Genomic DNA, 57,671 nt, shown 5'->3' on the forward strand with positions numbered 1-57,671 from the left:
TGAATAGATTTAGTTATTTTCTTGGCGCAATCATCACCTTTAATATTCGGAACCTTCAATTTAATTGCCATTACTTACCTCGTTACGTCAACTGGAATTTCTCTTTAAAAAATATAATAACAGTTGAGATAGTGAGCTCACATCTTACTATAGTCAGGTAATTAGGCATCCTAAAGATAGTAATAAATAATAGTCATACTTAAATAGTTATTGATAAATTTTTTAGGCAGTGAAATAAAATAAAATGCCAAAATATATAAAGTAATTTCTGAAAATACACTTAGTATTACTAATTTCTAAAAACCCGCTTTTTTAGTTTGTTCTGAAGACTCTACTAGATATTGCAGATTCTTCTATAGGCGTTTCTATATAACACAGTTGTTCTCGCACCACTCCTTGAACATATAAACGTTTATACGTAAGTTAAAAAACATTTTTATCTCTAGTTTTTAACTATTTTATGCTCTAAGTACTTGTGCTAAATTTATAAAGCATATATATAGCTAAAAAGCAGCTATCTTGCGAGATATATTTTGCATTGCAGCAATTTGTTGAAATTTCTAAAGGCACAAACCCGACATCTAAGTTAAGACCATCGCATCGCACCATTGTTAATGGCATTGGGAGCAATGCGATTTTGTGGGATGAGGCAAGAGGCAGGATTAGCGCAACTAAGCCGTGTCCGTGAGCGTCGGCAGAAAGCAGGAGGCGTATAATTATCTAATTTCTCCCAACTTCCTACTTCAAACTTCACTCACCAAGAGACTTTCAACGCTGTTTTCGATTGCTTGGTATGGAATTTGCACTAATTATTTTCTGATATTAAGAATACAAAAAAATGGGACACTCCTAAAAGTGCCCCTGCTAAGCTTTGACACAAACACTGCTGCTTTAGACCTGAACTGCTAACTTTGCTTCCGTAGCTGTCAACCGCTCATAGGCAGCCCGCATTTTCAAACCTGTAAGCACTTGGAACAAACCAGTTCCGTTATTGGAACCTGGATATTCACGGTGCTGGAGTAACAAGTGAGTTAACTCACCTTGATATTTGGTGGATGTATTGCTGAGATGAGTTTCGATGTAAATTACTTCTTCTAGGTTGTCAAATTGACCATCTACCTCTAATACTGAGACGTAACGTCCGTAGTATACATCTGAACCATAGTATAACTGCATACCCGGATACGAACAGGTAAGCTTACGTCCACAGGGAGTCCAGTTAATTGTTGACCCTTGATCAAATAGGTAGGTTGGTTCAAAGCCTTCCTTACCTTCGCGCTGGAGCATACGTACACGTAAGACTCGACGCTCGGTGTCGTTTTTGATTAAGTTGGTAGGCAATACCTGAAGAACTACGTCTGCAAATTCTCTTTGTGGTTCGATAAACTTTTCAAAATCAGGTTTGCGGGAATTGATTTGCGCTAAGACATCATCGTAGCCATGACCACGCTCAGCCATATCTCGTTGGATTTTCCAAGCAATTTTGACTTCATCACTAATGTCAAAATAAACGCTGAAATCAATTAGCGATCGCACCCGCTCATCATATAAAGGATGCAGTCCTTCAACCACTATAATATGATTCGGCTTCACCCGCTCTGGCGGATCGATCAAACCGGTTTCGTGGTTATAAATCGGCTTATCAATCGCTTGACCATTTTTGAGCGCTTTAATTTGCTCATACATTAGGTCAAAATTGTTCGCCCTGGGGTCTAGTGCGGTTATCCCCGTTTCTTTACGTTGTTTGCGATCTAAGGAGTGATAGTCATCCAAGCAGATGACTGTCATTAAATCTTCACCAAACAGATCTATTAAACGACGCAAMAACGTAGATTTACCGCAACCAGAGTCTCCGGCTACTCCAATCAGTACCACGCGTTCCGGCTTACTTGTCATAAATCTCCTCTAAATACTAAAGTTGTGTCAATAATTTTTCACACAGCAGATTTTGAAGCCAGGAGTTTACCCCTTCGGTTTGTCCTGCGTTCTTGCTACCCAGCACAGCTATAAGACATCAACAGGTAGACAACATCAAAACTAGTAAGTTGCTAATCGTTGGACTAGCCTGAATCTTAGTGCCGGTAAGTATTTAATCCTAGTGGTATATTTGATTTTAACAGAATGGGGTATCCCATACAAGATTTGTCCTTTAGAAGAATTAGTGTGGTTTACCAATAAATTTGATGATTCAGTTATTAATTTTCAAACAAATTTTGGCAGCACCCGTAAGTGTTGTACTGCTATCAGTCTGTGACTTCTGACTCAATGTAATGATTTGTAATAGTATAATATATTTCATTGGCAAAATTTTTGACATTCTTCTATTGGAGACCAAAATCTATCTAACGAATGACTTGCTAACTTGCGTGAGCAGAATTATTGCATGTAAATTTATGGATATGGTCAAATAGGAGTGTAGGTGTTGTAAACATTCAACGATTCCATTCGCCAAAACAGTAAAATTTAATCAGATATCTCAAAGGCGATCGCCTTTTACCAATAGGTGAAAATCTTGCTAATACAAGCTTTTTGTATTAAATATCTGCAAGAGTCAAGCACAGTAAAAAGAGTAAGTAAATTTAGTAGTAATAGCGAGGAAATTACAAAGGATACAGTAAGGAAGTACTTTTGTTGAGAAAATAGTAGAATTAGGAGCAATTCCATTCAGGTTTACACTTAGAAGTAAAATTATAAACTGTAATCACAAGCCACTGATGGAGGTTGACAGATTTATCACATCAAGTGAAACTGATTATAGTTACTTAAATCGCAGTTCTCTGTATCGTTATATTTGTAGCTGAAATTGTACTACTCATGTAGCAAAATACGTTCGAGCGACAAAAAGCTTAAGAACATTTCGAGGCACTACTAGATTTCATTAAATAAAACCAAGTAGAATATGCTTTGAAGTGCATCAATTGATACGGCTTGTACTGTATTATGCGGCATGATGTATTTGTAGATAAAAGTTAGCAAATCAAAGTATCGGTGGTAGTTAACGAAGAAAAGATTAAATTGATTCATTATTAACATTCTCCAAAAGACTTATCCTTTACCTTAGAAGGTGAACAGGTGTGTTTTTTACTATGCCTGCATGTCTTCGGTGAGTGTACTTAGCAAGGCATCAATTGATGATGCTGTTTTTCCAAAAAGCCAGTTTTGTGAAACAAAAATCCGGTAAACTAAAGCTGGGAAGGTAGGGGAATAGTTTTTTTGAAAAACGGTTAAGTAAATATCGGAGTGGTAGAACGAATGTACAATCAAGGTGCTGTTGAGAGTGCTGCCAACACACAATTAGGTAGCCGCGTCTTCCTCTATGAAGTGGTAGGTCTGCGTCAGAGCGAAGAAACCGATCAAACGAACTACCCAATTCGTAAAAGTGGCAGTGTGTTCATCAGAGTGCCTTACAACCGCATGAATCAAGAAATGCGACGTATCACTCGTCTAGGCGGCACAATTGTTAGCATCCAGCCTATAACCGCACTACAGCAAGTTAATGGCAAAGCCTCACTTGGAAATGCTAACAGCGAAGAGAGTGAGTTAGCTAAATCTGGGGAAGCTGCTAACGGTGAAGGAAATGGTAAAGCCACACCTGTGAATACTAACAGTGAAGTTAAAGCTGAACAACAGCTCAAGAACAAGGACAAGAAAGGCAACACCATGACTCAAGCGAAAGCCAAAAAAGGTGACGTTCCTGTTAACACTTACCGTCCCAATGCTCCGTTTATTGGCAAGGTAATATCTAATGAGGCGTTAGTCAAAGAAGACGGAATTGGTATTGTTCAGCATATTAAGTTTGACCTGTCTGGTAGTGATTTGAAGTACATAGAAGGTCAAAGTATCGGCATTATTCCACCAGGAGTGGACAAGAACGGCAAGCCGGAAAAACTCAGACTGTATTCCATTGCCTCAACTCGTCATGGCGATGATGTAGATGATAAGACAGTATCACTGTGTGTTCGTCAGTTAGAGTACAAGCACCCAGAAACTGGCGAAACAGTGTACGGTGTTTGCTCTACTCACTTGTGTTTCCTCAAACCTGGGGAAGATGTGAAAATTACAGGCCCAGTGGGTAAGGAAATGTTGTTACCCGAAGACCCGGATGCCAATATAATCATGATGGCAACCGGAACAGGTATTGCGCCGATGCGGGCTTACCTGTGGCGTCAGTTTAAAGATGCTGAAAAAGCAGCTAACCCAGAATACGAATTTAAGGGATTTTCTTGGCTAATATTTGGTGTACCTACAACTCCAAACCTTTTATATAAGGAAGAACTGGAAGAAATTCAAGAAAAATATCCCAATAACTTCCGCCTGACTCCTGCTATCAGTCGCGAACAGAAAAATCCCCAAGGCGGTAGAATGTATATTCAAGACCGCGTAGCAGAACATGCTGATGAATTGTGGCAATTGATTAAAAATGAAAAAACCCACACCTACATCTGCGGTTTGCGAGGTATGGAAGAAGGTATTGATGCAGCTTTAACAGCAGCAGCAGCTAAAGAAGGCGTTACTTGGAGTGATTATCAGAAGGAACTCAAGAAAGCCCATCGCTGGCACGTAGAAACATACTAAGTAGTCATTAGTCATTGGTCATTAGTTTTAGACAGAGCGCAAAGTCGAGCCATCGCTACCTCAGCGCACTGCGTTGGAAAGCAAGTGGCGTTGAGCGCTAGCTTCCGGCGTAGAAGCCCGGAGGGCTGCTTGCCGGAGGCATCGGTTAGCACAGCGGTAGCGAGTCCGCGAGCGTCTCTGAACTTTTCAAGACAGGAGCGTCACTTTGTAATAGAGGACGAATGACTAAAAACAAATGACAAATGAAGAAGGATAATTAGTAGGTAGGGCATTAATATGCTCTACCTACAATTGTTGTTGGTGAAATTGGGTACAAAATTTGTGGGTGTGAAACTGGGAATACTGGGATTAGGAACCGTAGGAACGGGTACAGTGCAGTTGTTGCAAGATAAAACTGGGCGTCACCCGTTGTTGCAAGAAATAGAAATCTACCGAGTAGGAGTACGATCACTAGATAAACCCCGTGCAGTACAATTGCCCACGGATGTATTGACTACAGATTTGGAAGCTATTGTCAACGATCCGGCAGTAGATATAATAGTCGAAGTTATAGGTGGACTAGAACCAGCGCGATCGCTAATCCTCAAAGCTTTAAGTAATGGCAAGCACGTAGTCACTGCAAATAAAGCAGCAATTGCTCGCTTTGGGGCAGAAATTTTCACAACTGCCAATCAATCCGGCGTATACGTGATGTTAGAAGCTGCTGTGGGTGGTGGAATTCCGGTAATTCAACCGCTCAAGCAGTCCTTAAGTGTTAACCGCATTCACACTGTAACTGGCATTGTTAATGGTACAACTAACTACATCCTTACACGGATGCAAACAGAAGGCAGCAACTTCAGCGATGTCTTAGCTGATGCTCAGCGCTTGGGTTATGCTGAAGCTGACCCCACAGCCGATATTGATGGCTTAGACGCAGCCGATAAAATTGCCATCCTAGCGTCATTAGGCTTTGGTGGACGTATCAACCTCAAAGATGTGTATACCGAGGGAATTCGGCAAGTCAGCAAAACAGATATTGCCTACGCCGAAAAGTTGGGATTTGTGATTAAATTGTTAGCGATCGCCAAAAGAATCACTCCCTCATCTCCCTCATCTCCTTTGTCGTTGAGAGTTCATCCGACATTAGTACCCCAAGCGCATCCTTTGGCTAGCATCAATGGTGTTTACAATGCCATTCTTGTGGAAGGAGAACCCATTGGGCAGGTAATGTTTTTTGGCCCTGGTGCTGGTGCTGGTGCAACCGCCAGTGCTGTAACCTCAGATATCTTGAATTTAGCTGCTACTTTAAAAACGCAAAGAGTCACCACTGAGAAATTAGATCAATCCCAAATAGGTTCGCTGAATCCTTTATTAGCTTGCGGACATGATGAATATAGCCAAATTGCGCCAATGGCAGAATTGATCACTCGGTTTTACGCCCGTTTTCTCACGAATGATCAACCTGGAGTTATCGGTAAATTAGGTACTTGCTTTGGTAACTATGGCGTCAGCTTAGAGTCAATCGTCCAAACTGGCTTTCAGGGGGAACTAGCAGAGATTGTGGTTGTTACCCATGATGTGCCAGAAGGCAACTTTCGGCAAGCTTTGGCAGAAATTGAGAATTTAGAAGCGATAGAAAGCATTCCCAGCTTACTGCGCGTACTTTAAGATTAGATGAATAGGTAGACACGAAGTGGCTTGTCGTCAGACATCGCTCGGCGTTGAACCCAGAAGCCTAGCTGTTGAGAAAGCCTTAGGCTGATGTCAAGCTACACTGAAAAACAACCCTTATATCATGTCTGGTTGAATACTTATGATATCTGTGAGGGTTGGTAATGGGTAATGGAGAATAAAAATACAGTTTAACTGTTGCGCTCTTCTGTAATTACCAAGTAAAATTTAGCATTTTTCTTCATTCATACAACAAAGCCTATCAAACGCAGTCATTATCCAAAGTGTGATTACATAAAACACAGTTGTAGTTATACTGTAATATTAAAGGTGTTGTATTAAGTGAGCAAAAATAGCTTATCCGTGTAACTAGTCTTTTAAATTAAAAGATTAAAGCTCAGAGATATTTATCCGTGTATCCGCTGAACACCTATTTGCAGCTTTGAGGAAAGTCTGATGAAGTCCTACGAAAAAAGTGTTTCGGAACAGATAAAACAGCAGCGTAAGAGAGACAGCCAAAAGGAACTAAGAGTTGATAGACTGTGGGCAATGGTCTCTACTTTGGGGGGAATAGGACTATTAATTTATGCTTTGTTAAGCTATCAAACAGTGGCTAACTTAGAGAAGAGAGGTTTTTCAACCGCAGGTATCGTTACTGAGATTATAACCGAGAAATCAGGATATATCTCAGGGGGAGGTTTGGGGGCTTATGTAGAAACCGTACATTATGTGTCTATTATTGAGTTTAAAACTAAACAAGAAAAAATAGTTAAGTTTAAAGCTAATGATATTTGTTGCCGGGGAAGAAAGGTAGAGATATTATATAATCCTGATAATCCTCAGCAGGCAATAGTTAATGGAAAGCTTAGTATTCTTGATAGAGTTAAGCAGCCAATTGGATGGGGATTATTTCTTACGCTTTTTGGAATAGGGTTTTTTAAAGTAGCACAGATCAAGTATGAATTGCACGCAAGATAAGCCCAAAAGTTTATTCTGTTAGGTATTTACTGGCGCTTGACAGACGCTCTAGAAAAGGGTGCAGAAGCTCCATATTGGTTTTATGTAGGAAATGTACCACCTTTGCTCGATGGACAAACGCGCAGGTCTTATGTGTGAATTAATTGGTGGACAATATCAGTTATTAACAGCAAATGAGCGCGGACATTATCCGATTCAACGCTTGGGAGTTGAGTTAGGTATTTGGCAAGGAGTTTATCAAAATGTCGAATTGCCTTGGTTGCGGTGGTCGGATTTACAAGATAATTTGTTGTTGACTGGTGATGAAAGGGCACAACAGGAAAGCCAAAGAGCAGAATTAGAAAGTCAAAGGGCGGAATTAGAAAGCCAAAGAGCCGATCGCTTAACTGCCCAATTGCGTAGACACAAAGTGGCTTGTTGTTAGACATCGCTTGGCATTGAACCGGAAGTTTAAGTATTTGGCAATAGTCACTAAAAAAGTCCCCTAACAAGAGGACTCACAGAAGGGTTATTGAGGCTAGGGAAATAAATTAGTCCGCTAGCAAGTCCATAACTTGCTCTAGCAGCAGTTTAGCTTTGTACAGGTTAAGCAGTTTCTCCTGCTCCCAGCGACTAGGTGCGCTCAAATATTTGCCTTCTAGGCTTGCCTTGATTAATGCTGCTTGTTCGACTGTGGGAGAATTCATTTCATCTAGTGCCGCGCCGATAGATTGAAAGCTGCCAAAAGATAATCTTCGTAATCCTTTCCCTTGTTGTAGCTGGTTAAGTGCGATCGCCGCAAATGCAATCAACGATGTGATATAGCTTACCTTCTGTACTGATTTACCAGTGGGTCGTAATCCATAACGCTCACACAGCAAGCGTAGTTCAGCAATGGTTTTGATTTCAAGTTCCGATCGTGTAAACATAGAATTGTCTCATTTTGCTTGGGATATTGGTGGTTGCTGTACTCGCCAAAGTTAGATAACCACCAAATAAATATTAAACAGTTGCAAACGAGTGTTTCAGGCTTATATTTACATTTATACATAATGCCTAATCCAAAAGGTAACCCAGAAAGTTTGAGACCATTTGAATCACAAAGAGAAGAACCACTATCAACTACTATTAGTTTTCGCGCTACTGAAAAAATGAAGGATGAAGTGAAAGCACAAGACGATCCTGCACAATTTTGTAGAGAAGCAATCCAGGAAGCGCTAGACAAGAAAAAGAAAACTTGAATTAGCCGAAAAGTCGCTGATGGAATTAACAGAACACGTGTTAGTCAGCGTAGCTGCAAAGTATGGCAAGAATAGCGATGAGTACAAAATGGCAGGGGGCGTTCGTCGCAGCGAACGCAAGCGTCCAGTGCGGAAGCCTAAGCAAGAGGTTGTTGCTTGATAAAGACAATACATTTGGGTTTTTTGACACTCTCCCGAATTCAAATCGGGAGATTCTTGGTTAGGTGGTGAACCAATCAATAGAATATTATATTGGCTCTCTTTTGGGCCATCTGCTTAACTCACGCTGAATATGATAAGGATAAATGCAAAAATGACCCACGCGATACTACAAGCGAAGCATTCGCTGAGGTGATTGGTTTATTGGAAATTACCTTGCAAATTGTTAATGGCAATTCTTTCTGGAAGACGCTTCGCGAATCGCACTATTAGTAAAACTCAAGCAGAAGCGCTGGCGGACTATTTTAATGTAGATATCAGTTTATTTACTTAGCTTATCTTCTATAACAAAGCTTTTAAAACCAGCGTTTGGTATTGATCCGAAAATTTAATATTTTGGTATGAGGTTAAAGGTGCGTAGACGCGCAGCGGCTTGTTGTTAGACATCATTTTTCTACTCGATACAACAGCTACAAAATCTTTTGTCATTTAGCTTCTAGAGCTTGAGTAAGCTATGAACCTGTATTAAAAATCCTATATCCTAACCATCCCAAACCCAAGCCTAGACTAGAAGTGCTAGCTAAAATTAGAAAAGTATAAACCTTGCTAAAAGATTTTCGTAATTCATCTCCAGCCTCAGCCACAACCCAAACCACAACCCAAGCCACAACCCAAAGTACAACCTCAGTCACAGCCCCAGCCACAGCCCCAGCCACAGCCACAGCCCCAGCCACAGCACCAGCCACGCCTACAGCTATAGCCCAAGTACTAGCCACAGTTACAGCTACAGCCCAAGCACTAGCCACGGTTACAGCTACAGCCCAAACTATATACGAAGCCTTTAACGCGGCTAACAAGTAGCCTATTAATAAGTAGCTTAATAATACACCAACCAACCAGCCCCAGGGAATAATTCTAGGTGATTTAGTAGCTGGTTTACCTGGAATTGCTTCTGAGTTGAGCTTGGCTTTGGAACGGACAACTTCTTTTTTATGAACTAGATCAACAGATGGTGGAGGCGTTGCTTTTAGTGCTTCTAACATTGCTAACCATACCTGTATTGACTGAGGGCGGTCTTTTGCCTCCAGCGCCATACCCTTGAGAATTGCTTGATTTAATTGATCGCTGATCCTTGGATTAATTTGTTTAGGTGGAGTCAAAAGAGCATTATCGAGCTTGCGAGCCAGAGAAGCTGTAGGGCACTGACCTGTTATCGCATAATATAGTGTGGCAGCCAAACAATAAACATCCACTGTTGGCTCTCGACTGCCTCTGCTCATCTGTTCATAGGGCGCAAACCCTTCATTACCCGCGATACCCTTTGAACTCAAAGTTTTAGGTAAAAGTTCTTTGGCGATTCCAAAGTCAATTAAAACGGCTTTGCCATTTCTCCGCACCATGATGTTTCCAGGATGGGCATCTCTATGTACTAAACCTGCTTGATGCACTACGCTCAAAGCTTCCCCAATCTGGCGGATGCAGGGTAGAATCTCCGCTTCTGGTAAAGCCCCCCTACGCCTCACCGCTTCAAACAAATTTTCTCCCTCAACAAAGTCCATTACCAAACAGTGGGTAGTACCTTCCCAAAACAAATCAATCACTCCCACAATATGAGGATGGGAGTCTTTAGATAACCGTGCAAGTATCCGCCCTTCTTGGATAAATCGCTCTATATACTTGTCATATTCTGGATCATGACTGAGAAATTCATTGGGTGTCTTGATGACTACTGTCTGGTCTAGCTCAATATGCAATGCTTTATAAGTAATCCCAAATCCACCCTGTCCCAAGACTATATCAATTACATATTTGCCACCTTGTAATCGTTGTCCAATTGTCCAAGGCATGAAAACCTCTAAATAATTCGTAATTCGTAATTAAAACAGTTTAAAAAAGTTGGATATGGGTGTTTTCTATGACTTAAGTGTGTTTCATAAATAATACAGCTTTGCAGAATTTTGCACAACACACAATGAAAGTTGAGCTRAATCTACGGTGTTTTTGTAGATGATGGACTGGGAGACTGTGACGGTTTGTTAGATGGGTTGAAAATAGGAATCCAAGAAGGTATGGCTGCAAGTAAGCTTACAAAAACTGCGATCGCCGCTATCACCACTCCCCAAAACTGGATGTTTCGCTCCCAATTTGAGTTAGTTTTAGGGGGTTCAATTACTGAAGGCTGCAAGTTTTCTCCAGTCAAACCCAAAGAATCGAGCCATTCCCGCATTGATTGCGATCGCTGTTTCTGATCTAGCTTCATACCTATTAAAATTGCGCGGTTTGTGCGATCGCTAATCTGAGGATTATGTTTTTTCGGTTCCACTAAAGGAGCATTGTCCACCTTACGTTTGAGCGCACTGACTGGTGTTTTTCCAGTCAGAAGCACATAAAGAGTTGCAGCTAAAGAATAGATATCGCTATATGCTCCAGTTGGTTTAGTATGTTGAGCATAAAGCTCAGGCGGTGTAAATCCCTCAGAAGTTTCCTTAGTTCTACTTGTGGTTAAGATATGGTCGAAATCGAGAGCTAAACCGAAATCAATTAGCACCGCTTCCGGCTGTCCTTCTCGCACTCGCAAAAAGATATTTCCTGGATGTACATCTCGATGAATCAACCGATTTTCATGTACTTTAATCAGTGCTTCTCCAATTTGTTTAATGTAGCGTAAAGCCTCTGATTCAGAAAGTATTTGTTGGCGACGGTCAGCTAAACTGACACCATCGACATATTCCATTACTAAACACCAGTGTTCTCCTTCTTTGAACGGTTCTGCAACCTGCACAATATGTTTGTGTTTACATTGAGTAAGTTTTACCGCCTCTTGCCAAAACATTGTTTCCAGTCGTCCGCGTTCCAACTGGTTCAGGGAATTTAGTAAGTTGTCATTTAAGGTTTTAATGACTTGGCGATCGCCATTCTGATTTTTGACCAAATAGGTGATACCAAAGCGTCCTCTTCCCAACTCTCTTTCAATGGTGTATTTTCCACCTTGCAAGCGATCGCCAGCTACCCAAGCCATCTTTGCAACTCCCAAAATRCTTAGATTAATTCTCACACAAGAGAGCCTTAATAACTTGAGCCTAGCTTTGACAGAAAGACTGCGATCGCTTGCTAAACTAAATAAAAAACAATCCTTACTCCTGCAAAGGTAACCTTATGACCTCTGCAACCAATCCTGCAACCGACCTTACCCCATTCCCAGACCATACACAACTTCCTGAGTCTGACGGTACATTCGTGAAAAACTTTCAGGAACATCCTCAAAGTATTCTCCTTACCGACTCAATAAAACCGATATTGGAAAAGCGTCATCCTGATGGACAATACTGCATTGGTCAAGATAGCGGTATCTACTGGCGGATGACTGACCCCCCAGAAAAAGGCGCCGCAGCACCAGATTGGTTCTATGTAGGAAATGTACCACCTACTCTCGAGGGGCAAACGCGCAGGTCTTATGTATTATGGCGAGAGTTTATTGCCCCATTGATTGTATTAGAATTTGTTTCTGGAGACGGTAGAGAGGAGCGAGATAAAACTCCTTGGAAGGGTAAATTTTGGATTTATGAGCAAGTGATTCGGCCTCCCTTCTACGGCATTTATGAAGTGAATAAAGCCAGTGTAGAAGTTTATGAATTAATTGGTGGAGAATATCAGTTATTAACAGCAAATGAACGTGGACATTATCCTATACATTCTTTAGAGGTTGAGTTAGGTATATGGCAGGGACAATATCAGAATATGGAATTACCTTGGCTGCGCTGGTGGGATTTACAAGGTAATTTGTTGTTGACGGGCGAAGAAAGAGCCGAGCAAGAACATCAAAGAGCCGAGCAAGAACGCCGAAGAGCAGAACGCCTAGCTGCTCAATTGCGCTCTCTAGGCATTGAACCAGACGCATAAATTTTATCAAAAGTCAACTATTTATTCACATCCAACAACCGCGAAGTTTCTAAGCGACTCATCCACTTTCCGAAATAAACTCGATTAGCTTTTTCCTCAGATGGATCTTTGGTATCTATTGGATAAGGCGCTAGTCCCAAAATCGCTGCTGTGGTCACGCAAAACATCGATTTTTGGAAAGTCATGCAAATTTGCACTCGCAAATCATCTTCTCCCCGAAGACTGTGACGATAAATTTCATGCAAGTACTCTGGCAGATAATGACGCATATCTTGCATCAACAAGGTGGGAGGAATACCTGCGCCGCCGATGGGCAAAGGATCGGCGTATAATGCGCCATATTGGAATCGACTTTGATCTGGGGAGATTTGATAAGCTTGGGCGTTGTATGAAACTGTACCGTGGAAAGGTGTTCCTCTAAAGAAAACTGCTTCTACATAAGGTATTGCTGTGTCTGCTAAGAAAGTCAAACCAACGTCTTGGGGAATGATATCATAGAGTTTTTCTCGAACTTTGACTGTGTAGGTAATTGGCTTGGATGCATTTTCCACTAATCCTGCTTTAATATGGTCTACAATTTGGGGAATCGATTTGATTTCGCCTTTGTCGTAGCGGTCTGATAAGCTGAGGAAAATATCAGCCATGACTCGCCAAAATTGACCTAAACCAGTGTAATAAGCAGAAACGCGTAACTGTTCGGTTAAAAACTCCGGAAACAGTTGGTTAACGCCTAAAATTAAAGGATTATTTTTAAATTTAGCTGTGATGACAGCTTGCGCTCTTTCTTTAAATTCTTCTGTATCTAAATATGTGTCTAAACCGCCGCCACCATGCCACATCATGCCTTTCATGCAATACTCGGCATATTCAAAATTAATGCGATCGTGCMACCAGTGACGCAGTAATTTCTGAAAAGATACTTTTCCATTAAAGTATTTAAAAAATGGGAAAAATACTAAAAACTGATGCTCGGCAATGTAATTCAGATTTACTGAATAGGCATCTATAACTACGCCATAGCTTTTGAGAATACCAACTACTTCCACGACATTTTCTGGAGTATCGGTAAGTAATGCCTGTCCTGTTTGCAAGCGTTCAATAAACTCAGGTAAAGGTTCGTTAGTGAATTTATTTCTAATAGTTACCATTGCTAGTTCTCCATAATAGTATTGGGTATGGGGCAGCAGGCAAACAGGGAGTGTGGGAGGTGTGGGAGGATGGAGAAGAGGCGAAAGCCAGAAGTATAAATTTTTTCTCCCACACTCCCCACACTCCCCACACCTCCTCATCTCCCCACTCCCTACTCCCCACTCCCCATTTTCTTATCCAAGGACACTGTTGCTACAACATTTTGAGTATTCACCATCGCTGTAATTGTTGGTTCAGTCCAGCGTGATAACCAAGAGGGCTGGATGCCAAAAATTACAATTAGCAAGGCTAAGATTGCAGCGGGAATGCGATCGCTCCAATACACGCGTGGTAAGTTGACAACAGGTGAAGATAAACGTCCAAAAAAGGCGCGGTTCATAAGTAATAAAAAGTAAACCGCTGTTAAACCCGTACCAATCATGCACAACAGTGTTTGTACTGGAAAAACTGCAAAACTGCCCCGATAAACTACGAATTCGGAAATAAACCCTAACATCCCCGGTATACCAGCGCTGGCCATGACTCCAACAATCATCAAGCTACCGATTACTGGCATACCGCGTTCTGGGTTCAGCAGTCCTCTAATGATTTCTAAATCGCGGCTCCCAGCTTTTTTATACACAACTCCCACCAGCAAAAACAGCATTGCGGAAATCAAGCCGTGGCTAATCATTTGCATGACAGCACCTAACACACTTAAAGGTGTAGCTGCTGCCGCCGCTATCAGCACATAGCCCATGTGTCCAATAGAACTGTACGCTACCATTTTTTTCATATCTGTTTGGGCGATCGCACAGGATGAACCATACAATACACTTATTACTGCCCAAATTGCTAACCAAGGAGCCAGATAACTCCAAGCTTCTGGTAACAAGTTCATGCCAAATCGTAGTAAGCCGTAAGTTCCCAACTTCAACAGTACTCCAGCCAAAAGCACGGAAATCGGTGTGGAAGCTTCAACGTGAGCATCTGGCAACCAAGTATGGAAGGGAACTAAGGGAATTTTTATCCCAAAACCTACCAAAATTCCCACTAACAATAAAAGTTGTGTTGCTAAAGGTAAAGTTGTAGTGTTCAAGCTTGCTAATGCAAAGTTAGATGAACCACTCAGCCAAACCATGCCTAAGAAACTTGCTAAAATCAGGATTCCGGAAACGGCAGTATAAATGAGAAATTTTGTTGCAGCATAACCCCGTCTTGTACCACCCCAAATAGCTATCAACAGATATAGCGGAATTAACTCCAACTCGTAAAACAGGAAAAATAGCAGTAAATCCTGTGCTAAAAAAGCTCCAGTCACCCCAACACTTAACAGTAGTATTAAAGAGTAATACAATTTGGGACGCCCAAGGGATTCATCGCTACTGTAGATGGCAATGCAAGTTAACAGTCCATTTAAAACCAGCAATGGCAAAGATAAACCATCTACTCCTAAGTTATAGTTCAAGCCTAAAGCATCTATCCAAGGAACAGACTCGGCAAATTGTTGACTCACCTCTCCAGGACGGAACTGAATTGTTAATACAATTGTCAAAAACAAAACACTAATCGCAAAGCCCAAAGCTACCCCACGGGCAAGTTTCCCACTAATGCCAGAGGGCCAGAAACCAATTAAAGCTGCGCCAATCAACGGCACCAGAATTAAAGCACTAAGCATAAACTTTAGGTAAGGGGGATGAGGGGATGGGGAGGCAACCGGAGAAACTTGGAAAGACGCAGATTAATCGCGTCTCTACTTAAAAAGGCAATTTATTGAATAAACCTAATGACCAGCTGATGAAAAAGCCCAGGATGCTGACGACTGCTAGGATGGTCAACATATAACCTTGGGATTGTCCAGAAATGCTGTACTTTAAACTTTGTCCGCCAAAAATTGTAGCAAAGCCAACTAAGTTCACTATACCGTCAACCAAATAGCGATCGCTCCAAGCAGAAATCTTAGATAGCAGTGCAACTGCATTCACTATGGTGAGTCGATAAACTCGGTCTATATAAAAGTCATAACCCAACAAATCTTGGAAAAATCTCCATGCTAAAATTCTCGATCTTGACCAAGCTTTGTGCAGATAAACTGTAGAGCCGACAACTACTCCTATTACTGTAGAAGCAAACAACGCTAATGCTACATACCAATTGATACTTTCCCAATCAGGTAGCAAATACCATTGCTGTAGCATCAGGGGTAAAAGTAAAGTCAATACTATTAAAGTCACCATTGGCAAGGCCATTGACCAACCAACTTCTGGAGTACGGCGGGTCTTCTGTTGCGGTTTACCCCAAAAAACTAATCTAAATACTCTGGTCAAGTTCAATGCTGTCAAGCCATTGACTAATAATAAAACTCCAATCACCCAAGGGCTAATACTTACAAAACCGTCAGCCCATGCTAACATTGCCCAGAAGCTTCCTAGTGGTAGAAGTGTGACCATTCCTGCCGAACCGACAACGTAGGCAGTGGTGGTAGCTGGCATCCTTGACCACAGACCGCCCATTTCCGTTAAGTCTTGGCTTTGGGTAGTTAATATTACTGAACCAGAACTCATAAATAATAATGCTTTAGCGATCGCATGGGTTAACAGCAACATCAAGGCTACACCCCCTTGCTGCAAGCCCACTGCCAAAAACGCTAACCCCATGTATGCACTGGTAGAATGAGATAAGGCTCGTTTAATATCTATTTGAGCTATGGATACTAATGTTGCACCAATTGCCGTTACCGTGCCCATAACTACCAAAACATTCAAGGCAACTGGCGAGAGGGCTAACAATGGTTGCAGTTTAAATAGCAAATAAGCACCACCAGCTACTACCAAGGAATTTCGCATTACTGAGGCGGGGTTCGGCCCTTCCATTGCTTCATCTAACCACAGGTGCAGGGGAAACTGGGCACATTTCCCCGCAGGCCCAGCAATTAAAGCCAACCCCAATAATGTCGATGTGATTGGGCTTAAATTAGCTGTTTGCGCCCACTCATCTAAATCGGAAAAGTTCAAACTGCCAGCCAAGGTGGAAAGGGTAACTACAGCCATCAGCAGTAATAAGTCTCCCACCCGTTTGGTTAAGAATGCATCTCGCGCTGCTGTCACCACTAACGGTTGAGCATACCAGAACCCCACCAGCAAGTAAGTTGAAAGTGTTAGGACTTCCAAAAGAGCATAGCTGAAAAATAGAGAATCACTGATTGCTAGAGCACTCAACGCTGCTTCAAAAAATCCCAGCAACGCAAAAAAACGTGCTAACGACCAGTCTTTTTCCATGTAACCTAAGGCGTAAACTTGTGCCAGTAAGCTTAACCCTGTAATTAAAACTGTTGCGCCTATACTCACTGGTGAGAGTTCTAAGGCAAAGGATAAGTCTAAATCCGCAACTTTGAACCAATTAACCAATAACTTTTCTGGTTCTTTATCCCAAATATCTTTAAATACAAACAAGCTATGGACAAAAGCCAAAAGCGTCGTCAACAAGTTGATGTATGCCGCAGGCCTTGGCCCTGTTCGCCGGATTATTCCCAATCCCCACGGTAAGGTCAAAATTGCGCCTAATAAGCTATACAAAGGCACAAACCAACTTGTTAAAAATAAAAATTGACTCATTTAAATTTCCCTTGACGACTTAGCCTTGATTTTAAAAAAGCTTTCAGACAACTATTTGTTTCATAAAATTAATTTGCCAAAACCTCAATCTTTCTTTACTATTGTTTTTACTAGAACTTCGGAGTATTTTTACTTACTTTTACCCTATTAAACTTCAGTAAAATATAACTTCATATAAGCAAAAGCATTTACTTGCCTTAACATCATCTTTGTTTTTACATTTGTATTTCTACTTTGACCAAAGTAATTTATACGATATATTTGAAAAAATTATATGTTTTTCACCTAGTCCTTGTAGATGTAGCAAAAAATGAGCAAAGGTAGAGGCAGCAGAACATACAGCGACTCCTCGTCCCTTCCAAGATCGAATTAGCCTTGGCTATGAATCTCGTTTTCTAAATGTCATAAAGAAATTATAAAGCATAAGTGGCTGCTCTAGGAATCAGCGAACTTTAATTGCTCATAGAGACAGATAAATTTTTGTTAAGTTTTTTAAAACTTTTTTATCATAAACTATTATAGTGATTTATATTGCCAGGGACGCCAAGCTTTCCTATGCTTAATTTGGAAGTGTTTTCTTAGCTCTAAGATCAAGCTCTCCCCGTCAAAATTTTCAAAGAACAGTACCGATTGGATTAATTTTGTAGGAGTTCTGCGATGCCAATTGCAGTTGGAATGATTGAAACGAAGGGCTTTCCAGCAGTCGTGGAAGCTGCTGATGCGATGGTAAAAGCTGCCCGTGTCACTTTAGTAGGATACGAGAAAATTGGTAGCGCTCGCGTCACCGTGATAGTTAGGGGAGATGTATCGGAAGTTCAAGCTTCCGTAGCTGCTGGGGTGGAAGCGGCCAGAAGAGTCAATGGTGGTGAAGTGTTATCCACACACATTATTGCTCGTCCTCACGAAAACCTTGAGTACGTCTTGCCGATACGTTACACAGAAGCTGTGGAACAGTTCCGTACCTAAAAGCCGTTTAAACAAAGTAATTAATGCTTTCTAGTTTTTTGAGCATCATTTGTGTCCAAGGCTAAAACTTTAAATAAGGATTAAAACTAATGTCGATCGCAGTAGGAATGGTTGAAACGCTAGGCTTTCCAGCGGTAGTTGAAGCTGCTGATGCAATGGTGAAAGCAGCCCGTGTGACTCTAGTAGGTTATGAAAAAATCGGTAGTGGTCGAGTGACAGTGATTGTGCGGGGAGACGTATCGGAAGTTCAAGCTTCCGTGGCCGCAGGAGTTGAATCTGTCAAGCGAGTCAACGGCGGACAAGTACTGTCTACTCATATCATTGCTCGTCCTCACGAAAACTTAGAATACGTCCTGCCAATTCGTTATACAGAAGACGTAGAGCAATTCCGGGAAAATGTGAATGCAATTCGTCCTTTTGGTAGAAGACCATAATTTGTAATGCAAGTTGCCAAAGTTCGGGGCACAGTAGTTAGCACCCAAAAAGACCCAAGTCTTAGAGGTGTGAAGCTACTGTTGTTACAATTAGTGGATGAAGACGGAAATATCCTACCACAGTACGAAGTAGCAGCAGATACTGTGGGAGCAGGAGTAGATGAGTGGGTACTCGTCACTCGTGGCAGTGCCGCTCGTCAAGTTGTTGGTAATGAACAGCGTCCATTAGATGCAGCAGTGGTGGCAATTATAGACACCATTCACCTAGCAGATCGCCTAATTTACAGTAAAAAAGATCAATATAGGTAGTCATTAGTCATTAGTCATTGGTCATTTAGTCATTGGTCATTAGTAATTAGTGAGTAACAAAGGACAACTGACAAATGACAAAAGATAACGGACAAATGACAAATGACAAAAGACAAATGACATAGAGGAGGAATCTTGCAATGGTAGTCCGCAGCACGGCGGCACCCCCAACCCCGTGGTCAAAGAATTTAGCTGAACCCCAAATCCATAAAACTGCTTTTGTACATACATATTCCAATTTAATTGGAGATGTACGCTTAGGTGCAAATGTAATCGTTGCTCCGGGGACTACGATTAGAGCGGATGAAGGTACACCCTTTTATCTTGGTGAAAACACTAATATCCAAGATGGTGTTGTAATTCATGGGTTGGAGCAAGGCCGAGTACTTGGCGACGACGAAAATAAATACTCGGTGTGGATAGGCAAAAATGCTTGCATTACTCACATGGCTCTAATTCACGGACCAGCTTATGTAGGAGATAATTCCTTCATCGGCTTTCGCTCTACAGTGTTTAATGCCAGGGTAGGTGCAGGTTGCATCGTGATGATGCACGCTTTAATTCAAGATGTAGAAATTCCTCCAGGAAAGTATGTACCTTCAGGAGCAATAATTACTAGCCAGCAGCAAGCTGACCGCTTGCCAGATGTGCAAGATCAAGATAAAGAATTCGCTCATCATGTGGTTGGGATTAATCAGGCACTACGAGCTGGTTATCTCTGTGCTGAGGATAGCAAATGTATAACGCCCATTCGGGATGAAATTGCTAAATCTTATACAGGTAATGGTATTACTGTTTTAGAGTTGGAAAGGAGTAGTAACGTGTCGAGTAATAACTTGAATACAGAAACAATAGAGCAGTTGCGCTATTTATTACAGCAAGGGTATAAAATTGGCACGGAGCATGTAGACCAAAGACGGTTCCGGACGGGTTCTTGGACTAGTTGCCAGCCAATCGAACCGAGATCTTTAAATGAAGCGATCGGCGCTTTGGAAACTTGTGTCAGAAACCACAGTGGTGAATATGTCCGGCTGTTTGGCATTGATAAAGGTAGACGAAGGGTGTTAGAGACAATCATCCAACGTCCCGATGGTGAAGTGAAACCAGCTACTAGCTTTAGAGCTCCTGCTAGTTCTAGCAATGGCAATTATAGCAGCAATAATGGCTATGGTAACAGCTATAGTGACAGCTATAGTAACAGCTATAGTAACGGCTCTAGCAGCGGCAAAATTAATAACGAAACCGTAGAACAAATTCGCCAACTTTTGGCTAGTGGTTATAAAGTTGGCACCGAACACGTAGATGAGCGCCGCTTCCGAACTGGTTCTTGGATTAGTTGTAAGTCAATTGAAGCAACTTCGACAAATGCAGTGATTTCAGCTGTGGAAGAGTGTATAAACAACCATCAAGGCGAGTATGTACGTTTAATTGGCATTGATACCAAAGCCAAGCGGCGGGTGCTAGAAACTATTATCCAACGTCCTAATGGTCAAGTAGCTTCCTCTAGCAGTGGTAGTCAAAAATCATATAGCAGTGGTAGTCAAAAATCATATAGCAGTGAGTCTTCTTATTCAGGGAAGGCAACAGCTACCAGTACTCGTTTAGATTCTGAAGTAGTAGACCAGCTAAGACAATTATTGGCTGGAGGATATAAAATCAGCATTGAACATGTAGATCAGCGACGCTTCCGTACAGGTTCGTGGACTAGTACCGGGCCAATTAAAGGCTCTTCAGAAAGAGAAGCCATAGCAGCTGTAGAAGCGCACCTTGCCGAATACCAAGGAGAATATGTACGCTTGATTGGTATTGACCCCAAAGCCAAGCGTCGGGTATTAGAAACTATTATTCAACGTCCTTGAGAGTTAGGAGTTAGGAGCCTTGCCAAAGACGTTTGGGGTGCTTTGGTTACAAGTTAGGAGTTGAAAAAATTTTGAATTCATAACTCTAAACTAAAAATTTATAACTCCTCACTTTGAACTAATTTCTCACTCTTGACTTCTAACTCCTAATTCTCTAATTTCTTGTGCCTTTCGAGGTTAAAATTTCCATGTCTGTGCCGCCACTGCGCCTCAGCAATAACTTTGATTCTTACATTAGTGGTGAGGTGAGTGTTGATCCAAGCGCGGTACTCGCACCTGGGGTAATACTCCAAGCAGCTGCAAACAGCAGGATCGTCATTGGCCCAGGGGTCTGTATTGGTATGGGGTCAATTCTCCAAGTCCATGAAGGAACCCTAGAGGTAGAAGCAGGCGCAAACCTGGGAGCCGGTTTTTTGATGGTTGGCAAGGGCAAAATTGGAGCAAATGCTTGCATTGGTTCAGCAACAACGATTTTCAATTGTTCGGTTGAACCTGGACAAGTAATTCCACCCGGTTCGATTTTGGGAGATACCAGTCGCCAAATTAATCAAACACAACAACTCAATCCATCGCCAAACAACCCAGCTTCTACAACTGCCCAAAGTAATCATGGCTTAGGGGAAGGCGAAGAAAAGATAATTTCCTCAACTAACTTATCAGCTTCAGGTTTTTTAGAGTTGAAAGGGCGGTCAATTTCCTTCTTTAAATCTCCCGCGACTTCACAAACCCAGTCTCCTCCACCAGAGAAGCCTGTGAATGATGCTGACTCTAGTTTGCAACCACCCCCCCAAGAAAACCCAACTGTGCCAACCACAGAATCCCCTAACAATTTCGGGACTCAAATTTATGGGCAAGGCAGTATACAAAGACTTTTGACCACATTGTTTCCCCATAGACAATCCTTGAGTGACCAAAACTCTGACGATTAGTCTGAGTAAGTGTTAATTGTAAGTTGTCGGCCTTTTCCGTATCTTGGAAAATTCACATGGAAACATTTAATCAAAGGTCTATGAGTACTATGCATTCATCGGGTCAATTCGACGACCTTAAGGATACTGCTTTGGGCTTAGTTTCTACCCTCAGCTTCCCAGCAATCGTTGGGACAGCAGATATGATGCTCAAATCTGCTGGAGTTCACCTAGTTGGCTATGAAAAAATTGGTAGCGGTCATTGTACCGCGATCGTCCGGGGTGGAATTGCGGATGTACGTCTTGCGGTAGAATCAGGTGTCCAAACTGCTGAACAGTTTGGTCAGTTGGTTTCTAGCTTGGTGATTCCCCGACCTTATCCCAACTTAGATATAGTACTTCCGATCACAGCCCGTTTTACTAAATTGATGGAGGAAGGCAATTCCAGTCGTCTGAGTAATCAGGCAATTGGTTTGGTAGAAACGCGAGGATTTCCAGCGATGGTGGGCGCGTGTGATGCCATGCTCAAAGCTGCTGATGTTCATTTGGCAGCTTATGAGAAAATTGGTGCGGGTTTGTGTACAGCGATTATTCGTGGTTCTGTAGCCAATGTTGCCGTAGCAGTGGAAGCTGGGATGTTTGAGGCAGAACGCATTGGGGAGTTAAATGCAGTGATGGTGATTCCTCGACCCCTAGACGAAATGGAACAAACCTTGCCATTAGCAAGTTGCTGGATAGAAGAAAATCAACCGTTAAACTTGCCAGTGAATATTAAAGAGCAAGTTGCCGAAATTGAAATGTTAAGATTACCAGATTTAACTAAACTACCGACAAAAGTTGCAGAAGAATTATGGAATGATGAATGAAGAACAAAGAATTGTGAGTCCACATTCAGCATTCAACATTCACCGTTAACTAGAAGGCATCTTACGCTTTTCTTATTGTTTTGATAATAACTTCTTCAATTGCAAAATAAAATATTTTTCTTTAAATAGCGATAATAGAGTTTTATCTATAATAAATAAAACTCCTGACTTTCTATAAGTATCGCTATATAAATTGCAACTGTTTCAGTAATACTAGATATATATCTATGAATTGCTATTTACAGGAGAATCTACCTTGAATCAAGCGACGCTGCACCAGTTAAAAGTGTTCGAGGCAGCGGCACGGCACAGTAGCTTTACTCGTGCTGCTGAGGAATTATTTCTCACTCAACCTACTGTTTCTATGCAGATTAAGCAACTGACAAAATCCGTAGGATTGCCATTATTTGAGCAGGTGGGGAAGCGGTTGTATTTGACAGAGGCAGGAAGAGAATTATTTGCTACTTGTCGGCAGATTTTTGATAATATAGCCCAGTTTGAAATGAAAGTAGCAGATTTAAAAGGGTTAAAACAAGGACAACTACGATTGGCAGTGATTACAACAGCCAAATATTTTATCCCTCGTTTGTTAGGGCGGTTTTGCGAACTTTATCCCGGAATAGATATCTCGCTACAAGTCACAAATCACGAACAAATTTTGGAACGGATGACTCAAAATTTGGATGACTTGTATATTATGAGCCAAATTCCAGAGAATATGGATATAACTTGCCAACCATTTTTAGAAAACCCCTTAATAGTCTTTGCACCGATTAATCATCCTTTATCGAGAGAAAAAAATATTCCCATACAACGTCTGGCTGAAGAACCTTTTATTATGAGGGAACCAGGTTCGGGAACCCGTCGTGCTGTCCAAAGCTTATTTGATGAACAAGAGGTGAAGGTAAAAGTCAAGCTGGAATTAGGAAGTAATGAAGCAATTAAACAAGCGATTGTAGGTGGTTTAGGAATTTCTGTTTTATCTCGCCATACCTTACTATTAGACGCAGCAGAGTTCAGCATTTTAGATGTTCAATATTTCCCTATTAAGCGAGATTGGTACATGGTTTACCCATCTGGAAAACAGCTATCTATCGTTGCTCGTGCCTATTATGATTATCTGCTAGCTGCGGCGAAAACTATTGTAGAGCAAAACGCTACTTATAAATATAGTACGGTTGAAGCAATTCCTGGATAAACTTAGCTGATTTGGGATTGAGTACTCTTGGGAAAATGTTTGAATTTTAGTTATTTAATTTTGAATTCTTTAAAGGGGTTGACGGTTACAGCCAGAAACATTAACAATTAACCAGCAGAACCATTAAAAATGGGAGAAAACTGGCAGTGGTTAACCCGGAAATTCACTCTTGGCGCAAAATAGTAGAAAGCGAGATTGTAGCTGTTATCGTCTACGCGGATAGAGCATTGGTGACACGACGGGGTGTAGTTTATTTAACAGGAGTTGAACGGGAATTAATAATTACTCCAGTGCCAATAACTCTAGAAACTGAGTCTGTCAGGGCTGGTGGTACGGGTACAGTAGGGGTACGGTTGCAGGGAGTGAGTAGCGATCGCATTTACACTACTGAGCCTATGGCAGAAAGAGTAGCACATTTGACAAGGCAAATTCAGCAATTAGAGGCAGAAAAACGCCATTTGCAAGCCCAAGTGGATGCTTTAGCTTTGCAGTCCAGTTTTATAGAAGGTTTACGCGAAAAAACAGAGGAACCTTTTGCACAGAGTTTGTCGCGAAAAAATCTTAGTCTGAGCGAAACTTTGGATTTTCTCAACTTTCTCGGAAGCCAGTATGGTGAATATGCGATCGCATCTGGAGAATGCAAAGCGCAATATCAGGAATTAGACAAACAACTGCAAGCACTCCACAACTCACTGCAAAAAATCCAAACACCGCATCCCAAAGAAAGTTTGAGCTTAGTTGTAGCAGTTGAAGTTACGGGTGAAGGCGAGTTTGAACTAGAGGTCTCATACTTGGTGAATCGTGCCAGTTGGACTCCGCTATATGACTTGCGTTTTAGCACTACGAGCAATATCGTACATTTGAGTTACCTTGCAGAAATTACTCAAAGCAGTGGCGAAGATTGGATTGGTGCAAATCTCACCCTTTCTACAGCAAAACCCGGTTTAGGTACACTTCCACCCAAACTTGAACCTTGGTATATTGATAGCCCACGTCTACAAATAGCGCGACAACGACGAGCAAGATTTGCTGCACAGTCACCAATGCTGCCTAGCATACCAGCTCCAGCTAGTGAAGAAAATTGGCAAGAACAAGACGAAGTTACAGAGGATAATCCAATCGCTGCGGAAATTGTTGCAGCAGAAGTATCCAAAGAAGGGAGTGTAGTTACCTTTAAATTAAATGGTGGTGGTAACATTCCTAGCGATGGCGCACCCCATAAAACGACTATTTTTAATGATGATTATCCTTGTAACTTTGATTATGTGGCAATGCCGCGCTTGGTAAGTTTTGCTTATCTGCAAGCAAATGTGAAAAATAGTCCCAACGGTGCAACTTTGTTACCAGGTAAAGCGAATATTTTCCGCAACAATGTTTTTATTGGTAGCACTGGGTTAGAAAATATTGCACCAGGGCAAGAATTTAAACTGAATTTGGGAATTGATGAAGGTTTAAAAATTGAGCGTGACTTAGTTGAACGTCTAGTAGACAAAAGATTAATTAGCAACCTGCGCCGGATTACTTATAGTTACCGATTAGTAATTACTAACTTACTCGATAAAGAAGCAAATCTTAAAGTAACTGAACAATTACCTGTAAGCCGCAACGAGCAAATTAAAGTGCGTTTGATTCGTACTAACCCACAAATTCAACTTGGTGAAATGGGTATTTTAGAATGGCAGTTAAGTCTTGCATTACAGGAGCGGCGAGAGATTCATTACCAATTCACTGTTGAACATCCGCCAGAATTAGCGGTGTTTGGACTAGATATTTAGAGCTATTCTATTATTTTAAATTAATTTGGCAAATATTAATTATTTTGAGCCAAAAAATCTATTTATTCCTAATAATAAACTTTTTCTTCTTTGTAAGACTTACATACTCGCATACAACAATTATTTCCCCAATTAACATTTTAACAGGTAATGTCTATCTGCTCTTATTACTTTATTTTAGATACTCTTTTCTATGCAGCTAGATACTAAATTAGTATTACAAGTGGAATTATTTATAGGAGAGACAGATGATGAACGAAAAACAGCGTGTGGAAGCACAAAACCAAAATCAAACCTCCCTTGAAACATCCTCCAATGCTGATTCTACTGATTTGGAAGGCCAAAACCAAAGCCAAACCTTCTCTGATTCTAATGCTCATGTGATTGCAACGGGATTAGGAGGAGCAGGAGGTGGGATTGCAGGAGCGGCATTGGGTCGCTCAATCGCTGGTAAGGTAGGTGCTGCGATTGGTGGGGTTGCAGGAGCAATTACTGGTGGAGTTGCAGCCAACAAGCTAGTAGAGTATGCAGAGGAATTTATTGAAGAACTCCAGCCGACAGTGGGATTGAGATTAGGAGCTAATCATAAACCAATTGAATTAGCTCGTCATTACACTTGGGAAGAATTAAAAGCACTATCAAAACCCCAAGGTGGAGAAATGCAAGCCCAGTGATATCATATCCGGTTAATACTTATGACTTATGATATCTGTGAGGGTCGGTAATGCTTCGGCTTTGCTTAGTATAAATGAGTAATAGGTAATGGGTAATGGCTAATCGTCAGTTACCTATTCCCAATTACCAATTAGACAAGCGATCGCCCAGATACAATAATGAAACCGACAGAATCAAGTTTTACTTGCGGTTGGCGAATTCCTTCTAAAATAGCTGCACTTAAAGCTGTTTCTATCTTGAGTTCTTCAGCTAGTGTTTGATCCCAACTTTGTTGATTTAGCAGTAAGCGTAATTGTTCGACTCTATTGCCTAATTTCTTTTCGGCAACTTTTGCACATTTTTCGCACAATTCTATCAAATCGGGACGATTGGTAAGTAATGCTAAAGAAGCGTTACGCACTTGATAGCAAAAGTTTTGCCATTTATTAGGGTCAACAAAATTGTCAATAATTTCTAAGCGCTCTTTTGCTAAATTGTAATCTCGTTGTTGATAATTGTTTTTGTCTTTATATGGACGTTGCAAGATATTCAACAGGATTTTATCTTCTACAGCAGATATTGACTCGTTGCGACCATCAATATAGATAGTTTCGATAATTGGCGGAAATAGAGCATCTACACGTCGCTGCAAAATTTTGAATTGAGAATTATCGAGTTTGTAATCGATAAAAACTTGTTTGGCAATTTTCAAATTTGTTTCAACTATATAATTGTATTGGAAACCAAACCATTCCTTGCCTTCTTTAGCATCCCAAGATGTATCAGTGCGCCACATGGCAAAGGCTTGACCCCGGTCATCCCAATCTATATAGTTCGACAATGCTTCTACAAATCCTTCCCCAATTCGCAAAAGTTTAATCCCAGAATTTTGATTTGCTATCCTGCGGTTATAAGTACCAAATTGGTCTAAATAACTGTCAGCAAAACGGGTTTTTAACTCATTTATCGGCACCAAAGTCCGAGTTATCGGTTGATAACGTTTGATTTCTGATGAATCTGGGTTAGTAATTGCTTTGAAATTAAGTGCGTCACAAATCCAACCTTCAATTGCTCGCTTCATTTCCAAATGGCGAGCATCATAATTATCTAAATCTTGAAAATATTCGGTTGCAATTTCATCAGTAGCATCAATTTCATCTAAAGCATTCTGTTCGCTAATCTTGACAATTTCGGCTTGGATTTGTGCTTTAATTGGCTCAATCATATGCAGCAGTCCAACAGCACTTGATTCAAATAAAGCTGCTTCTAATTCTGGCAATTTGTCATCTACATAAAACTGGAAACTGGCAATTGATTGTTGAAAAATCCCAAATCCATCTTTCAATACTTGATACCAAGCATTGTGGGGACTATCTTCTAAATAAGGACCAATCAATACACAAGATTGGACTCCAATTTTGCTACCAATTCGGTCAAGCCTGCCAATTCTTTGCTCTAATTGATTAGGTGACCAAGGAAGGTCAAAATGAATTAACCAGTCAGCAAACTGGAGATTACGTCCTTCTTCTCCAGAACGATCACATACTAAAATAAAACAGTTGGGATTGTTTTTAAATCTATTTAAGCCTTCTTCAACTTTGTCTGGTGATTCTCCAAATTGATGGCTGACTACTGTCTCTGTACCAAAGGTATCAGATAAATAGCGCACAATCTCTGCACAACTTTGGACAAAACTGGTAAATATAATAAATTTAGGGAAAATCTCGCCTGCTATTGGTCTACGAATTCTCTGCTGTATCCTGGTCAGAAATTCTTTTTGATTTCTACGAACATTTGGCGGAATTTTGAAGTATGTACCTAGTTGATTCAGCAGTACTGTTCTGAGATTTTCTTTACGTTCTCCATCTTCTACAGGTTGACGAATAATCTTCAGTAAAGATTGCAAAATCTCTTCTTCACCTGCGAATTTGGGAGTTGTAGTTAGTAAGCGAATATCATCTTCTTTAAATTCCCCAATCAGTTTAGCATGAGGTTTCCCGGTTAAACGAGTTGTAATTACTTGTTCTAAAATACCTAACCAAGTACCAGAAGCAAGGAATAACAACAGAAAAATTCGTTGATATTGCTTTTGATTGGAAGCAACAGTACGCCATTGATTAATGAGTTCGTGAATCTCCAGCGATCGCTCATCTAAATCGTATTCTTCTTTTGGTGTAAAATTGCGGTCAAATATCACATCTTCCACCGCAGCGCGACGGTTGCGAAGCATTCGCCGATGTAATCGATAGGTATCACTGATGTGGGTGCGAATTGCTTGGATGATTTGATTTTGCTCAGCCGAATTGACTGATAAACATTTTTCTAAATCATCCGCTAACTTTAGTAAATATTTATCTTCAGTAAATAGGTTACGTAATTCTTGTAAGTTGTTTTTCAATACAAGAGGCTTTGCATCTTCTTGCAAAGCAAGCAAAACTTTCCCAATTTGCTGGCGGCTGGCAACTTTAGCACGAAAACCTGCGATATCGTCTAGTTTATAGGTTGTAGGGTCGAGCAAGTGCAACATTGCTAGAAAATCTTGCTCGTGATTTACAACAGGAGTAGCGGATAATAAAAGCAAGCGATCGCTTTTATGAGCCAGTTGTTTGCAAGTCTCAAAACGCTGGCGTACTGCTGCATCTTTAGAGGTCGCCATCGCTGCGATATGATGCGCTTCATCTAATATGAAACAGCCTATTTTAGCTCTGAGATTAATTTTGTGAATATCTTCAACCGCTACTACCGCCACGCGTTTGGGAAAATGAGAAATATAAAACTTGTTTTCTAACTCAGTCCGCCATTGTTGCAGCAAATATTGAGGAACTATTACCACTGCACCTTTTTTTGGTTCATCTAACAGAAATTGACGAAGAATTGCACCCGCTTCAATAGTTTTTCCGAGTCCCACCTCGTCTGCTAAAATATAGCGTTGAATTGGGTCTTCTAGTACCCGCCTGACAACTTCCACCTGATGGGGATAAAGATTAATATTTGCCGAAATCAGTCCCGTCATTCCGCGACTGATAGCACGTTGCTGAATCAAAGATTTGACAAAAGCTAATCTTTTGTCGTGGAAGTAGGGCGTTTCATGACCCTTCATTGCTAAAGTTTCAATTGGGTCTGTGTTGGGTAAATTACAACGGACGTAAATTTCTTCTTCCGTTACAATTGCAGTTTTCTTGTCTGGCAAATCAACTTGATATAGTTCTGTCTCTTCATCCCAAGCGAAAATTCTGCCAACGAGCCATTTATCTTGAGTTTGGGACTTGATATAACATCGCGCTTGGGGTTCAAGCCTAACTTGAGAGAGCGAATTTAAAGGTAACGTTTTTTTCAGACGTTGCCCCATAGAGCAGAAATACTCAACGATCGCATTACTCTCAGATATTTCGATAACTTTTCCTATACCCAAATTATTATTCTGGGACTGTACTAATAAACCAAGCTCAATCATAGATCCAGTCCCCTAAACAAACTAAAAGTACCTTCCAGACTAGTTTACTAACCTATATCTGGTAGTATTGCAGATCAACATTATAGTTGATGAACGCAGAAGGCTGAAGGCACTTCGGCAAAGTGTTGCCCCAGGCTAGCCAGAAGACTTCTCACCGAATGCTGGGTAAAAATACTAGTTCTCAGTCTTTAGTCCTTACGATTGCCTCTTACTTATTGCTGAAAAAAACTAATTTTTATACTAGTAAAATATAATTTTTTTAGATGTTATAGTTAATTTAATTAATAAGAATCTAAATTATATCGATGTGTATTTATAAGATTTTTCAGTAAAAATAATGCTTGGATTATAATTAGATTAACTTGATAATTTAATTCGATAACTGCCTGCGATCACTATTTATAGAAACTAAAAAAATACCTATAAATCTAATGGTATTACGTACTTTTGAAATATTAGAAAAAATAGTAAAGCTCTCATGACAGCTGATTTAATATCTACAAGTGAGTTTATAACTGTACTATCCCAGGCTGTGGCTGCGTATCGAGGACAGATAGGCACACCCCCTAGTACTGAAACATTAGTAAATGCCTTGTTACAAGCAGAAAAAGCTGCTAAGCAACAACGGCTAAACTATCCATTTGAATCTCTTTTAGGAAAATGGCGGCTTTGCTTTGCTACTGGTACGAAGAAAGTTAGACAACGAGGAGGAATTGTATTAGGCAAGGGTTTGTATGTGCCCAAATTTGTTACAATTAATATTTCTTTTAATGCAAATTTAGAACCAGATTTAGATAAAGGCGAAATTGATAATCAGGTTGAATTACTCCCTATATTGTTAAAGCTTACTGGCCCAGTGCAATACATGGGGAAGAAAAATTTATTGGCATTTGACTTTAATCGTATACTCATCAGTTTGTTCGGTCGTGTTGTCTACAACAGACACATTCGCTCTGGTAGAGTCCAGTCTGAGGATTTTTATAGCCAGCCCATAGCTAAACTGTCATTTTTTGCCTTCTTTTTAGTAACAGAAGATTTCATTGCAGCTCGGGGGCGTGGCGGAGGACTAGCACTTTGGATTCGAGAAAGTTAAGAAAACACAAATCAGAATTCTGAAAACTTTGAGACACAATGCTAAAGAATCTGTGAATGGGACTTAGTTAAGATTTCTAAAAGCGATCGCTCTATAACTTCACTGACAAATTGATTGCCTTGTAAGTTCAGGTGAATGTGGTCGTGAAACAAACCTTTGGGGTCGGGATTTGAATTAAATATTGGTAAAAAGTCGATATAGTTAATTTGCTGCACTTTAGCAAAATCGCTCAAGCGCTGGCGTGCTTTGATTTCATAATCGCGGGAACCTGGTTCGCCAATTTCTCGCAACAAGGGAGTCATGACTAGCAAAAATTCACTGTTAGTTTGACGAGTTAGCTGTTGAATTTTACCGATCGCCTCCAAATTAATCCCTACGCGATCGCCTGCTTCGTTATGTACTGCTTTCATTTCTGGAATTGGCTTTTGCTTAAAAAGATAACGCTGCCAAACTTCCACCAATGCCAAAGGTGGTTTACTATCTGGATAATTGCGATCGCGTCCCACTGGTAAGGAAGTCGGAGCAGTTGCAAACAAATCATCGGTATTAATTAGTAATACTATTACTTGGGCGTTAAAATTGCTAAACTTCTGTAAATAAGCTAATTCATTTCTTGGCCCCCAAGAGTTAGCTGAAGCATTTAACACTTCTACTTCCCGATAATTACTGTTAGTTGATGATGAAAAAGAACGCATCATCAAACTGGATATTGTATTATCTCCATCTGTCCACCAACCACCATTAGCAATAGAATCACCTAATAGTAAAACTCGCAGCACAGAAGGTGCAGGCGTCTTGGCAATTGGGCTACCTCGCATCGAATACTGATTAATTTCAATGCGATTACCAAAACGACGGGTACGCTGGTTAGGAGCCAATAAATAACCGATTTGCTCATCACTAACATAAATCAAGGGATTCCCAAAGCCAAAGAGCGATCGCAGTCCTATTTCTAACAGAACCAACAATCCCACAACCACCGCCAAAATTGCAAATAGCATTACTTTTATCATTTGTTCATTGGTCATTAGTCATTAGGCACTAGTTATAGCAGTTATCGCTTCGTGGCAATACAGTCGTCACCCCAAAGAGCATTTACTCTGAGCAAACGCTCTCCTCCGTCCGTGTGGGGAGGTGTGGGAGGTGTGGGAGGTATGGGAGGTATGGGAGGTGTGGGGGAAAGATTTCTTCCCCATCCTCCTTTTCTTCCCCATCTTCCTTTTCCTCCCACACTGCTTGAATTTCTTTCCATCTCCTCTGTGCCCCTGATTCCCCCCACTCATCACTTTGTATCAATAAAACCAATTCCCCTAGAGAAGTAAGTAATTGTGGTGATGGAAAAGTTGCAAAGCTTAAACAAAATAGTATTAGGAATTTAACGTCATTCCCAAAAAGAAAGACTACAATCAAGACGGACAAATATTTGATGCCCTAACACAACAGGAGGATTACAAAGCTGTGTCCGACTTAAATCGAGGAATTATGAAATTTGAGGGTGCAGATTCTCCAAAAGTAGTCACTATCTCTACCGTGTTGCTTCTGGGGTCGATCGCTGCTCTGATTATCTGGGCGCTGCAAGCCGCCTATGCACTAAACTAAAACCATTATTAGCTGACAATGACACTGGCAAAGACGGAAACCGTTTTTGCCAAGTGTCCTCAAAGAATAATACAAAATCCAGAATTATATTTACTCAAAGCCGCCTAATAATCATCAAAAATTTCATAAAAATTTTAGAGTTGAGATTTGAGATTTTAGATGGCAAATTTAAATCTAAAATCTAAAATCTAATAATGTTTGAACTTTGGGGTATCTTAGTTATTTTAATTGTCTGCCCCCTCTTGGGCGGATTACCCCTGATTGCATGGATTACTTACGCCCTGAAGCGTAAGCAATTATCAGAAGTTGGTACAGGAAACATCAGTGTATCAGCGGCTTTCTATCACGGGGGTACGTTTGTTGGAATTCTGGCAGTTTTGTCAGAAGCTTTTAAAGGGATTGCGGCAGTTTTTCTCAGCCGTGCTTTCTTTCCAGAAGGCTCATTTTGGGAATTAATTGCCCTGATCGCTTTGGTAATCGGTAGATACTGGATAGGCAGAGGGGCAGGTACGACAAATGTCGTCTGGGGATTTGTAGTACACGACCCACTGGTAGCAATATTTGTATTTTTCTTTGCCGGAATGAGCTTTTCAATTCTGCACTCCAGACAGGTAGTTAAATTTGGGGTATTGTTACTATTTCCTTTGTTTGTCATCCTTCTGCATCTGAGTGATATCCCTAGAATGCTTGCTGTTATTGCTTTAGCTGGTTTGATGGCCTGGATTTACACAAAAATTCCTGATGATATGAATCTGCCAGCCCAAGAAGCACAAACAGAATCGCAAGCGATGTTGGAATTTTTACGCGGCGATCGAGCAATGGTTTCTTTAGATGAAGAGTTGGATGCTGCCATTGTCGGCGAAAAGGCGGCTACATTATCTCAAATTAAGCGCTGGGGTTACTCAGTGCCCAAGGGGTGGGTACTTGCCCCGATTGACGATCCTGAGTTGTTAACGGAATTTCTCCAGCCATCAGAATTATCTCCTTTAGTGGTGCGTTCTTCTGCCATTGGCGAAGACTCAGAACACGCTTCTGCGGCTGGACAGTATCAAACAGTTTTAAATGTTACCAGTCCCCAAGCATTACAGTCAGCGATCGCTCAAGTGCAAGCTTCCTACAATCATCCGTCTGCCGTGCAATATCGGCGCGATCGCGGTTTAAATGAAACAGCAATGGCAGTGCTGATTCAACAACAAGTCCAGAGTGTATTTTCTGGTGTCGCTTTCAGCCGCGATCCTATTACCCAGCAAGGTGATGCAATTATCATTGAAGCCCTCCCAGGCAGCCCGACACAAGTCGTTTCCGGAAAAGTCACACCAGAACAATATCGCGCTTTTGTTTTTGAAACAGAAAATTCTTCTTCTGTGCAATTGGAAGGTGAAGGACGAGTCCCACAAGCAATAATCAAGCAAGTTGCATATTTGGCTTTCCGACTGGAAAAGCGTTACAATGGCACTCCTCAAGATATTGAGTGGAGTTACGACGGTCAAACGCTTTGGGTGTTGCAATCTCGACCAATCACCACTTTGCTACCCATCTGGACACGAAAAATCGCCGCAGAAGTGATTCCGGGAGTAATTCACCCCTTAACATGGTCAATAAATCGTCCTTTAACTTGTGGAGTTTGGGGAGAAATTTTTACTTTAGTTTTGAGTGATGCCTCTGGCAACGGTAAAGCCGAACGCGCCTTAGGGTTAGATTTCACCCAAACAGCAACTCTGCATTATTCCAGAGCCTACTTTAACGCATCCCTCTTAGGAGAAATTTTTATCCGCATGGGACTGCCACCGGAAAGCCTGGAGTTTTTAACCAGAGGAACGAAACTCAGTAAGCCGTCTTGGAAGACAACCTGGGAGAATTTTCCCGGACTAGGGAGGTTACTCAAGCGGGAGTTAAATTTAGAAAAGGACTTTAAACGCGATTATCACAAACGTTTCATTCCTGGGTTGTCGCAGTTGGCGCAGGAAGAGACGAATAACTTGGAACCGCCCAAGCTGCTGGCAAGAATTGACTCAATCTTGGAATTAGTGCATCGAGCGACGTATTACAGTATTTTGGCTCCTTTGAGTGCTGCCCTAAGGCAGGCGATCTTCCGGGTAAAAGATGGGCAAATCGATCGCAGCGTCACCCCAGAGATAGCAGCATTGCGAGCGTTAGCTGCAATAGCCGCAGATGCCAAGGAGATATTATCTAAGTTTGAGCCACAGCAGGTGTTTGAGCAATTAAACCAAACCCCTCAAGGAAAGAAGATTCTGAATGAATTTGACGAATTGCTTCAAGATTATGGCTATTTAAGTGAAGTGGGAACAGATATTTCCGTTCCCACTTGGCGAGAGAATCCCCAACTCATTAAGCAGATGTTCGTCCAGTTAATCCAAGGAAACGAATTAAAAGCAGGCATTAAAGACGCGAACAATAGCATCTTTTTTCGTACCCGCAAACGTGGGTTTGTCCAGCGACGTGTAGATATCAAAGGACGAGTCACCGAAGTATATTCACGGCTTTTAGCTGAATTGCGTTGGAGTTTTCTGGCTTTAGAGAAGATTTGGATCGAGTCTGGTTTGCTAAAGAAAACAGATGATATCTTTTTTCTAGACTTTGATGAAGTGCGGCGTTTAGTTGCAGCTGGAGATTCCAGCTTAATTGAGCAGTTGGCTGAGTTAGTAGAATTTAGGCGATCGCAATTCCTCCAAGATAGCGAGATTACTCAAGTACCTTTTGTAGTCTACGGCAATACACCCCCTCACCCCTTAGCGCCCTCTGCCCTCTACTCTGACCAAATTTTACAAGGTATTGGAGCTAGTCACGGGCAAATCGAAGGCAGAGTTAAGGTGTTGCGAAATTTACAAGAAATACCAGAAATAGACCGGGATACAATTTTAGTAGTACCTTACACAGATTCCGGCTGGGCACCTTTGTTATTAAGGGCTGGAGGCTTGATTGCCGAAGCTGGGGGACGGCTTTCTCACGGTGCGATCGTTGCGCGTGAATACGGAATCCCCGCAATCATGGACGTTCGTGGTGCTACATGGCTTTTGCAAGATGGTCAACGAGTCCGGATTGATGGATCTAGGGGTATTGTGGAATTATCCAACGATTTGCGACCCGAATGATTACCACTTCCTTGAATAACCTGCCAGAAGAGGCTGTTTCTCACAATCCCGAAATCAAGAAAAAGGTGATGCTACGCTACGGCGATTTGCCTCACCTAACTAACTTTTCCCAAGCACGTTTTGCTCCCGGACAAACTGCACCGCCACACGCCCATCAGGATATGTGTGAAGTCTTCTTTGTGGAAGCTGGTTCGGGAGTAATTCGTATTGATGGTAAAGAATATCCCCTGCTTCGAGGAAACTGTATAGCAATAGAACTAGGAGAAATACACGAAATTGTTAACACTGGCTCAACTGAACTTGTTTTGACGTACTTTGGCTTACGAGTAGATAAACTAGACTAATTCTTAGTTATCATTCATTTGAAATAATACAACCCATCCGAATTTGGGATGAATTCTGCTTAAATAAATTATCGAATATCAAATATTTGGACATAATTATTATAGTTATGTTTTTTATTTATAGTTTTAGAGCTTTTGAGGTTAAGGACTGACAAATAAAAAAAATCATCCTGTTCATAGTACAGGCGAGACGCCCATACTACAATAAATATTGGGATATTTTATTACTTGGAAGTCTCTCAGTGAAAAGACTAAGTTCTACGAGACATAATTGCTAATTTGTTTGTTTATAAAAGTACAACGAATATAAATTTTCAAAAGAGTGAATCACGAGAAAATCTCACAATCAAGCATGAAAAAAGAATATGCTTCAGTTCTAACTTCTTTTTTCATGCTAAATAACACCTAGTATTGCTGTGCAGAAGTCAAAAATAAAAATTTTAGACTTCGACTTTGCTCAGTGGCAAAACAATTATATTTTCCGCTTTTGCACTATTTTGTAGACACGAAGTGGCTGACCGCAGGGTATCGTCTGTTTATTTCAGCCATGCTGTACTAGTAAGAAAAGTTGATATATTTTGAGTAAGTCCTAAATAAATTAATCTCAGTTTCTTAATCTGTAATTAGTTATAAATATAAAAAAGCCCGCTTTCGCGGACTTTTGTAAGGGCTTCTGTCACTTTTTTCGGCTACAATCATGTATTAATCATGATGTTTTTATTGTTAATTATTAGTTAGAAAAAAGCAAGCATGATTCATGAAAATAATAGACTTAAATACTGGAATTATATCTTGTAGCTGAAGTAGATTTATAATTTTGATTTGAAGTAAGCTCCTAATGCTCATTTAGTTAATGAAGATAACAGATGCTAACAAATAACACATTTTTTTTAATTTAATACAATTTTTTTAGACAAAACACAGCTATTTATGTCTTTTCAAACTTCAGTCTATACAAGATTTTTACATTAAAAAGGTAAAGGTGGTCAGGTATAACAGCCCCAGGAATGAATTCCCAGTCCTGGGGTTTTATTATCTATAAACAAAAATATGAGAGTTTGATCGCCAGACTTATTTTTAACTTGATAGCCTCCTAGAAAAATGGCATTGAAGTCTCAAATTGCGACTGTTATCGACTTTAAATCTCTATTAACTTCGAGAAAGCAAGGTACTAATACCGTCTCTACTTTAAAATTGATGCAAATAGGCAGCAGGGGAGCAGGGAGCAGGGGTAGGGGGAAAGAATTAAAGACCAATCATTTGTATCAAATATTTTGTGAAATGGTATAAACAATAGTGAAATTAGCAGAATATTAAAATACATGTATAATCTCAAACTCAAAAACCTAAAATATCTGTCTTTAAATAGATAATATAGAAAACGCTCTCCTAATACGTATTGATAAAAATGTAAGTAAGTAAATTGTGATAGTGAAGCAAAACATCTATTTTGGCTTAAATGTTTAAAGTTTAGTTTTTAGCGATGTCTACAACAGGCTATACCTACGCCTTTAGACTCCAGCCTAATTGCTTAGACTTTATTGAATAGCTACAAAAAAAATGAGACGGGCAAGATACCCATCCCACAATGAAAAAGAGAATTTTTCTACTCAAAAGCCTCGGCTATATTCAAGCTAAGGCAATTTTATTAAGTCAAACTTCTTACTATCTAATAATGAGTGCCGGTTTTACGATGGTTGATGGCAGTAATAGCATCAGGCTTGAGTAATTTACCTTCATCCACAGTTGCATACACAACCCAGTGGTCACCGCATTCCAGACGTTGGTTGACTGAGCATTCCAGATATGCCAAGGCGTCGGTAAGAACAGTACAGCCATTATCTGCAACTGCTGTACTAAAGTTGGCAAATCGGTCTTCTCCAGGTGCAAAAGATTTACGGAAATGCTTCATGTAATCTTGATGATTGCCTTCAGATAAGATATTTAAGGCAAATTTACCGCCGGGATACATTAAAGATTCGATCGCTCGGTCTTTGGCAATCGCAACCGTAAGTCCAGGTGGATTAAAGGTAGCTTGAGAAACCCAAGCGCCTAGCATCCCAGTAGATACTTCTCCTTGTTTAGCTGTGAGTACGCAAACGGAACCAACAATTCGACCCACAGCTTGTTCCATTGGAGTCGCAGCTTGTTGGGGTACGCGCACCTTTTTAGCTTTTTTCAAAGCTTGGGCAAAGTCTGTACCTACTTCTTCACAGAATTTGAGAGTGACATCATCAGGTTTAAACTTCACCTTCAGGGTGTCAAAACCTAAACGATATCCAGCATCCCGGAGTTTACCTTCAATCAAGTCAAATGCTTCACCACTCCAGCCATAGGAACCAAACACCCCAGCCAATTTGCTGTTGTCACCGCTCGATAAGACAATACCTAAAGCAGTATGAATGGGAGTCGGCGCGTGACCGCCGATGGTAGGAGAACCGATGATAAAACCATCTGACTGTTGTAGGTTGATGCGAATTTCATCGGGAGTGGCAAATTCGCAGTTGATCGATTTGACTGCGACTCCACCTTTAGTTAGTCCCAGAGCGATCGCTTGTGCTAGAGTTGCGGTATTTCCGTAAGCTGAAGCATAAAGTAAAGCAACAGAAATCTCGCGATCGTTGTGAGCACGGCTCCATTCTGCGTAAGCTTTGGTCAGTTCAATTAAGCCAGTGCGTACCAAAGGGCCATTACCTACAGCATACATTCTTACCTGTAAATCTGATATTTTCTCCAAAGCTGCTTGCACGTGAGCAGCTTGGGGAGCCATCAGGCAGTTAAAGTAATAACGCTGGTCTTCTTTGAGTGCCTCTGGATTATCATCAAAGACTTCATCGCCACAGATATGAGTTGCAAATAACTTATCTGTATAGAGAATTTGGGTCTGTTGGTCGTAGGTACAAAGTCCTTCTGGCCAACGCGGACTGGGAATGGGCAGGAATTTCAAAACATGACCTTTACCCAAATCCAGAGTTTCTTTCCCCCGCATCACTAAGACTTGCAAATCGCGGTCTAGGAAAGCAGCACGCAAATTGTTAGCGCCAGGAAGAGAACAAACAAAGGTTACCTGTGGTGCCAGTTCTAAAATTGCTTTGAGGGTTGCGACTCGGTTAGGATTGAAATGACCTAAGATTACATAATCCAAACGTTTCAAATCTAAAGTCTGCTGTAGCGCCTCTAAATAAATTTCGGTAAAGCTTTCTGGCGGTGGATCGATGAGTGCAGTTTTATCAGCTTCAATTAAATAGCAATTAGAGGTAGTACCCCTTTCAAGTGCGTATTCAATTTCAAACCGCAGACGTGACCAACTACGTGCCCGGAGAGCCTTAGTATTTGTAGCAATTGGTAAAACTTGTACGTCGCGTGGCTTGGAATTGATCATAGGTGTTGAGTGAGGTAGGGGAATGGCAATCGGGCATTAGGTATTGAGAGTATGGGGTGGTGGGGTGGTAAGGAGATGGGGTGAAATTCCCTCCTCATCTCCTCATCTCCTCATCTCCCCATGCCCAATCCCTAGTAGTAATTTCCAACTTTGCGATGGCGAATGGCAGTCAGTCCATCGACTTTGGAGACACGACCTTCTTGGACGGTGCTGTATAAAATCCAGTGGTCGCTACACTCGATGCTGCTTTGTACTTCACATTCCATGTATGCTAGGGCATCAGTTAGAATCGGGGAGCCGTTTTTGGCAGTTTGAGTTTTCACTCCTGCAAATCGGTCAGCACCGGGAAGTAAGCGCTTGAGAAAGTGCTTTTTGAGTTCTTGATAATTGCCTTCTTCGAGTACATTGAGGACGAAGCGATCGCCTACTTGCATTAAGGAATCAATGGCGCGGTCTTTGGCAATGGCGATTGTGAATCCTAATGGTTGCAAACTCGCTTGTGACACCCAAGAGGCTAGCATGGCACTGCTGACATCACCTTTTTTGGTGGTAATGATGTAAAGTCCGCTGCTAATCCGACCCAGCGCCTTTTCCATGTTGACATCAAGGGATTTGATTTGCTTGATGTTGCGATCGCGCACCAGCAATTGTCCTAAGTCTGTACCTGCTTCTTGACACAATTGGAATGTAGATGCTGTGGGAGCTTCTTTAATCCGAATCGCAGGGAACGCTTCTTTCACACCCAGGTCAATAAATTTTCTCCGGAGTGTATCAACGGGTTCATCATCTCCCCCATAGCATTCAAACAGCCCAACTACTTGCTTGTTCTTGGCTACAGCTAGCAGGGAACTGATACTCGCTTGAGCGGCAGCGGCGGTGCTGGGTGGCATACCAATAATGATGCCAGATGCTCTACCAGCTAATTCTTGGATTTCTTGGCTTTGGGCAGTATTTAGATCCAGGACTTCCACCCCAACGCCTGTTTTCTGGATTCCTTCGGCAATTGCGTGACCAAGCCGATCGCCATATCCATAACCTGAGACAAAGAACAAACCAACTGTTGTTTCTGCTTTGGTTTGTCTGTGGCTCCAAGTTTCGTAGCATCCAGTTAGAACATCTAAATGGTGGTGTAATAAAGGCCCGTGACCGTTGGCGATAATATTAATTTTCCCTAATTCACCCATTCTCTTCATGGCATTCAGCAGAGAACGAGCGTTAGGGCCCATTAAGCAGTCGTAGTAAAATCTAAAGTCAGCTTCGATCGCTTCTAAATCTTCGTCGAAGGTGCGATCGTCACAAAAGTGCATCCCAAATGCATCACAGGTATAGAGGGTTTGGGTTTTGCGGTCAAAACTAAAGATTGTGTCCGGCCAGTGTAGGTTAGGCGCACTCACGAATTCGATTTCGTGTCCTTTACCGATATCTATGCGATCGCCTGTTTTCACAACCCGCTTAGAAAACGGATCGTGTACTAAGCCTTCCAAAAATTGCAACGCAACTTTGGAAGCTAAAACTGTGGCTCTGGGTGCTAACTGAAGCACATCTTCTACTAAGCCGCTATGGTCTGGCTCTGTGTGACTAACAATTATGTAATCAATTGTTTTGGGGTTAACAAGACCTTTTAAAGTATCTAAATACAGCTGACGAAACTTCTGGTGAGAAGTATCAATCAAAACTGTTTGTTCGCCCCTAATTAGATATGAATTGTAGGTTGTACCATTTTGCAATCCGAATTCGATATCGAAGCGATCGCGGTCCCAATCAAGAGAGCGAATCGCCGTTGTATTCGGGGCAATTTCTACAGTTTGTATAGTTAGCCGATGTTGAACGTTCTCTGCGATCGCTACCATTATCTGTCTCCGAGCGCAAATTATCAGATTTTTTCTATCCTCATTATCTCTATAAAAATTTTTGAAAGTTGTAATGAATATTAGTTTTTGATTTTTTTAAAATGTATTAATTATTGCTATTTATCTGCTTAAATTTTAACTCCCAAAATATACTAAATACTAATTTATCTCTAATTACTTACTGAGTATATATTTTTGCAATTATCTAATTATATGATATTTTTAAATTATCATGTAAGTGATAATTTTTGACTATAAAATTTTAAAATTTCCAAATTATCTCAAATCTGAAAAAATTGTATGAATAATCAGTACATACCATATTTGATAAATAAATCTTTGATTAATGGTGCAACTCCAGCAACCATATATTTTGAATTCTTAGTTTTTAGATAATATATTAAGGAGCATATTAGTTAAGAAGAAACACCAAAATTAAATCCTAGCTAGATAAATTATATCAAGTCTGCATTTAACGTTGACCAAATAATTACTAATTCGTAATTCGTAATACTCGCCGAAGGCGAGAAGCAAGCTACGTAATTTGTAATTAAAGAGGGTTCAAGCCCCGCTGATTGTAACTACAAATTACGTTAGCGAAGCGGTAGCGATAGCGATAGCGAAGCGTTAGCGACGGAGGAGCGTCGGAACGAGCGTCATTATCAATTACGAATTATTTTGACGTTGCTGCAAGCTAGACGAACTTAATTTGTATAATCTTAGCCAGAAATACCAATCTGCCAAAGCCAAATCTTCCCTTCTCTTGTAACTAAGCAATAAAAGTATGAAAGGTATGAAAAGTATGAAAGGTAAGATAATTTGATTGCAGATTTTTAAGAATTGTCAAAAAATAAGCAGTTACTAGTATTTACCCCAATAAATATGAAATATATTGTTGTTTTAACCAAGAACCTTGCTAGATAAAATATAAATTGTATGTAAAGTAGAAATAATAGATATTTTTTGGTAGACAGTCAAAGCTAATGTTCTCAGAGGAGCTAAATCAAAAACTGGGCTTGTATCTCTTTTTTTACTCATCCCAGTTTAAAATAGGATAAAAATCATTTTTAAAGTTTCGATAAATATCGGTAGAAATACGATAAATAGAATTAGGTTTAATGATACAGTTTTTTTATGATCGACTTTAAGCACTAATTAGGACAAGACCAACAAACTATTATCCTGATAGCTATTAGTTACGGTTTCTGTCTATGCTTCAATCAGCATAGCTATACAGACTAAAGCTGTATTTTTTAATGTGTCTAAATTTTCACAAGAGTTGATTAACTATGAGAATTTACCAAATTTAAAAATGTTCTCAAGCTAAATATTTCGTGCATAGCAGACATCAGACTCAATTCGGATATTGCTAATACCTATTGCTTGTTTGATAGGAAAATATTTAGATGTGTCTGTAGTAAATATAGAGGTCTGATATAGATATATAAGTGCTCAAATTTGACTGTATCAAAGGTTATTATTTATGGGATGCCGATTGAAAGTTTTTCTAACTGAAGAAGAAAAGCAGACTCTAGAAGAGTTAAGAAAAGCCAAAGATGTTCCTCAACGTACAAAGGATCGTGCCCAAGTTTTACTATTGAATGCTCGTGGCTTAAAAAATGAGCAAATCGCTAAAGGCTTGAATTGGGCGATTTCAACAGTACGTCAAACCCTTCATCGTTGGGAAAAGTTCGGGCTAGTAGGTTTATGGGATGCTGCTGGTCGAGGAGGAAAACCTCGATATTCTGAATTAGATTTGATTTATCTAGAAAAGTGCTTAATTCAACAGCCAAAGGCTTATAATTATAAAGAGCTTGCAAATAAACTGGCATCTGAACGTAAAGTAAATTTGAGTGCAGATCGACTAAGACGGGTACTTAAAAAAAGGCAAAGTAAGTTTGGAAATGTAGCCGTATAATGTCTAATTGGCAAGCGATCGCAAGCGAGTAAACTAAAAATGCGATCGCTAAAAATATCTACTCTAATATTCTTTGGTTGGTATAGGCGCTAAAAGTCCTGCTGTTTAATGGCGCAAGTTCCTCTCATCCGGGATTATAAATTGATTTTTTCTGAGTTCAATTCAATTTATTGATTTAATCCTATTAAAACTGAGCGCCGATTGAGGCGACCACTAAAAAATCTCAGTATTAAAAGACTTTTTACTGGCTTGTTAATGACTTGAAATTTTTATCTCTAGTTGTATTGAGATAACAAAAAACAAAATCCACCTCGATCTCAAATTATCAGGTGGACTTGTTAGTTATTGTTTAGTGGATCCGAGCAGAGTCGAACTGCTGTCCAAATTGGGTATTGACCCCCCACTCATTCACAGGTTTAGCCTATCTGACCCTCAAGGCGGGAATCGTTCATTATCCCGAACGTAGGATGCTCTGATTTAATCTTAGCCAGCAAGCCAACCAGAGAACGCTTGCTAGAGCATCCGTTGGGGTTTGTCCTTAGTCCTTAACGGAGTCAAACTAAAGACGCTCGAACCTGTAAGAGGCGTTTTAGGCTGCTACTAGAGCTTCCCGACGAGCAAATTTTACGATGTTATTCGCATTTACTTTTGTTTTGAGCCTTTGATTTCCGAGAGATGACTCACTCTCGACCTGAATCACAGAGCAGCGTTCGCCAACCTGTCGAAACCGTGACGGACCCATACGATATATATATATTATAGTTTGCTGTTAGGGAAATGTGTCACAAGACGACAAAGAAATATTAAACTCTCATTAATCAGGCTTAATTGTCATGAGTCAGACTACAGGCACAGTTCGCTGGACAATTCAAGATGTTGCAGCATTACCTGATAACGAATGGATTCGTTATGAGATTATCGATGGAGAATTGTTTGTGACGCGATCGCCCCACCATAAACATCAACAGACTACAGGTCGAATCTTTGCCGTCTTAGATGATTGGTCTATAGATTGTGGTTTGGGAGAACCTTCCATTATGCCAGGACTGATTTTTTCGGATTCTGATAATGTAGCTCCTGATGTGGTGTGGATAAGTTATGAACGGTTGGCTCAAATTCAAGATGAAGCGGGGCATTTTCACGGAGCACCGGAACTAGTAGTCGAAGTGCTGTCAACAGGAAAAGCCAATGAAGACCGCGATCGATTAGCTAAGTTGAAATTGTATTCGGTTCAAGGAGTCAAGGAATATTGGATTGTTGATCGCATCGCTCAAAGAATTGAAGTCTATCGACGGGATGATGCTCAATTAAAACTGGTTACCACATTGCTAGTAGATGATGTGATTACATCGCCATTGCTACCTAACTTTGCCTGTGAAGTAGCACGTCTTTTCGTGTCACGAAGTTAGGGGCAATCATCATTACATTAGTTCGCTTTTGGTCGGGGCGAATTGATGATACGAATCGGTTAGTTTGTGCGGTGGATGATGAGTATTTAACAATTATTGCTTGTCGATATCACTATTTTAATTGACCTTAATATTGAAAATAGCTAATCGCTAGTTTGAAATCTACCAGCAATTAGCTATTTGTGATGGCTAGCAAGTGGGTATTTCCTAAGTTAAAGCTTCGGCACCACCCACAACCTCAAGGAGTTCTTGGGTAATTGCCGCTTGTCGGGCTTTGTTGTAAGACAGGGTGAGCGTGTTAATCAATTCACCAGCGTTATCACTGGCATTACTCATAGCTGTCATCCGGGCTGCTAACTCACTAGCTGCTGACTCTTGCAGCGCCCGCAATAGTTGGTTACTCAGATACAGGGGTAACAAAGAATCAAGAATCTGTAGCGGATCTTGCTCGAAAATCATGTCAGGAGCTAATGACCGCACTTGGTTAGTCACTTTCTCGCGTTCGACTTGAAATTGACCCCCACGGGTTGTTAAACGAAAGATTTCGTCATCACTTGCTTCTAGACCTTGAGCATCTAGGGGTAGTAGAGTTTGCACCACAGGACGGGAGCTAACCAACGAGACGAATCTGGTATAAATTAGTTCAACCCGGTCTACCTTTTCCGAAAGGAACAACGAAAGTAGTTGGTCGGCAATTTCAGTAGCTTCCGCCGCGGTAGGAATTTGCTCTAAGCCGCTGTATGTGCCGTCAATGGGTTGACTACGCCGTTGAAAGTACTGTGTAGCTTTGCGCCCAATAAGCACGTATGTATAATTTACACCTTCTGCCTTAAGTTCCTTGGCGCGGTTTTCGGCACGACGAATAACGTTAGTATTGTAACCGCCGCATAGACCCCGATCGCCAGATACAACTAAAAGCGCCACGGACTTAACTTGGCGTTTCTTTAGCAGTGGCAGGTTTGCTTCTTCAAACCGCAGACGGCTTTGCAAACCATACAACACTTGTGCCAAGCGGTCGGCAAAGGGGCGAGTTGCTAGCACTTGTTCTTGCGCCCGACGCACCCTAGCCGCTGCAACTAAGCGCATGGCTTCTGTGATTTTTTTGGTGTTTTTGACCGACTGAATGCGATCGCGTATTGCTTTAAGATTGGCCATATTTTTGTCCTTAGTCCTTAGTCATTTGTCATTTGTCCTCTGTTGCAAAGTGACGCTTCTGTCTTGAAAAGTTCAGAGCGGCGGAAGCTGCCGCTCCGACTTTTCGCTGGGTCGCTAACGCTTCGCTAACAGATGTCTCTATTTTGCCGCCAAAGGCGTCTGTACCTCCAGCGCTCTGAGTTTGCGCTTGTCACTAGTCATTAGTTACAGCAGAGTTTAACAAGCGTAAAGTACACCATTTAGATGTCAAAACTAGGTTGAGAGCCTATTCTAATTCTGAGTTCTGCTGTATTTACCAATGACTAATGACTAATGACTAATGACTAATTACGCTGCTGCTTTGAAGGTCTTTTTATATTCCGTGAGTGCTTCCTTTAAGGCTGCTTCCTCATCGGCATCCAGTACTTTCTTGCTTTGTACTGCTTGCGCGTACTGGGGCTTACCTGTCTTTAAGTAATCCCGTAGACCTTGGGTGAAGCTGGTGACTTTATCTACAGGTACATCATCTAAGTAACCGTTAATACCAGCGTAAAGAATTGCTACTTGCTCGTATACCGACAGAGGAGCGTTTTGGGGTTGCTTGAGCAATTCCCGCAAGCGTTGACCTCGTGCTAATTGGTCTTGAGTAGCTTTATCTAAGTCAGAAGCAAATTGCGCGAAGGCTTGCAAGTCGTCGAATTGCGCCAGTTCCAATTTAATTTTACCAGCAACTTTTTTCATCGCCTTGGTTTGAGCCGCAGAACCTACACGGGATACAGAAATACCGGGGTTTACAGCGGGACGAATACCAGCATTAAACAAGTCAGAAGACAAGAATATCTGACCATCGGTAATCGAAATTACGTTTGTAGGAATGTATGCTGAAACGTCACCGGCTTGGGTTTCGATGATTGGTAGAGCGGTCATGCTGCCTTTACCTAATTCATCGCTGAGCTTGGCTGCTCTTTCTAACAACCGGGAGTGGATGTAGAATACATCTCCAGGGTAAGCTTCCCGTCCGGGGGGACGACGTAGCAACAGGGACATTTGCCGATAGGCTTGGGCTTGCTTGGAGAGGTCATCGTAAATTACTAAGGTAGCTTTGCCTTTGTACATGAAGTACTCAGCAATAGTTGCACCTGTGTAAGGAGCTAAATATTGTAGGGTAGCTGGGTCGCTGGCATTAGCGGTAACGACAACGGTGTAATCCATCGCGCCTTTTTCTTGTAGTGTCTGCACTACGTTAGCGACGGTGGAAGCTTTTTGACCAACTGCAACGTAGACACAAACTACATCTTCTTCTTTTTGATTGATGATTGTATCAATGGCGATCGCAGTTTTGCCGGTTTGGCGGTCACCAATAATCAATTCCCGCTGACCACGACCGATGGGAATCATTGAGTCAATCGCTGTGATACCCGTTTGCATGGGTTCGTGTACAGACCTGCGGGCAATAATACCAGGTGCTGGAGATTCAATCAAACGGCTTTCTGAGGTTTTGATGTCTCCCTTACCGTCAATAGCACGACCTAAGCCATCTACAACTCGTCCAATTAAAGCTTCCCCTACGGGTACCTGGGCAATTCTACCAGTAGCGGTTACGGAGCTACCTTCTTGAATTTCCAGACCTTCACCCATGAGTACCGCACCCACGTTGTCTTCTTCTAGGTTCTGGGCGATACCGACTGTACCGTCTTCAAATTCTAAGAGTTCCCCAGCCATAGCCTTTTCCAGACCATAAATCCGGGCAATACCGTCACCAACTTGCAGGACAGTACCGACGTTAGCAACTTTGACTTCTTGGTCGTATTGCTCGATTTGTTGTTGAATAATGCTGCTGATTTCGTCTGGTCTAATTGATATGCTCATGTGTCTATCTTTTTTGGTTTCGAGACGGAAGAAGTAATTTTAGTTAGGAGTTAAGAGTTAGGAGCGATGAGTTTAGAGTCATAAGTCAGAAGTGATGAGTTAAAAAAGCAAAGATAAAAGTTAAAAGTCAAAATAAATTACTGTTTATTTAACTCGTAACTCTTGGAAAGACTTGGGTTAACCCTTGTCTACTCATAACTCTTGGAAAGACTTGGGTTAACCCAAGTCTCTACTCCCAACTCGTAACTCTTGGAAAGACGCGATTAATCGCGTCTCTACTTTCAACTTTCTAGCCACTAGTTAAGCGCAATGAAAGACGGCGCAGCTGACCCCGGATACTGGCGTCAATTACTTGGGAGCCGACTTTAATAATTACACCACCAATCAATTCGCCATCGACTTTTGTTTCTAGTTCTACTTGACGAGCATTAGTGATAGCAATCACCTTTTCTGTAATTGCTTGCTGTTGAGCTTCTGTGAGGGGAACGGCTGAAGTTACTTCCGCTAATACGGTTTGGTTCAGCTGCCGCAACAGCACCAGATATTGCTGTAAAATCGGTTCCAAGAAGGCAATACGCCGCTTATCTACCAATACCAACAAAAAATTGCGTAAGTAGGGATTAGCGCTTTCACCGACTATTCGTCTAATCAGAGATTTTTTGTTCTCAGGCTGAATAAATGGGTTGCCCAAAAAGTTTTCTAGCTCTTCGTTTGTTGAGAGCAGGCTCACAAGAGCACGCGCATCTTCTCCGAACTCTTCTGTCAAATTTTTCGATTGCGCTATTGACAATAGTGCCTGTGCGTATGGCTGGGCTACTTCGATTGTCGCTACTTGAGTTGTCATACGCTACCTCCGAGTTGGGCGATGCTGCGGTCAATTAAACTTTGTTGAGCATCGTCAGCAATTCCGCCTTTGAGTTGCGACTCGACTCTTTGTAATGCTAGTGTAGCTACCCGTTGCCGCAGTTGGGCGATCGCTCGCTCTTGTTCTGTGTTCAAATCTGCTGCGGCTGTTTGTTTCAAGCGTTCTACGTCTTGCGCTGCCTTCGCTAATAAGGCTTCTTTGGCCTTTTGAGCATTTTCTTGGGCAGATTTCCGGATGCTTTGTGCCTCTGCTTGAGCTTTGGTTAACTGCTCTTGCGCTTGGGATAGGGCAATCTTTGCCTCTTTTAAGCGCCCTTCTGCTTCCTGAATGGCGGTGGCAATATTGGATTGTCGCTCGTTCAGGATATTGCTTAAAACTTTACGTCCGAAGTAGAATAATATGCCAACCAAAATCGCTAGATTGATGAGATTGGTTTCAAAAATGTCTAGGTTTAGACCAAAACCACCCTCTGCTGCGCCTTCTGCCATTTCAGAGTGAACAGCGTGCGCTTCTGCGGCAAGTAAAAAGAATGTGCCCATGATACCCATCTACAAGTGCGCTGCTCGCTTGCTAATACGTCTATTTTCCCGAAGGTAAATCCGGTATCTTTAATCCCCAAGGGAAATCTAGTATCTTTATCCCCCAAGGAAAAAAAGTGCCTTTATTTGACAGAATTCAGGAGTCAAAACAGTTAGGGCAGGAGAATATATGATAAATAAATATACCAACCATAATTGCATTCCTGAGCAATTTTAACTTTTGACTCCCGGGTGCTGAATTCTTACCTTTTTTGACACTTAATAAAGCGCTCTGGACTTGGAGCCAGCTGCGCGTATCCTTTTACAGAACCAATCTTGTTAGATAATCTAAACTGGAGTTGGTCCCAATAGTTTTTCTAGAATCTGCCTACTTAGACCATCAACTTGTTGCTCTAAGGTACGCAAAGCTTCCTGCTTTTGTTGTTCTATTTCAACAGCAGCTTGTTCTCGTTGAGACTGAGCTTCTTTTTGCGCCTCAGCGATTTTTTCGGCAGTAATTTTCTTCGCTTCTACTTGAGCTGCTTCTACAGTAGCTTGCGATTGTCTGCGAGCGTCTGCGAGCTGCTGTTCATATTCTGCGGCTAACCGCTCAGCTTTCGCTAAGCTTTCCTTTGCTTCAAGGGTATTCGTTCGGATGTAATTATCGCGATCGTCTAGTACCTTGGTGAGTGGCTTATAGAAAATTACATTCAACAAAGCTGCCAATAGCAGGAACTGCAATGCCATGAAGGGCAAGGTAGCATCGAAATCAAACATTTCTCTCCTCTTTGGCTGGAGTAGCAGTTTTCATGGCTAGCAAAATCATCCAACCTTTGATATTTTTAGAGACCCATAGCCAAGAGGGGTCAAGGGATTTTGGATTTTAGAGCGAGGATTTTAGATGAACATCAACCCAAGGGTACGTTGCTCTGGGTATTTTAGATTGATGATTTGAAATTTGTTCTACCTATCAGTTTCGGCATATGTAGCAAAAACTGTTGATAATCCAGAATCCAAAATCCCAAATCTAAAATTGTTAATGCCCAAAATCTCCCAAATTGTAGAGGCGTGATGGTTCACGTCTCCACACTCACAAAAACTTCTGAGGTTTTATGCTGAGAAGGGGTTAGCAAACAGCAGCACTAGAGCAATCACTAGACCATAAATAGTCAGGGATTCCATGAAAGCCAAGGTTAATAGCAGAGTACCGCGAATTTTTCCTTCTGCTTCTGGTTGACGGGCAATACCTTCTACTGCTTGTCCAGCAGCATTTCCTTGACCAATACCAGGACCAATTGCAGCTAAACCGATTGCTAGAGCAGCAGCTAGAACTGAAGCAGCAGAAACTAATGGATCCATTTTGATTTTCCTTGGTTTGATTACAGGACAGAAAAATTTACCTTAACTACTAGAAACGTGTTTTTCACGCTGCACCGAGTTCTCACAAATCGCGCTTGGCGACGTTTTGAGCGCATACCGCTCTTGGAACTGTGCTATCTACTGAGAAGCTTAACAGTTATCAGCTATCAGTTATTAGTCGTCAGTTTTGCCGCACGCTCAATAACTGTTTGCTGTTCGCTGTTGACTGAATTTAATGCTCCTCATGCTCTTCTCCACCGTGTCCCTCCATTGCCTCATGAATGTATGCTCCGGCTAGGGTAGCAAAAACCAGGGCTTGAATGGCACTGGTAAACAAACCCAAGGCCATTACAGGCAGAGGTATAAATAAAGGAACTAGCAGGACTAGCACCGCTACTACCAATTCATCCGCCAATATATTGCCAAAAAGACGGAAGCTTAGGGAGAGGGGCTTAGTAAAATCTTCAAGAATTGCGATCGGCAACAGCACAGGTGTTGGCTCTATATACTTCTTAAAGTAGCCTAAACCCCGCTTGCTAAAACCCGCGTAAAAGTACGCTAAAGAGGTGAGCAGTGCCAATGCAACGGTTGTATTGATGTCATTGGTGGGAGCTGCCAATTCACCCGAAGGTAGCTTGATTAGCTTCCAGGGAATTAACGCGCCTGACCAGTTCGATACGAAAATAAACAAAAACAACGTACCAATAAATGGCACCCAAGGGCGGTACTCTTTTTCACCAAGTTGGTTTTTTGCCAGATCCCGAATAAACTCTAGAGCATATTCCATCAAATTTTGGATGCCCTTGGGAATTTTCTGGGCGTTGCGAGTAGCAGCTATTGAAGCCACTACTAAAATGCTAATCACAAACCATGAGGTGAGAAAAACTTGCCCATGAATTTTAAGATTGCCCAACTGCCAGTAGAAATGATGACCTACTTCTAATTCGGCGAGGGGAAAAGAATTAAAGGCGTTTAAGACACTAAGCATTTGCATTCTTCAAGCATTTTCCCCAACGAGCGAGGATGGGAGTATTGTCTTTGTGAGCCTGACTTTTTAAGAATCAGGAATGAACGCAGTTTGCACCATGTAGACGAGGAGCGTCGCTTTGTAAGTTAGAAATCCCAAAAATATGGGCACAATCTTTAGCTCATGCCATTGAGTTGCCAATACAATCAATCCAATGAACAGAGCAAAACGAGTTTTGCTCAGACGGTTTTTCTCACCACCAAGTTGCTCAACATCTTTAGCCAGCATTTTTAAGTAAACCACACCTGTACACGCTCCAATCAAATAATTCAGAGCAATGTTTAAGGAATAAAAAATCCACACAGAGATAAAAATAATCCCCGTCAAGACAAGTGTGATTACTAATAACTTCTGATAGAGTTGATAGAACTCTCCCATAGAGTTATGTGATTCTGTGTTCTCAGAATCAGTTTTAGCATCTTGTCGTGTCGTCGGAGTTGGTGCAATTGGTTCTTCTGACAAGCTCACGGGACTCGAAACTAGTACAGCTAACGGATGATGACTGCACATTCAGTCAGCTGAATCATATCACGATCCGGTAACAATACTTTAGAAAAAAACAATTAACTTCTTGGGAATGTGAAAAATTAAAACAAAATTAGACTCTCTTGCAGTAATAGAGCGTTTAATCAGGCAGTATGGGGAAATATGGCAATAATCACAAATTAATGCCTAAACAACTTCCAATTTATCCAAATTTGCCCTTTTTTTAGTGAGTGATTGTCCTCCAAGGTTTTTGTATAATCAGCATCTTGGTGTTGAAACTAAGATAAGTGTTGAGGAGTAAAGACGCTGACTGCAAAGCAGAACTTGTAGAGTAGCGTCTTGGTGTTAGACATTTCACCATTGCTGAATTCCAAACAATTCCAACTTTTTTAGATGTGGAACACCGAGTTTGTGGGACACTTTTCTAATCTACATCAAATTTATCAAAAATCGTGATGGGCGATCGCCCATCACCAAAAGTATAAATTCTACTGTGATTAAGCTGGTATTAATAAAATCAACTGCTGTTTGATAAGCACTCTAACACCATCTAATCCCAGTTCCACACCTGCCAAAATCTCTGCCACTGTTAAATGAGCGTCACATTTTTGCATAAACTCAAACTCAGCAACTGACAAGTTAACAATTTGGTAATCGTAATTAAAGAAACATTGACTGGGAAATCCCTCAATACAAGGATTAAGCTCGGGAATTGCTGCCAATATAGCGTTATCGTCTGACCAGTCGGCTTTTATCAGGGGAGGACGACCGAGGAAGAACTCATAATGACTAACTTCTGGATCTAGTAATTCTATCAGGCGATAACGTTGGCGATCGCTCAACTCTTGTGCCCGTTCTATCAACTCTGGTGCTTTAGCCAAAAGTCTTTCTAAATCCCAAAAACTCGGATTCGAGAAACCAATAAACTCCAATCCCGAAGCATCAATTAATTCAAACAGCGTCTCAATGTTGTAATCAATCTCCTGGGGATGAACGTACATATCAGCAAAGTGTTCATCCTTATAGTTTTCTAATGACCAACGCTGCTTTTCATACTTGACAATTCTATTATTTTCTGGTAGAGAAGCAAATATTTTTCGTCCGACTTGGACACCATCGCGGTAGTCGCCTTTTTTGTCACCTTGGAGGAGGGCGATCGCTTTTTGCATGAGTTGAATTTCCCAGCGCCCCAACTCTCCGTAGACAAAAATGTGCATCAAGCCGCCTGGTGCTAACTTTTTGGCTAAGGCTTGAATACCAGTAATTGGGTCAGCAGTATGGTGCAAAACACCGACACAGTTAATTAAATCAAACTCACCAGGTAATTGTTCGGCATCAAATAAGCTGAGGTGATGAAACTCAACCCGGTTAGCCCCAGAACGCTGACAACGTTCTTTTGCTATATCCAAAGCACCACTACTGAGGTCAATTCCCACAACAGAAGCTTGAGGATTGAGGTGAACCAAGTACTCTGTACTTACTCCCGTACCGCAACCTGCATCCAAAATGCGGATATCTTGCTTTTGGGGTTTTTGACCTGTGCAAAAGTTATAAGCAGCTAACCAATTCCAGCGCCAATTGTACCCTGGAGGCGGTTCGTCTAACAAAGCTTCCGGCGGAAAGGGGTAGGTATTGTAGAGGTTGGCAACGGCAGTACTAACAGTTTGGGAATCGGACATGATGAGGAATAACGCAGCAGTTTTGAGTTTAGCGAATGGTGGACACTTCAGGTAGACAGATATTAGAGGATTTATTTTAAAATGCGGTGCTGGATTCTTTCAACTCACAGAGGTATAGGGTTTCTTTCAGTAATAAAACTACTGTTTAAGTATTTATTAGCTAATAAAATTTAATTTTGGCCCTATAGTTAAACTGATACAAGACTTTGTAACGATTGACCAATTTTCACCACCTACATTGGAAGTAGCTGGTCTTACCCCAATGGGTGCAGCGATTGAATATGCTTTGGATTTTCTAGAAAACCGAAAACAAACTTACAAAGACAACGGTATTTTCTATTATCGCCCTTGGGTGTTTTTGATTACAGACAAAGAGCCATCAGACTACTGGCAGTCAGCCGCACAAAAGCTCAGAGAAGCACAAGGCCCACTGTCATTTTTTGCGGTTGCTGTAATTGGTGCTGATATCAATATCCTCAAACAAATTTCCCCTCCTCAACGTCCACCAGTTACATTAAATGGCTTAGATTTTCGTGAGTTGTTTGTCTGGCTTTCTGCTTCGGTGAAGCGGGTTTCTAGTGGCAAAGTAGGGCAAGCTGTAGCTTTACCGCCTATGGGATGGGGTCAAATTACCATTTAGAGGAAATGCAGGTAGAGGTTATTTCCCAAAAACAAGAGTTTATTTGTGCTTCCACTGATGGACTAGAAAAAGTTGCAATTCGCTTGAGCGACTGGAAACCCTTTCCACCTTTTTTTAAACCTTTAAAAGAATATTTGCAAGAAACTGATAATCCAGAAAAAGACTATCAATATGTGGATGATTTCCTTAACTCTGAACGGTTAAATTCTCGCACTGACGATGACAAAACCTTACTTTTGTGCTTGTTTGATAGAAAGTAAAATTCGATGACAGTTCTTACGTGTGCCAGTACGGGTCAATCGATTACTCTGCTGGGTGAACCAATAGCTGATAGTAGTGAAGGTAAAGTTTGGCGAACTAATCGCAATGTCAGCTTGATTCATTTTCTTGAATCTTTTGATATAGAAGAACAAATTGCGGTTTTTATTAAAGTTGTACCACAATTAATGAACGATGCACCTAAATGGACAAGAATAATTCATGACAGGATTTTAAATGATGATTCAGCTTGCCAAGTTTATCAACAACTTTTACACTCAGGTAATTTGAACACACCTCATTTTCTCTATCATCTCTTGGAAGAAAGTATTGCAAATAAACTAAAAATTCAAGAAAATTTGTCCAGTATAACTCAATAAATATTAAACTTATACTTTTGGTACTTTAATTTATTAAGTCACAATCTTGGCTGTTTATAATCGAGTTTGCAAACTTTGACTAAGTTTTTTCTATTGCTTCTGTTTTTGTATTTCCTATACATTGACAATCTAGTAAACTCAACAATGCTGCCTTACTGCACCATCTGGTTGGTTTTCAATTAGTAGATTATAAGTTAACTTAGGTACAGTTATCTGATAGCTAGTTTCTACATCTAAATTCATAATATTTTTATTTTTCAAGTTTTATATTGACTATAACATTTTAAGTAAAGCTGCTGAAGCAATGCAATTTCCTACTTTATATATAGTTTGATTTTTATAATATTGGATGAGAGCGATCGCTCCTATGATTTACAACCAATCAGAGTTTGATTTACGCTGTGAATGGGGTGCACAAGGAGTTTCTCAACTTACTTCTATTAGTGATGTAGTGGTAATAGTTGATGTTCTTTCTTTTTCTACTTGTGTAGAAATTGCCACGAATAACGGCGCGATAATTTTTCCCTACGCATATAAAGATGAATCAGTTATAAATTATGCCAAATCAGTACAAGCAGAGTTGGCGAGTCATAGACAACGTTGGACAACAAGCAGATATTCTCTTTCTCCAAAGTCACTAGAAAAAATTCCAGATGGAACTAGACTAGTTTTGCCTTCACCTAATGGTTCTTTTCTGACTTTACATACTGGAGAGAGGCCAACTTTAGCTGGTTGTTTACGAAATTGCCAAGCTGTAGCTGAGTTTGCCCAAAAGTATGGCGATAAAATAGCTGTGATTCCTGCTGGTGAGAGATGGAAAGATGATGGTAGTCTCCGACCTGCATTTGAAGATTTGATTGGTGCTGGCGCAATTCTTAGCTATTTACGTGGTAGTTTATCCCCAGAAGCCGAAGCAGCTGTAGCAGCATTTCAAGCTTTCCAGCAGGATTTAGTAGGATACTTGCAAAAATGCAGTTCTGGTAAAGAGTTGATAGAAAAAGGTTTTGAACCAGATGTTGAACTGGCGGCTGCTTTTAATATTAGTGATTGCGTACCTTTATTGATTGATAATGCTTATCTAAATTCCAGACTGAAGAATTAATCAAAGGTCACATTGATTGGTTTGACAATATTTTGCATTATTGATAAATTCTTGCAAATTTCTCAAGGGAATTATTTCAAATGACGACCCACCTTGTACCTCAGCGGTGATGTAAGCAAACTTTTGCCCACGATAAAATAGGTCACGACCAATTTTGGTAGTATAGCGAGACTTCTGGAAGTCATTGGCAATCTGAGAATTATAAATATTTTGTAACAATTTTAGGGCATTGGCATTTTTTGTGGTGAATTTAAGGCGATCGCTACCACTAACAGTGATTCCTTCTTTTGTTACTGTCCCATTTTCCGAAGTGACATCGGCATAAAAATACAGTTTTCCCTTTGTACCGCCATAGCCGTGGGCTTCGCTGTTGTATCTTAGGGTGGGTAGTTGAGGTCTCGTTTTTGCCCACTTAACAACGGTGCTGATGTTTTCACCTGGAAGTGCATTTGCAGGAGTGACAGCCAGGATAACTGCTATGGCAGAGGCAGTAGCATTAAATAAGTAGTTAAATTTATAACTTTTAACCATAGTACTTTTGCAATAGAAAATGTTGATAACTAAAGCTTAAACCTCCGCCGTTTCAGAATATTTACAGACTGGCATTCTTATCAAGATTCAGCTTTCAGTAGCAAAAACAACTTAGCATCGATTAGTAGTCACTGTCCACTGATGTTACAGATTGTACGCTAGACATCAAGCTATTACACATTCGGCGTTGCTTATTTGAACGTCAGAGGACGACGCTCAGACGCCACTGAACGAGCCGGGAGACCTTGGTCGAGCAGAGTGGCTCAGTGGCTCAATAGCAGTTCCTTTGAGCGGGGAAAACAGTCAACAGACTGCCTCAACTTTAAAAGAGTGAACAAATGACTACCTACTTAGTTACAAAACTTAGTTTTGTCTCAGACAAACAAGAGTATCTATTTGGGATTTGATGCATTAAAGCTACATATTCTACACACTTCTTAATAAACCCGCCTTAATAACGCAAAACGTTTTAATCTAAAAGCTAACTGGGTTAATTTACTGGCAGTTTTGCAGGCAGTACTCTTAAGCTGATAAGCATAGACGCACCGATGTGTCAAGCCTCAAAGCGACCCAGACTTAACACATAAATGATTATGATGGGAGTTTTACAAATCCGATGAGTGTTAAGGCAAGTGGTGGAAGCTCAGTTGCGCGTCCGCAACTATATCAAACCCTAGCTGTAGCGACAATAACCCAAGCGGAGCAGCAAGACCGTTTCTTGGGAACTGGTGAACTAAATGAACTGGCAAGCTATTTTGCATCTGGTGCAAAGCGTCTAGAAATTGCCCAGACGCTGACGGAAAATTCCGAGATTATTGTATCTCGGGCTGCCAACCGGATTTTTGTCGGTGGTTCGCCAATGGCTTTTTTAGAAAAGCCCAAAGAAGTAGAAATAGTACCTGTTAGTGCTGTTGGCACTGGTGATGTTCAACAAGGGATGCAACTGGGAACAATAACCTACGTTGAAAGTCGTGGTGGGTTCCTAGAAAATTTACGCTCAATCTTTAACTCATCCCCCAGTGGACCGACACCTCCAGGTTTTAGACCAATTAACATTGCTCGTTATGGTCCGAGCAACATGGCCAAGAGCTTGCGGGATTTATCCTGGTTCTTACGCTATGCTACTTATGCGATCGTTGCTGGCGACCCCAACATCATCGCAGTAAATACACGCGGTTTACGAGAAATCATTGAAAATGCCTGTTCTGGTGAAGCGACAATAGTAGCTTTGCAAGAAATTAAAGCCGGGTCACTTTCGTTTTTCCGTAAGGATGCTGAGGCTACAGAAATTGTGTCTCAGTACATGGATGTTTTGCTTACAGAATTCAAAGCAGCTACACCTTCTAATAAACTGCGCCAACGTCCTTCTAGCGACCAGCAAGGCTTGGAACTGCCACAAATTTACTTTAATGCGGCAGAACGGCGTCCCAAGTTTGTGATGAAACCTGGATTGTCTGCTAGCGAA

At 41.1% G+C, this 57,671-nt stretch carries 49 protein-coding genes, 1 other RNA gene and 2 pseudogenes (1 of these 52 running past the window's edge); 29 read left to right on the forward strand and 23 right to left on the reverse strand.

The features are described from left to right. Positions 1-891: 891 nt before the first annotated feature. The gene (locus FCR06_RS23845; protein ID WP_138504168.1) at positions 892-1,896 is read right to left on the reverse strand and encodes a phosphoribulokinase; all 1,005 of its coding nucleotides are present in this window, start codon (positions 1,894-1,896) and stop codon (positions 892-894) included. 1,356 nt (positions 1,897-3,252) lie between these two features. Between FCR06_RS23845 and petH the strand changes: the two genes are divergently transcribed. The 4 genes and pseudogenes from petH to FCR06_RS23865 all read left to right on the forward strand — a co-directional run. Next, positions 3,253-4,575 carry a ferredoxin--NADP reductase gene (gene petH, locus FCR06_RS23850; RefSeq protein ID WP_138504170.1) on the forward strand — a complete coding sequence of 441 codons (1,323 nt, stop codon included), beginning with the start codon at positions 3,253-3,255 and terminating at the stop codon, positions 4,573-4,575. Positions 4,576-4,896: 321 nt separating this feature from the next. Further along, positions 4,897-6,225, forward strand: coding sequence for a homoserine dehydrogenase (locus FCR06_RS23855; RefSeq protein ID WP_138504263.1), 1,329 nt, complete (start codon positions 4,897-4,899; stop codon positions 6,223-6,225). A 459-nt stretch (positions 6,226-6,684) separates the two neighbouring features. Then, positions 6,685-7,206: a DUF3592 domain-containing protein gene (locus FCR06_RS23860; protein WP_138504173.1), complete on the forward strand. Its 522-nt coding sequence runs from the start codon at positions 6,685-6,687 to the stop codon at positions 7,204-7,206. Positions 7,207-7,227: 21 nt separating this feature from the next. Continuing rightward, positions 7,228-7,630: pseudogene (locus tag FCR06_RS23865) on the forward strand (Uma2 family endonuclease); the annotation flags it as partial. Positions 7,631-7,736: 106 nt separating this feature from the next. Here the strand turns inward: FCR06_RS23865 and FCR06_RS23870 are convergent. Continuing rightward, positions 7,737-8,114: a hypothetical protein gene (locus FCR06_RS23870; protein WP_138504174.1), complete on the reverse strand. Its 378-nt coding sequence runs from the start codon at positions 8,112-8,114 to the stop codon at positions 7,737-7,739. A 123-nt stretch (positions 8,115-8,237) separates the two neighbouring features. Between FCR06_RS23870 and FCR06_RS23875 the strand changes: the two genes are divergently transcribed. The 3 genes from FCR06_RS23875 to FCR06_RS32940 all read left to right on the forward strand — a co-directional run bounded on the left by FCR06_RS23875 (position 8,238) and on the right by FCR06_RS32940 (position 8,858). Further along, positions 8,238-8,426, forward strand: coding sequence for a hypothetical protein (locus FCR06_RS23875; protein WP_138504176.1), 189 nt, complete (start codon positions 8,238-8,240; stop codon positions 8,424-8,426). A gap of 19 nt (positions 8,427-8,445) precedes the next feature. Next, entirely contained in the window at positions 8,446-8,586 is a 141-nt protein-coding gene (locus FCR06_RS32935) for a hypothetical protein (RefSeq protein ID WP_189523549.1), read from the forward strand. Between the two features lie 92 nt (positions 8,587-8,678). Then, positions 8,679-8,858, forward strand: a complete 180-nt coding sequence (locus FCR06_RS32940) for a hypothetical protein (RefSeq protein ID WP_189523550.1) — start codon at positions 8,679-8,681, stop codon at positions 8,856-8,858. 239 nt (positions 8,859-9,097) lie between these two features. On the opposite strand, the gene FCR06_RS23885 is transcribed toward FCR06_RS32940, so the two are convergent. Continuing rightward, positions 9,098-10,432, reverse strand: a complete 1,335-nt coding sequence (locus tag FCR06_RS23885) for a serine/threonine protein kinase (protein WP_138504178.1) — start codon at positions 10,430-10,432, stop codon at positions 9,098-9,100. Between the two features lie 143 nt (positions 10,433-10,575). Further along, positions 10,576-11,604 (reverse strand): serine/threonine protein kinase, encoded by a 1,029-nt coding sequence (locus tag FCR06_RS23890; protein WP_138504180.1) that lies wholly within the window; start codon positions 11,602-11,604, stop codon positions 10,576-10,578. A 137-nt stretch (positions 11,605-11,741) separates the two neighbouring features. On the opposite strand from FCR06_RS23890, the gene FCR06_RS23895 reads away from it, so the two are divergent. Beyond that, on the forward strand, positions 11,742-12,485 hold the full coding sequence (locus FCR06_RS23895) for a Uma2 family endonuclease (protein ID WP_138504181.1): 744 nt from the start codon (positions 11,742-11,744) through the stop codon (positions 12,483-12,485). 17 nt (positions 12,486-12,502) lie between these two features. Here the strand turns inward: FCR06_RS23895 and FCR06_RS23900 are convergent, their stop codons facing one another. The 3 genes from FCR06_RS23900 to FCR06_RS23915 form a co-directional block, all read right to left on the reverse strand. Continuing rightward, complete coding sequence (locus FCR06_RS23900) at positions 12,503-13,633, reverse strand: CO2 hydration protein (RefSeq protein WP_138504183.1); 1,131 nt, start codon at positions 13,631-13,633, stop codon at positions 12,503-12,505. Positions 13,634-13,785: 152 nt separating this feature from the next. Beyond that, positions 13,786-15,291, reverse strand: coding sequence for an NADH-quinone oxidoreductase subunit M (locus FCR06_RS23910; RefSeq protein WP_138504187.1), 1,506 nt, complete (start codon positions 15,289-15,291; stop codon positions 13,786-13,788). A gap of 79 nt (positions 15,292-15,370) precedes the next feature. Next, positions 15,371-17,227, reverse strand: a complete 1,857-nt coding sequence (locus tag FCR06_RS23915; RefSeq protein ID WP_138504189.1) for an NAD(P)H-quinone oxidoreductase subunit F — start codon at positions 17,225-17,227, stop codon at positions 15,371-15,373. A gap of 657 nt (positions 17,228-17,884) precedes the next feature. Between FCR06_RS23915 and FCR06_RS23920 the strand changes: the two genes are divergently transcribed. The 9 genes from FCR06_RS23920 to FCR06_RS23960 all read left to right on the forward strand — a co-directional run bounded on the left by FCR06_RS23920 (position 17,885) and on the right by FCR06_RS23960 (position 26,216). Beyond that, a complete protein-coding gene (locus tag FCR06_RS23920; RefSeq protein WP_015209255.1) occupies positions 17,885-18,193 on the forward strand; it encodes a carbon dioxide-concentrating mechanism protein CcmK in 309 nt (102 codons plus the stop codon). An 89-nt stretch (positions 18,194-18,282) separates the two neighbouring features. After that, a complete protein-coding gene (locus FCR06_RS23925) occupies positions 18,283-18,627 on the forward strand; it encodes a carbon dioxide-concentrating mechanism protein CcmK (RefSeq protein WP_010995041.1) in 345 nt (114 codons plus the stop codon). A gap of 6 nt (positions 18,628-18,633) precedes the next feature. Next, positions 18,634-18,936, forward strand: coding sequence for a EutN/CcmL family microcompartment protein (locus FCR06_RS23930; protein WP_138504191.1), 303 nt, complete (start codon positions 18,634-18,636; stop codon positions 18,934-18,936). A 140-nt stretch (positions 18,937-19,076) separates the two neighbouring features. Continuing rightward, complete coding sequence (locus FCR06_RS23935; protein WP_138504193.1) at positions 19,077-20,795, forward strand: ribulose bisphosphate carboxylase small subunit; 1,719 nt, start codon at positions 19,077-19,079, stop codon at positions 20,793-20,795. Positions 20,796-20,983: 188 nt separating this feature from the next. Further along, the gene (locus FCR06_RS23940; RefSeq protein ID WP_138504195.1) at positions 20,984-21,724 is read left to right on the forward strand and encodes a transferase; all 741 of its coding nucleotides are present in this window, start codon (positions 20,984-20,986) and stop codon (positions 21,722-21,724) included. A 56-nt stretch (positions 21,725-21,780) separates the two neighbouring features. Then, positions 21,781-22,569, forward strand: a complete 789-nt coding sequence (locus FCR06_RS23945) for a BMC domain-containing protein (RefSeq protein ID WP_138504197.1) — start codon at positions 21,781-21,783, stop codon at positions 22,567-22,569. Positions 22,570-22,825: 256 nt separating this feature from the next. Continuing rightward, positions 22,826-23,767: a LysR family transcriptional regulator gene (locus FCR06_RS23950; protein WP_138504199.1), complete on the forward strand. Its 942-nt coding sequence runs from the start codon at positions 22,826-22,828 to the stop codon at positions 23,765-23,767. A 146-nt stretch (positions 23,768-23,913) separates the two neighbouring features. Then, positions 23,914-25,542, forward strand: coding sequence for a mucoidy inhibitor MuiA family protein (locus tag FCR06_RS23955; protein WP_138504201.1), 1,629 nt, complete (start codon positions 23,914-23,916; stop codon positions 25,540-25,542). Positions 25,543-25,790: 248 nt separating this feature from the next. Continuing rightward, positions 25,791-26,216: a hypothetical protein gene (locus tag FCR06_RS23960; protein WP_223280261.1), complete on the forward strand. Its 426-nt coding sequence runs from the start codon at positions 25,791-25,793 to the stop codon at positions 26,214-26,216. Positions 26,217-26,347: 131 nt separating this feature from the next. On the opposite strand, the gene dpdE is transcribed toward FCR06_RS23960, so the two are convergent. Continuing rightward, positions 26,348-29,650 (reverse strand): protein DpdE, encoded by a 3,303-nt coding sequence (dpdE, locus tag FCR06_RS23965; RefSeq protein WP_138504203.1) that lies wholly within the window; start codon positions 29,648-29,650, stop codon positions 26,348-26,350. A gap of 478 nt (positions 29,651-30,128) precedes the next feature. Here dpdE and FCR06_RS23970 point away from each other — a divergent pair, with 478 nt between their 5' ends. After that, entirely contained in the window at positions 30,129-30,743 is a 615-nt protein-coding gene (locus FCR06_RS23970; RefSeq protein ID WP_138504205.1) for a hypothetical protein, read from the forward strand. 41 nt (positions 30,744-30,784) lie between these two features. On the opposite strand, the gene FCR06_RS23975 is transcribed toward FCR06_RS23970, so the two are convergent. Further along, the gene (locus FCR06_RS23975) at positions 30,785-31,771 is read right to left on the reverse strand and encodes an SGNH/GDSL hydrolase family protein (protein WP_411268018.1); all 987 of its coding nucleotides are present in this window, start codon (positions 31,769-31,771) and stop codon (positions 30,785-30,787) included. A 26-nt stretch (positions 31,772-31,797) separates the two neighbouring features. After that, positions 31,798-31,995, reverse strand: coding sequence for a hypothetical protein (locus FCR06_RS32945; protein WP_189523551.1), 198 nt, complete (start codon positions 31,993-31,995; stop codon positions 31,798-31,800). Positions 31,996-32,201: 206 nt separating this feature from the next. Here FCR06_RS32945 and FCR06_RS32950 point away from each other — a divergent pair, with 206 nt between their 5' ends. The 3 genes from FCR06_RS32950 (at position 32,202) to FCR06_RS23985 (ending at position 35,799) form a co-directional block, all read left to right on the forward strand. Further along, complete coding sequence (locus FCR06_RS32950; RefSeq protein ID WP_041565237.1) at positions 32,202-32,342, forward strand: hypothetical protein; 141 nt, start codon at positions 32,202-32,204, stop codon at positions 32,340-32,342. 194 nt (positions 32,343-32,536) lie between these two features. Beyond that, positions 32,537-35,455 (forward strand): glycerol-3-phosphate acyltransferase, encoded by a 2,919-nt coding sequence (locus tag FCR06_RS23980; RefSeq protein WP_138504207.1) that lies wholly within the window; start codon positions 32,537-32,539, stop codon positions 35,453-35,455. Then, on the forward strand, positions 35,452-35,799 hold the full coding sequence (locus FCR06_RS23985; RefSeq protein ID WP_138504209.1) for a cupin domain-containing protein: 348 nt from the start codon (positions 35,452-35,454) through the stop codon (positions 35,797-35,799). The genes FCR06_RS23980 and FCR06_RS23985 overlap by 4 nt, the downstream gene beginning before the upstream one ends. Positions 35,800-37,468: 1,669 nt before the next feature. Here FCR06_RS23985 and FCR06_RS23990 read toward each other — a convergent pair. Beyond that, positions 37,469-39,181, reverse strand: coding sequence for a diflavin flavoprotein (locus FCR06_RS23990; protein WP_138504211.1), 1,713 nt, complete (start codon positions 39,179-39,181; stop codon positions 37,469-37,471). A gap of 131 nt (positions 39,182-39,312) precedes the next feature. Next, positions 39,313-41,031 carry a diflavin flavoprotein gene (locus FCR06_RS23995; RefSeq protein WP_138504213.1) on the reverse strand — a complete coding sequence of 573 codons (1,719 nt, stop codon included), beginning with the start codon at positions 41,029-41,031 and terminating at the stop codon, positions 39,313-39,315. 1,483 nt (positions 41,032-42,514) lie between these two features. On the opposite strand from FCR06_RS23995, the gene FCR06_RS24000 reads away from it, so the two are divergent. Further along, positions 42,515-42,949, forward strand: a complete 435-nt coding sequence (locus FCR06_RS24000) for a helix-turn-helix domain-containing protein (RefSeq protein ID WP_138504215.1) — start codon at positions 42,515-42,517, stop codon at positions 42,947-42,949. A gap of 350 nt (positions 42,950-43,299) precedes the next feature. Here the strand turns inward: FCR06_RS24000 and ssrA are convergent. Continuing rightward, positions 43,300-43,689, reverse strand: a transfer-messenger RNA (tmRNA) gene (gene ssrA / locus FCR06_RS24005). A gap of 93 nt (positions 43,690-43,782) precedes the next feature. On the opposite strand from ssrA, the gene FCR06_RS24010 reads away from it, so the two are divergent. Together FCR06_RS24010 and FCR06_RS24015 are read left to right on the forward strand one after the other, a co-directional pair. Beyond that, positions 43,783-44,358 (forward strand): Uma2 family endonuclease, encoded by a 576-nt coding sequence (locus FCR06_RS24010; RefSeq protein ID WP_138504217.1) that lies wholly within the window; start codon positions 43,783-43,785, stop codon positions 44,356-44,358. A gap of 11 nt (positions 44,359-44,369) precedes the next feature. Further along, positions 44,370-44,483: a type II toxin-antitoxin system YoeB family toxin gene (locus FCR06_RS24015; RefSeq protein ID WP_223280266.1), complete on the forward strand. Its 114-nt coding sequence runs from the start codon at positions 44,370-44,372 to the stop codon at positions 44,481-44,483. Between the two features lie 82 nt (positions 44,484-44,565). On the opposite strand, the gene FCR06_RS24020 is transcribed toward FCR06_RS24015, so the two are convergent. The 9 genes from FCR06_RS24020 to FCR06_RS24060 all read right to left on the reverse strand — a co-directional run bounded on the left by FCR06_RS24020 (position 44,566) and on the right by FCR06_RS24060 (position 53,295). Beyond that, a complete protein-coding gene (locus tag FCR06_RS24020; RefSeq protein ID WP_138504219.1) occupies positions 44,566-45,513 on the reverse strand; it encodes a F0F1 ATP synthase subunit gamma in 948 nt (315 codons plus the stop codon). A gap of 327 nt (positions 45,514-45,840) precedes the next feature. Beyond that, complete coding sequence (gene atpA / locus FCR06_RS24025; protein WP_138504221.1) at positions 45,841-47,361, reverse strand: F0F1 ATP synthase subunit alpha; 1,521 nt, start codon at positions 47,359-47,361, stop codon at positions 45,841-45,843. A 289-nt stretch (positions 47,362-47,650) separates the two neighbouring features. After that, entirely contained in the window at positions 47,651-48,205 is a 555-nt protein-coding gene (atpH, locus tag FCR06_RS24030) for an ATP synthase F1 subunit delta (RefSeq protein WP_138504224.1), read from the reverse strand. After that, on the reverse strand, positions 48,202-48,774 hold the full coding sequence (locus FCR06_RS24035) for a F0F1 ATP synthase subunit B (protein ID WP_138504226.1): 573 nt from the start codon (positions 48,772-48,774) through the stop codon (positions 48,202-48,204). Before FCR06_RS24035 ends, atpH begins: the two co-directional genes overlap by 4 nt. 318 nt (positions 48,775-49,092) lie before the next feature. Next, the gene (locus FCR06_RS24040) at positions 49,093-49,521 is read right to left on the reverse strand and encodes a F0F1 ATP synthase subunit B' (protein WP_138504228.1); all 429 of its coding nucleotides are present in this window, start codon (positions 49,519-49,521) and stop codon (positions 49,093-49,095) included. A 333-nt stretch (positions 49,522-49,854) separates the two neighbouring features. Then, positions 49,855-50,103, reverse strand: a complete 249-nt coding sequence (atpE, locus tag FCR06_RS24045) for an ATP synthase F0 subunit C (protein WP_019493624.1) — start codon at positions 50,101-50,103, stop codon at positions 49,855-49,857. A 232-nt stretch (positions 50,104-50,335) separates the two neighbouring features. Then, entirely contained in the window at positions 50,336-51,097 is a 762-nt protein-coding gene (gene atpB, locus FCR06_RS24050) for a F0F1 ATP synthase subunit A (RefSeq protein ID WP_189523552.1), read from the reverse strand. Positions 51,098-51,157: 60 nt separating this feature from the next. Continuing rightward, entirely contained in the window at positions 51,158-51,640 is a 483-nt protein-coding gene (locus FCR06_RS24055; RefSeq protein WP_189523553.1) for an ATP synthase subunit I, read from the reverse strand. A 473-nt stretch (positions 51,641-52,113) separates the two neighbouring features. Beyond that, positions 52,114-53,295 carry a class I SAM-dependent methyltransferase gene (locus tag FCR06_RS24060; RefSeq protein ID WP_138504234.1) on the reverse strand — a complete coding sequence of 394 codons (1,182 nt, stop codon included), beginning with the start codon at positions 53,293-53,295 and terminating at the stop codon, positions 52,114-52,116. Positions 53,296-53,533: 238 nt separating this feature from the next. Between FCR06_RS24060 and FCR06_RS24065 the strand changes: the two genes are divergently transcribed. From FCR06_RS24065 to FCR06_RS24085, 4 genes are all read left to right on the forward strand, one after another. After that, positions 53,534-53,935, forward strand: coding sequence for a hypothetical protein (locus FCR06_RS24065; protein WP_317616839.1), 402 nt, complete (start codon positions 53,534-53,536; stop codon positions 53,933-53,935). A 5-nt stretch (positions 53,936-53,940) separates the two neighbouring features. After that, positions 53,941-54,195 carry a protein phosphatase 2C domain-containing protein gene (locus FCR06_RS24070; protein WP_223280262.1) on the forward strand — a complete coding sequence of 85 codons (255 nt, stop codon included), beginning with the start codon at positions 53,941-53,943 and terminating at the stop codon, positions 54,193-54,195. A gap of 6 nt (positions 54,196-54,201) precedes the next feature. Next, the gene (locus FCR06_RS24075) at positions 54,202-54,573 is read left to right on the forward strand and encodes an Imm30 family immunity protein (RefSeq protein ID WP_138504269.1); all 372 of its coding nucleotides are present in this window, start codon (positions 54,202-54,204) and stop codon (positions 54,571-54,573) included. A gap of 367 nt (positions 54,574-54,940) precedes the next feature. Further along, positions 54,941-55,675 carry a 2-phosphosulfolactate phosphatase gene (locus FCR06_RS24085; RefSeq protein WP_138504237.1) on the forward strand — a complete coding sequence of 245 codons (735 nt, stop codon included), beginning with the start codon at positions 54,941-54,943 and terminating at the stop codon, positions 55,673-55,675. Here FCR06_RS24085 and FCR06_RS24090 read toward each other — a convergent pair whose 3' ends face one another. Next, positions 55,676-56,206 (reverse strand): hypothetical protein, encoded by a 531-nt coding sequence (locus FCR06_RS24090; RefSeq protein WP_138504239.1) that lies wholly within the window; start codon positions 56,204-56,206, stop codon positions 55,676-55,678. A gap of 616 nt (positions 56,207-56,822) precedes the next feature. Between FCR06_RS24090 and FCR06_RS24095 the strand changes: the two are divergent. Then, a pseudogene (locus FCR06_RS24095) lies at positions 56,823-57,671 on the forward strand (phycobilisome rod-core linker polypeptide); its annotated part runs 2,466 nt beyond the window's last position; the annotation flags it as partial.

It is taken from the genome of Nostoc sp. PA-18-2419 (assembly GCF_005869855.1).
GTDB lineage: Bacteria > Cyanobacteriota > Cyanobacteriia > Cyanobacteriales > Nostocaceae > Nostoc.

Bases quoted from the DNA above. Each gene is read 5' to 3' on its own strand.
- FCR06_RS23985 (WP_138504209.1), top strand. From the start codon at position 35,452: ATGATTACCACTTCCTTGAATAACCTGCCAGAAGAGGCTGTTTCTCAC.
- atpA (WP_138504221.1), bottom strand. From the start codon at position 47,361: ATGAGCATATCAATTAGACCAGACGAAATCAGCAGCATTATTCAACAA.
- FCR06_RS23945 (WP_138504197.1), top strand. From the start codon at position 21,781: ATGGAAACATTTAATCAAAGGTCTATGAGTACTATGCATTCATCGGGT.
- FCR06_RS24010 (WP_138504217.1), top strand. From the start codon at position 43,783: ATGAGTCAGACTACAGGCACAGTTCGCTGGACAATTCAAGATGTTGCA.
- FCR06_RS23890 (WP_138504180.1), bottom strand. From the start codon at position 11,604: ATGGCTTGGGTAGCTGGCGATCGCTTGCAAGGTGGAAAATACACCATT.
- FCR06_RS24070 (WP_223280262.1), top strand. From the start codon at position 53,941: ATGCAGGTAGAGGTTATTTCCCAAAAACAAGAGTTTATTTGTGCTTCC.
- FCR06_RS24090 (WP_138504239.1), bottom strand. From the start codon at position 56,206: ATGGTTAAAAGTTATAAATTTAACTACTTATTTAATGCTACTGCCTCT.
- FCR06_RS23940 (WP_138504195.1), top strand. From the start codon at position 20,984: ATGTCTGTGCCGCCACTGCGCCTCAGCAATAACTTTGATTCTTACATT.
- FCR06_RS23925 (WP_010995041.1), top strand. From the start codon at position 18,283: ATGTCGATCGCAGTAGGAATGGTTGAAACGCTAGGCTTTCCAGCGGTA.
- FCR06_RS23910 (WP_138504187.1), bottom strand. From the start codon at position 15,291: ATGCTTAGTGCTTTAATTCTGGTGCCGTTGATTGGCGCAGCTTTAATT.
- FCR06_RS24000 (WP_138504215.1), top strand. From the start codon at position 42,515: ATGGGATGCCGATTGAAAGTTTTTCTAACTGAAGAAGAAAAGCAGACT.
- FCR06_RS24035 (WP_138504226.1), bottom strand. From the start codon at position 48,774: ATGGGTATCATGGGCACATTCTTTTTACTTGCCGCAGAAGCGCACGCT.
- FCR06_RS24085 (WP_138504237.1), top strand. From the start codon at position 54,941: ATGATTTACAACCAATCAGAGTTTGATTTACGCTGTGAATGGGGTGCA.
- FCR06_RS23970 (WP_138504205.1), top strand. From the start codon at position 30,129: ATGACAGCTGATTTAATATCTACAAGTGAGTTTATAACTGTACTATCC.
- FCR06_RS23875 (WP_138504176.1), top strand. From the start codon at position 8,238: ATGCCTAATCCAAAAGGTAACCCAGAAAGTTTGAGACCATTTGAATCA.
- FCR06_RS23885 (WP_138504178.1), bottom strand. From the start codon at position 10,432: ATGCCTTGGACAATTGGACAACGATTACAAGGTGGCAAATATGTAATT.
- atpE (WP_019493624.1), bottom strand. From the start codon at position 50,103: ATGGATCCATTAGTTTCTGCTGCTTCAGTTCTAGCTGCTGCTCTAGCA.
- FCR06_RS23895 (WP_138504181.1), top strand. From the start codon at position 11,742: ATGACCTCTGCAACCAATCCTGCAACCGACCTTACCCCATTCCCAGAC.
- FCR06_RS23870 (WP_138504174.1), bottom strand. From the start codon at position 8,114: ATGTTTACACGATCGGAACTTGAAATCAAAACCATTGCTGAACTACGC.
- FCR06_RS23935 (WP_138504193.1), top strand. From the start codon at position 19,077: ATGGTAGTCCGCAGCACGGCGGCACCCCCAACCCCGTGGTCAAAGAAT.
- FCR06_RS32935 (WP_189523549.1), top strand. From the start codon at position 8,446: ATGGAATTAACAGAACACGTGTTAGTCAGCGTAGCTGCAAAGTATGGC.
- FCR06_RS24055 (WP_189523553.1), bottom strand. From the start codon at position 51,640: ATGTGCAGTCATCATCCGTTAGCTGTACTAGTTTCGAGTCCCGTGAGC.
- FCR06_RS23920 (WP_015209255.1), top strand. From the start codon at position 17,885: ATGCCAATTGCAGTTGGAATGATTGAAACGAAGGGCTTTCCAGCAGTC.
- atpB (WP_189523552.1), bottom strand. From the start codon at position 51,097: ATGCAAATGCTTAGTGTCTTAAACGCCTTTAATTCTTTTCCCCTCGCC.
- FCR06_RS23990 (WP_138504211.1), bottom strand. From the start codon at position 39,181: ATGATCAATTCCAAGCCACGCGACGTACAAGTTTTACCAATTGCTACA.
- FCR06_RS23930 (WP_138504191.1), top strand. From the start codon at position 18,634: ATGCAAGTTGCCAAAGTTCGGGGCACAGTAGTTAGCACCCAAAAAGAC.
- FCR06_RS24060 (WP_138504234.1), bottom strand. From the start codon at position 53,295: ATGTCCGATTCCCAAACTGTTAGTACTGCCGTTGCCAACCTCTACAAT.
- FCR06_RS23960 (WP_223280261.1), top strand. From the start codon at position 25,791: ATGATGAACGAAAAACAGCGTGTGGAAGCACAAAACCAAAATCAAACC.
- FCR06_RS23975 (WP_411268018.1), bottom strand. From the start codon at position 31,771: ATGACCAATGAACAAATGATAAAAGTAATGCTATTTGCAATTTTGGCG.
- FCR06_RS24040 (WP_138504228.1), bottom strand. From the start codon at position 49,521: ATGTTTGATTTCGATGCTACCTTGCCCTTCATGGCATTGCAGTTCCTG.
- FCR06_RS23980 (WP_138504207.1), top strand. From the start codon at position 32,537: ATGTTTGAACTTTGGGGTATCTTAGTTATTTTAATTGTCTGCCCCCTC.
- FCR06_RS32945 (WP_189523551.1), bottom strand. From the start codon at position 31,995: ATGGAAAGAAATTCAAGCAGTGTGGGAGGAAAAGGAAGATGGGGAAGA.
- petH (WP_138504170.1), top strand. From the start codon at position 3,253: ATGTACAATCAAGGTGCTGTTGAGAGTGCTGCCAACACACAATTAGGT.
- FCR06_RS23995 (WP_138504213.1), bottom strand. From the start codon at position 41,031: ATGGTAGCGATCGCAGAGAACGTTCAACATCGGCTAACTATACAAACT.
- atpH (WP_138504224.1), bottom strand. From the start codon at position 48,205: ATGACAACTCAAGTAGCGACAATCGAAGTAGCCCAGCCATACGCACAG.
- dpdE (WP_138504203.1), bottom strand. From the start codon at position 29,650: ATGATTGAGCTTGGTTTATTAGTACAGTCCCAGAATAATAATTTGGGT.
- FCR06_RS23915 (WP_138504189.1), bottom strand. From the start codon at position 17,227: ATGAGTCAATTTTTATTTTTAACAAGTTGGTTTGTGCCTTTGTATAGC.
- FCR06_RS24075 (WP_138504269.1), top strand. From the start codon at position 54,202: ATGACAGTTCTTACGTGTGCCAGTACGGGTCAATCGATTACTCTGCTG.
- FCR06_RS24020 (WP_138504219.1), bottom strand. From the start codon at position 45,513: ATGGCCAATCTTAAAGCAATACGCGATCGCATTCAGTCGGTCAAAAAC.
- FCR06_RS23860 (WP_138504173.1), top strand. From the start codon at position 6,685: ATGAAGTCCTACGAAAAAAGTGTTTCGGAACAGATAAAACAGCAGCGT.